Genomic DNA, 51,106 nt, shown 5'->3' on the forward strand with positions numbered 1-51,106 from the left:
TGCGACAGACCAGCACTCTCGCGTATTATATATACGCCACGACCGCTTATCTGTCTTGTTCCTTGAATCTAACGGCTTTTGAACAGGCTACAGCATTGAAAAGCCATCATCTTCTGCGTCACTGCGACAGACCAGCACTCTCGCGTATTATATATACGCCACGACCGCTTATCTGTCTTGTTCCTTGAATCTAACGGCTTTTGAACAGGCTACAGCAATTTGAGTATTTTCCTTAGTATAGTTGACAAAATACTGGAAATCATAATATATTGAAATGGAAAGTATTAAAATTTTAAAACAAAGGGAGTTTGTTTTATGTTAGAGGTCGTTCTTAACAAGTAATTGAATAGTAGAAGGAAAAAAAGTGAAAGTAGTAGTTTTTTGTTATGCACAAAAATATCCTATGAAAACTTTTGACTTTAGTTTCTTCTAGTAAATTGTTAAGAACACAGGGCCAAAATACATTAAAAATATGCCGTGTTAATCACGGTTTTTTTATGTTGATATAATGGCAATTAATTCCAAAAGAATTACTTAATTCAATTGATAGGGATTAATGCCATTATAAACTAACTTTTGATGACTACTTTGATATAACTGTAGTCCCTCGGCCGTAGGTGAAACTGTGTGTTCATTTACGGCCTTTTTGTGTCCAATTTTAATAATAAATATAGAGGAGGATTTTTAGTAATGAATAAAACAGCACTAGAACTATTGGAATTTAACAAAATAAAGGAAATGTTAGGAGAATATACCCTATCAAATAGGGGAAAAGAAATGGTGGAAAAACTACAGCCTGAAATGGAGCTTTCAATCATTAGAACTGCCCTTAGGGAAACATCAGAAGCCAAATTTATATTAGGAGGAAGAGGTTCTGTACCCCTCCATAGTTTGAAGGGAGTAGACCAAGGATATGAGAAATTGGGTAAGGGGATGGTCCTCAGACCAGATGAATTTTCAGCCCTATGGGATTTCTTAGACAATTGTATCAGGATGAAAATCTTTATGCTTAACCTAAAGGAGACTGCTCCTTTAATCACCAGCTATGGAGCTTCCCTCTATCAGTTGGAGGATTTAATGGAGGAAATTGAAAGGTGTATTCGACACAATAGAGTAGCTGACAAGGCATCCTCTACCCTTGGAAAAATCAGAAAAAGAATGGCAATTGTAGAGGAACGAATCAAAAGTAAAATTGAGGGACTATTAAGGTCTATGGGAGCTCAAGAATTCCTACAGGAGCAGGTCATCTCCACTAGAGAAGGTCGATATGTACTACCTGTTAAGAAGGAGCATCTAAGAAGTCTTCAGGGGGAAGTACTGGACCGTTCCAACAGTGGTTCCACTGTATTTATCGAACCACAGGAGGTGAAAAAACTCCAAAATGAGTTAAATCAGTTAAAAATTGAAGAAGAACAGGAGGAGTACAAGATTCTATCCTTATTGACAGGTCTAGCGGAGGGATATCAAAGAGAAATCAGTATCAATATGGAAGTCATGGTGAACTATGACTTTATCTTTGCAAAAGCGAAATTGGGCCGTCAAATACAGGGCAGCAATGTCAACTTGAATAATGAGAAATACATCAACATTCGAGGGGGAAAGCATCCTTTAATCGGTTCTAATGCCGTACCCTTAGATTTTACAATAGGAAAAAATTATAGGGGGCTGGTGATTACAGGTCCCAATACTGGTGGAAAAACTGTAGCCCTAAAGACTGTTGGACTACTAACCATTATGGTACAGTCTGGACTATTAGTACCTGTAGAGGAAGGCAGCGAATTTGCAATATTCGAGGATGTTTTGGTGGATATTGGGGATGGTCAAAGTATAGAACAATCCTTAAGTACCTTCTCCTCCCACCTAAAGAATTTAATCTTTATATTAAATGAAGTTTCTCCAAGGACTTTAGTATTAGTGGATGAATTGGGGGCTGGAACAGACCCAGGTGAAGGGATGGGATTGGCAACTGCCATCCTAGAAGAGTTATATCAAAAGGGTGCCACCATCCTAGCCACCACCCATTATAGTGAGATAAAGACCTTTGCTGTCCAACATGATGGATTTATTAACGGCTGTATGGAGTTTGATATTAACACCCTAAAACCTTTGTATCAGCTAAAAATCGGTAAGGCAGGGGAAAGTAATGGCTTCTTGATTGCCTTGAGGCTGGGAATGAGGCCTTCTTTAATAGAAAGGGCCCATGAAATCACTTATAAAGAAAGTAAAGATTATCAGGATATGATAAGTCAATTGGAGGAAATATCAAAACCCCAAAAGGAGGATGTAAAGGAAAAGGATCAGAAAAGAGAAACCACCGCTACAACAATAGAAAAACATAAGGAGATATACAAAAAAACAGAGAAGAAAACTAAGCAAATGGAGATTGCAAATAAATTTAAAATAGGTGACTGTGTCCATATTAGTACACTAGATAGAACTGGAATCGTCTGTGAATTGGCAAATCAAAAAGGGGATGTTGGGGTTATGGTGATGAAGAAAAAGCTGAAAATCAACCATAAAAGATTAACCCTATATATCGATCAAGAGGAACTTTACCCAGAAAACTATGATTTTGATATTATCTTTGAAAGTAAAGAAAATCGTAAAAACAAGAAAATTATCAGTAGAAAATTATCCAAGGGTGTTCAAGTAGAATGTTAAGGACGAGATTATACAATGAAAGTGGTAGCTTTTGTAAACCCAGAGATGGAGGCTCAGCAGCTCATAATGATTAGTCTTTGATCATCAGATTAGCTGCTGTAACAAGTAAACTCCTAAAGGGCAGTATTAGAAGGGTTATAATAACATTAAATAAGCTATGGGCATGGGCGATTTGCCGAGCAGGGTTGTAGGGGGCCAGCAGAAGGGCAAAGCGGCATAGATAGCTAATAAAGGGAAACAGTAGGATGACCCCTAGTAAATTGAATAATAAGTGAATACAGGCTGTTCTTTTGGCTACAGAACTTAGATTGGCACTGGCGATGATGGTAGTGACACAGGTACCGATATTCTGCCCAAAAAGAATAGGGACAGCAGAAAATATATTTAAAGTATGATTATAGGCTAAGGATTGTAAAATAGCAATCCCTGTACTGCTGCTTTGAATAATAGCCGTGACACAAAAGCCCATAAGGACTCCAAAGATAGGGGTATCCCCTAACTCTGCCAGTATTTCTTGAAAACGCATATATTCTTGAAGGGGGGCTAAACCATTTCCAAGAATATTCATACCAATAAAGATGAGGCTTAGTCCTGTCATGACCTCTCCTAAAAGGCGGAGCTTTCTTTTACCCTCCGTCATGGACAGGAGAACTCCTGTAATCAATAATAGGGGGGCAAATTGCCCTATTTGAAAGGCGATCAATTGAGCAGTAATAGTAGTGCCGATATTTGCCCCCATAATCATAGGAACGACTTGAGGAAGGGTCAATAGACCTGCCTCCACCAGTCCAACTAAAAGTACTGTAGTACCACTGCTGGATTGTATCAACATGGTGACAAATGTACCTATGAGTAATCCTATAATAGGATGAATTTTTGCATTTTGAATCTTATGTTTTAACCTTCCAGAAGTTAGGGACTTTAGACCATTCGTTAAAAATCTCATTCCGATTAAAAAGATTCCTAGACCACAGGCTACCCCCAATACAATTGTAAACATAGCAAGCACCTCCTGATAAAATATATAAGAGAAGAGGTGATGATATGCAATGTTAAAGTCATATTTCTCCGTTCCTCGAATAAACTGTAATAGAAGAATTACAGGACAGGGGGAGGACTATGAGGGTTTTAGTCATTCAAAAAAAGAGTTTTATTATAAGTATTATAGTGTTGGCTTTAATAGTCAGTATAATAGCCTATATTGGAGGTGTCGGTGGAGAGGCGATAGGCGTTTTTTCGCCCCAAAGGAGACTACCTATTTATAGTGTAGAAACACAGGATAAAAAGATTGCCATTAGCTTTGATGCGGCATGGGGGGATGAATATACAGACGATATATTAGATACCCTAGATAAATACAATGTCAAAACAACCTTTTTTTTAGTGGGTTTTTGGGTTGATAAATATCCAGATTGGGTTAAAAATTTCAGTGAAAAGGGACATGAGGTAGGAAATCATTCTTCTACCCATCCCCATATGTCGAAGCTGACTAAGGAACAAATTCAAAAAGAGTTACAGGACACTGGAGATAAAATAAAAGCTATTACTGGAGTGCAACCAACAGTATTTAGACCACCCTTTGGTGACTATAACAATTTATTAATCGAAACCGCAGAAGAATTAGGCTACTATACAATTCAATGGGATGTAGATTCTTTAGATTGGAAGGAAATGGGTGTTAAACCTGTGGTGGATCGAGTAACTAGGAATGTTAAGCCTGGTTCCATAGTGTTATTCCATAATAATGCTAAGTATGTGGCGGAGTTCTTACCTCAGATATTAGAAAGATTGCAGGAAATGGGATACGAGATTGTTCCAATTTCGGATTTGATTATGAAGGAGGATTTCTCTATGGATCCATCCGGTCGCCAACAAAAGAATAGCAATTAATATTGCAGTAGAGCTTATTGACCTTGTCAACAATCCCAGACTCCTAAATAGAGGAGTCTTTTTTGTGAAAAAAAATTAAAAAAATCGTGGTGCTTTGACGAAATTTGAATACTGATAATATAGGTCAAAACCACCATTCACACGTCCCCAATGAATAGTTTTTGGTGACATAATACACACTAATAAATACGACAGGATGAACATTCATGGAGTGAGGAGATGAGGGAATGATTATTGATGGTCTAAGAATAAAAGGTGTTACCTGCGATTCGAGAAAGGTAAAAGAGGGCTATGCTTTTGTTGCTATTACAGGTGAAAAACAGGATGGTAATAAGTATATTGAAGATGCCATAAATAACGGAGCAATCATAATTTATACCGAAAGAAAGATGAAGCTAGAAAAAGTCAAAGTAGTTCAAGTAGAGGATGCTCGAATCAAACTGGCGGAACTATGCAATCAATTTTATCAATACCCAGCAGAAAAGCTGAAGGTAATAGGTGTGACTGGAACCAATGGAAAAACCACTACTACCCATTTGATTTATGAGACACTGAAAAAAGCTGGGGTTTCAGTAGGAATTATTGGAACCTTAAATATTAGAATCAATGATATTATTTATGAAACAAATTTAACTACTCCCATAGCGGAGGATGTGTGTAGATATTTAGCAATGATGGTGGAGCAAAATGTGGAGGTTGTGGTGATGGAGGTATCTTCCCATGGGCTAAAAAATCATCGGGTGCATGGTATCAAATTTGATGTAGCTATTCATACAAATATTGAAAAGGATCACATGAACTTTCATAAAACCTTTGATGATTATTTAAAAACTAAGAAGAAGCTATTTGATCAATTAGCGCCAGGTAAAATGGCTATTATCAACTTCGACGATGTCAATAGCTTAAGATTATTAGAAGACAATGACCACATAATGGTAATCACCTATGGATTAAATACAAAGAGCACCATAACTGCCTCAAGTATCGACTGTGATTGTAACATATCCTTTAACTACTGTATGCAAAGGGGGATTACTACCTTATCGGGGGTAGAGTTGGACCCCTTCGAATATCCTGTGGATGTAAAATTACTGGGAAAGCATAATGTTTATAATTCTTTAGCTGCCATCACCTGCTGTCTTATGTTGGACGTGTCTATTGATGACATCGCAAAAGCATTGGAGGATTTTAAGAGTTTAGCTAGAAGGATGGAGGTCATCTATCAAAAAGAATATACAGTAATTGATGATTTTTGTCACAACCCAGCCAGCTATCAGGCGGTTTTGGAGAGTATTCAAAGCATGCAATATAAAAACCTCTATATAATTAATGCCATCAGGGGCAATAGAGGGGAAGAAGTTAACAAAGATAATGCAGAGGTTTTAGCCCAATGGGCAGCATTGTTAAAGGCCAAGGAGTTATGTATTACCGCTAGTCGAGATTACTGTGGTAGAGCAGATAATGTATCTAATACTGAGCGGGATGCTTTTTTAGATGTAATTAATGATTTGGGCATTTCCTACAGGTATGAAGAAAAATTAGAGGATTCAATTGCTAAGACAATTAAGCAGTTAGAAAAGAATGATTTAATCCTACTATTAGGGTCCCAAGGAATGGATAAAGCAAAAGAACTATTTTTAAAGATGATGAAGGATCCTGAAATATTTTCGTCTATTGATAATAAAAAAAATGAGCAATGCCAATCCATTCATTAATAGTTAATAGTATAATAAAGTTTTTTCAATAATTTAAACATAATCGAATCCCTCCCTGAATAAATATGTTTATAGATTAGGATATCTAGTAACATAAGAGTAGAAGGGAGTGTACAGGTTAATGTCAGGACATATGATTGATACTAATGTAGTCACTTTAGTAGGGAAAGTCGCAGGTGAAAAGGAGTTTAGTCATGAGATGTATGGTGAGGGTTTCTACAATTATCAAATTGAAATTCCTCGTTTAAGTGATACCGCAGATTATTTACCTATGACTATTTCAGAAAGATTATTATTTGATTCAAAACTAAATAAAGGTGATACTGTTAAGGTGGAGGGTCAGTTGAGATCCTACAACAAATTTGCCGATGGAAGCAATCGTTTGGTTTTAACGGTTTTTGCTAGAGATATAGAGGTTTTAGATTCCGAAGAGGAAATTAAAAACCCTAATCAAATTTATTTAGAAGGTTTTATTTGTAAACCACCTGTTTATAGAGAAACCCCCTTTGGTAGAGAGATTACGGACTTATTAATTGCTGTTAATCGTCCCTACAATAAATCTGACTATATTCCATGTATCGCATGGGGAAGAAATGCCAGATTCTCGGCAAAGCTACAGGTAGGGGATCACATCCGTAGCTGGGGAAGAATTCAAAGTAGAAATTATCAAAAAAAATTACCAGATGGCACCGTATTAAACAAGGTAGCCTATGAAGTATCGATTTCTAAAATGGAAAATGCAGATGAATCTAATACTGAGGAAACTGCTGTATCAGAAGATATGGAATAGTTAAAAATTTTTTTAAGATGGATTCACACCTTTTCTTGTTATCTTGCAAGGGGAGGTGTGTTTTTACTATAATAACTATAGGGAGGGGAGATTATGAAGGAATATATAGTGCCGATTACGATACTTTTTGTTATTTTAGTATCAATACAATACTCTATTAATAAAGTAATTGTTTTGTTGAAGGAGATAAAAGAAATCTTATTAAAAAAGAACCTAAAGGACTAATCCCTTAGGTTCTTTTCTTTACTATAATCTTTCAGCTAACATTGCAGCGATTTTTTCTAATAGTTCTTGATCTAATTCATCAAAGGCAGCGATTTCATCACTATCAATATCGATTTCTCCTAAAACCTCATCGCCCTTCATAATAGGTACAACGATTTCAGAGGCAGTCTCAAAGCTACAGGCTAAATAATTTGATTCCTTAGATACGTCATCAACGATAAAGGTTTCTTTATTAGCAGCCGCTTGACCACAGATTCCTTCACCAAATTGAATCTTTAGGTGATCAGTTGGTTTTCCAATATAATGACCTAATACCAACTCGCCATTTTCCACCATGTAAAAGCCTGTCCAGTTGAAATAAGGAATATTGTTGTCTAATAACTGTACAATTCCTTGATAAACCCGATCCATGTCTTTTTCATTTGTAATCAATTCCTTTGCTTGAAGCTCAAGTTTACCAAACAACTCCTTCTTCATTTCTAAAGTCATTTCCATTATTAGAACCCCCTCAAATTATGCGTTTAGAACATTCTAGAAAATTTTATTATTAAAATAGTAAGGTATATAGCATATATAAATAATTGGCAGCAATACCAGCCACAGCACCACCAATAGTGTGGCTTAGAATAGCCTTATTAGCTAATTGACGAACCTTTAAAGCATCCATCATACCAACATGAGTACTTAAATATCCACTCCAACACATTCCCATAGCAGTAAATACAGCGATGTCTCCAGGTCCAACAAGGTTATTGTCTAAGAAGTTTCTTAAAAGTCCCATGGCAGCCCCTACAGCCCCTAAAGAGGTAATTGGGAAGGCTAAGGCCTCAACGTTTTCAAAACCAAACAAAGGCTTGATTACAGGGAAAATATACTTTCCTAAACGAGGCAGTAAAGCAACTCCTTCATAGGCTTTTCCTTGGTAAACAGCAACACCATTTTCTACACCAGCAGGACCAAAGGTAAGGATCATAACAATTGTACAAATGAAAAGTACACCAGGGATAATGGCTAGACCCATTTCGACACCATTTTTTCCACCCTCTAAGATGGCATCTAAAGCTCTTTCAAAGGTATTACCAGATCTGATATCTCTTGTGTTAAAAAACTCATCAGCGGCATTGGTCTTAATTGTAGACTTCTGAGGTTGGTCAATATTATAGTATTTTTTCGTATGGCGAATCATCAACCTTACACTGACAATACTTCCAATAATTGCTCCAAGGTTTCCGATTAGGGCAGGAACGATAAACTCTTTACCAAGGCTCATCATATAGGTGGTCAAAATAAGACCCATTCCAAAGGCAGTACCTAAGTTACATAAAGCTGGTACTTGATAATTCTTAAAATACTTAATAAAACCTTTATCCTTGGCTAATGAGATGATGGCAGGATTATCGGATAAATAAGTTGTGATGGCGCCGATAGATGCTGCACCGGGCAAACCATAAAGAGGCTTTATAATCGGAGAAATAATTTTATTTATTAATGCGACTACTCCAAATTCCGATAATAAAGCAGCCAGAGCTCCTGCTAAAACAGCAACAGATAAAATAAAAAATACAGTATTTAATAATAGGTCATGGGCAGTATTCATAATTACATTAAACATAATACCTACACCCATTGTATGACCAAGATAAATAAAAGCACCGCCAACAATAAAAAGAAAAGCAAAAGTTTCCTTTGAAACAGCACTCTTTGTTTTTGATGTAGTGGTTGATGTTATTTCAGTAGCTACATCGATTTCCATTGCTTTCATTCCTACACCTCCTATTATAAGTCATCTATATTTTACTACTATCATACCTTTATTTCAATAACTATTAATAAAGAAAACAAAAATGTAAAAACTATCATTATATAGATAATTTTTAAAACTATAAAAAAATTAGGGTAGGTTTGACAAGGTATACATATTCCTTTAGAATAATAATAATATAAAATTAGTCACAATGGAGGGAAAACCAATGGATATAGAAAAAAAAGTATGGGAAGTATTACTTTCTGAAGAAGAAATCCAAGGAAGAACCAAAGAGCTTGGAAAACAAATTTCAGAGGAATATGCTGATAAGAAATTAGTAGTGGTTTCTTTATTAAAGGGAAGCTTTATTTTTACTGCTGACTTAGTAAGAAGGATCTCAATTCCAGTAAAGGTAGAATTTATGACTACTTCCAGCTACGGACATGGACAAGAAAGTAGTGGTAAAATCAACATCATCAATGATGTAAAGGGAGATCTTACAGGGTATGATGTGTTGGTAGTAGACGATATTACCGATTCTGGTCTAACAATGAAGCATGTTATGGCCCATTTAGGGACAAAAAATCCCAACAGTGTAAAATGCTGCGTTTTATTAGATAAGCCCGAGAGAAGGCAAGTAGATATTGTGCCAGATTACCTAGGATTCACTATTCCCGACAAATTTGTAGTGGGCTATGGACTTAACTTTGGAGACTACTATAGAAATGTTCCTTATGTATTCGTGGTAACGGATCAAGATAGATAAAAACCATAAAATAACCCCAGTGTCGAATTCCTGACGGAAGGACTGCTGGGGTATTTATATGGTTAGCCCCTTAAATCTTCTAAAATTCTTACCTTTTCTTCTGTTTTGCTGTCCTTAGTCTTGATGATGTGTGCAGGCATACCAGCAACCACGGTGTTGGGTGGAACATCTTTTGTGACAATGGAGCCAGCCGCAACGACAGCCCCTTTGCCTACCCGTACACCCTCTAATACAACTGCGTTGGCCCCTATAAAAACATCATCCTCAATAATTACTGGGGTTTTATTAGGAGGCTCCAATACACCCGCAATGACAGCTCCTGCACCTATATGAGCATTTTTACCGATAATGCCCCTAGCCCCAACTACACAATTCATATCCACCATCGTATTATCGCCAATTTCAGCCCCTACATTGATTACTGCCCCCATCATAATGACGACATTCTTGCCAATGGTGACATTTTCCCTGATGATGGCACCTGGTTCAATACGGGCCTGAAGCTGAAGAGGATTAAGGAGAGGAATTGCAGAGTTTCTACGGTCATATTCTAAGTGATAATGTTGTATGTCTTTTTGATGAAGGTTTAAGATTTTAGAGATGTCTTCGTACTCCCCCATTAAAATCCAAAAGGATTCCCCACCAAAAATTTTGATGTTTGTATTAGTATCTAGAGATAATTTTCCCTGAATATAAACTTTGACAGGGGTGGTTTTTTTAGCCTCTTTAATACATTTGGCAAGGGCTTCCGGACTACTGGTATCAATGGTATTTTGGGGAGGTATTTGATGGTTGCTCATTGGCAATCATTCCTTTCTAATTTAATATCTAGTCGGTTTTTCCACTACTATATGTATATAATAATGTAATATGAAACATTCAGTAAATTATAACTATTAAGCTAGGATTAATAATTTACTGGAATTGGGATAGATTTCTTGCTACAATATATATTGTAGAAATTTAGAAAATTAGGCATATTTTTATCATACACAGAAAAACAATTAAGAAGGGAGTGGGATAAGTGAATTTAAATGGTGAAATTCAAGAACTTCAGGAGGAACTAAAGAATCTAAGAAGAGATTTACATCAAATACCGGAAGTGGGATTTGAAGAATTCAAGACGGCTAAATATATAACTTCCTATTTAGAAAAGCTAGGTATTCCCTATGAAAAAGATATCATCGGTACGGGGATTATGGCTGAGATAAAAGGAAATGAAGGAAAAAGAAGGATTTGCTTTAGGGCGGATATGGATGCCCTTAGTGTAGAAGAAAAGAATGATGTAGATTTTAAATCCCAACATCAAGGGAGGATGCACGCATGTGGTCATGATGGGCATATGACTATGGTATTAGGACTAGGAAGATATCTAAGCAATAATAAAAGTAAATTAAAGGACAATGTTATTTTATTATTCCAACCAGCTGAGGAAGGGCCAGGGGGAGCCTTACCCATGGTGGAGGCAGGGTACTTAAAGAAGTATGGGGTAGATGAAATCTATGGGCTACATTTATTCCCAGATTTACCGGAGGGAAAATTTGGTGTAAGGCCAGGACCAATGATGTCACAAACTGGTGAATTTGATATATACATTAAGGGAAAGAGTGGGCATGGAGCAATGCCCCATAAGGGAATTGATAGTGTACTAGTGGCAGCAGAGCTAATCACGGGTATGCAATCAATCGTCAGTAGAACGATAGACCCTATTCGTCCAGCTGTATTAACAATAGGCAGAATGGAAGCTGGAGAAAGAAGAAATGTAATTGCAAAAGAGGCTGTCCTTGAGGGGACTATCCGAAGCTTCCATCAAGATGTTTATGATACCATTAAGTCGCGAATGGAGGATTTTGCAAAGGCAGTAGAAGTAATGCATCATTGCCAAGTGGAAATCGTCTTTAGAGATATGTACCCTGCTGTTGATAATGACAAGTTATTGACGGAGGAGTTCATCAAGGCTCAACCTGAGGGGACGGTAGAAATCATTGACCCTATTATGCTGGCGGAGGATTTTTCATATTTCCAAAAAGCTTTGCCGGGGGTATTTTTCTTCCTAGGTAGTGGTAACGAAGAAGAAAATCATTGCTATCCTCTTCATAATGACCGTTTCAACTTTAACGAGAGGGTCTTGGGATATGGGCTTCAGACCTATGTAAACATATTAAAACAAAGGGGAGCATTAATAGAATAGAAAAATAGGAGGGAGTTCATGAAAGAAAGAAAATTGAGGGTATTGGATGCCAATTTATTGTACTTGATATGCGGGATACTATTTATCACTATAGGGGGATATTTACAGAGTAAAAACCTTTGGTCGGGATTAATCATCACCCAATACCTAATTGTTTTAGCACCCCCTGTTCTGTACCTGTTACTTAGAAAAATCAATATTAAAAAAACGATGAGAGTTAATAAAATCAGCGTTAAGCATGGTTTTCTAGTGGCTTTGATTACGATACTCATGTATCCAACGGCCCTCTTTGCCAATACTGTCTTTATGTTTTTGCTGAGTTTATTAGGAAACCTAAACGTTCCACAGTTACCAATGCCAGAAAATATAAGGGAGTATCTAATCATGATTCCCATCGTCTCCCTGACGGCGGGGCTCTGCGAAGAAGTTCTATTTCGTGGTTTTGTGATGGCAGGATATGAAAGGCTGGGGAAGAAAAGGGCGATTATTATATCTGCTGTATTATTTGGTTTCTTTCATATGAATATCTATAACCTAATGGGACCAATTGTACTGGGATTAGTGTTTGGTTATCTAGTTGTGGTGACAGACTCAATATTTGCAGGAGTCATTGGACATATGGTTAATAACGGCTTTGCCTTAACGCTAGGTTTTGGAGTCAACTACATTATGCAGAAGGTAGATCTTGAAAAATATGCTCAAGCTGACAAACCAGAGGTATCGACCACTGTAAGTCTGCTGGTAAGTGCTATTTTCTTTGCAGGGTTAGGAATCGCCTTTGGATTGATCGGCTACCAGTTAATTAAAATCATCAAAAGGGATATGGATGCAAAGCAGGATAAATTACACGATGGGCAAGTAGAAAATCGCGAGGAAGAAATACAAAATGAACAGCATAAACAAACCCGTACCATAGAATTTCTACCTTTAGCATTAATGTTTGTAGGGATTATATTCTTTGCCTTTTTACAGGTTAGAGAAATTATACATTTAGGTTAGAAGATTGAAAGGGACTACAGCAACATCATATAATTAAAAACAGAGGACTGCCAAAAGGCAGTCCTCTGTTTTATTCTATAAAATATAATAATCAACATCATCACGGGGGAGTGAGAAAAATGATTTATATTTAATATCTATAATTTATCACTACTAAATTGAGAAATCAATCTAAATGATAAATGTTACTATTATTTAAAAAAGCTATTTAATCTAGTTAATAGACGAGGATAATTTCTATTAAAATTTTCCATAATAAGATACAAGGAGGGGTTAATATGGAAAATAAAAAGAAAAAAGTAGAATTTACTGATGAGTTGAAAATGAAATATGAAATTGCAGAGGAATTAGGGCTGATTGAAAAAGTAAAATGTTTTGGATGGGGAGAATTAACAGCTAAGGAGACTGGCAGAATTGGTGGGCTTATGACAACGAGAAAGAAAAATAAAAGTCAATAGTCTAAAACTATTTTAATGGATAGCTTTATTTCTTACTTGGGAACATATTATAATAGGAGATGAAATCAAAACTTGTAGGAATAGAAGGAGTATTATTTATGGAACTATATAACGATTTTGCATATGTCTATGATCGATTAATGGAGGATGTTGACTACCAAAGGTGGGTGGAATATATTGAAGAAATCTTTCGAAGACAACAGGTATCTCCTAAGAAAATTTTAGAATTAGCCTGTGGTACTGGTAACATCACAATACCCCTCGCAGACAAGGGTCATGAGGTTATGGCGATTGACCTGTCTCAAGATATGTTGATGGTGGCAAAGGATAAGGCTCTATCCAAGGGGAAAGAAATTTTATTCATTCAACAGGATATGACAGAACTACAGCTGGAGGGAGAATTTGATACAGTTCTATGTATGTGTGATGGGATTAACTACATCATAGGAGAAACTCAACTCTTAGATCTGTTTAAGAAAATAAAAAATCATCTTGTAGAAGGAGGCTTATTTATTTTTGATATCAGTTCCTATTATAAGCTACAGAATACCCTAGGCAATCATACTTTTGGTGAAAATCAAGGGGACTTATGCTACCTATGGGAAAATTATTTTGACGAAGAAGAAGACATTCTAGAGATGAATCTAACCTTCTTTATACAGGAAAAAAATCTTTACAAAAAGTTTGAAGAATTTCATCAACAGAGGGCTTATACAGCTGAAGAACTGCTGGGACTACTAAAGGAAGTCGGCTTTAATGCAATAAATTATTATAATGAGTTCACCTTTGAAGAGGTACAAGAAAACAGCCAGAGAATCTTCTTTGTTTGTCGGTAAACTAGAATAATTGACAGGGGCATCCCCTTGTGATAAACTGCTTTAAGAAATTGATAAGGCAATCATATATAAATGATGAAATAAGAGGTGGGTTGGATGAAAAATAAAGTATTAAGAATAACAGCAGCAAATAATACCATTAGAGGTTTTTTTGCTGATACAACTCAGATGGTGGAAAAGGCTAAGGTAACCCATGTAACTTCGCCAGTAGCAATTGCCGCTTTAGGTAGGACCCTGACTGCTACCTCCATAATGGGATTAATGCTGAAGGAGGACCATCATAAAATTACAGTAAAAATCAATGGTGGAGGACCACTAGGTACAATATTAGCAGTAGGAAATGCAAGGGGTAACGTAAAGGGCTATGTTGGGAATCCACAGGTGGAATCCACTAACATAAGAGAAGGTAAATTAAATGTAGGAGCCGCTGTAGGAACCAATGGAAGTATTACGGTAATCAGAGATCTTGGGTTAAGGGACCCTTATGTAGGATCCTATCAACTGACTACAGGTGAGATTGCTGAAGACTTCACAGCATACTTTCTACATTCAGAACAACAGCCCTCTGCTGTTGCATTAGGGGTGTTAGTCGATACGGATTACACTATAAAAGCAGCAGGAGGCTTTATTATTCAAGTAATGCCTGATATTACGGAAGAGGTATTAGTAAAGCTAGAAGCAAAGCTGCAACAGATTGAGTCAATTACAGATTTAATGAAAAAAGGAAAGACAGAAGCTGATATTCTTCAATATGTACTGGGGGAATTTGAACCAAAGGTACTGGAGGAATATGAGGTGGACTTTGTGTGTGACTGTCATGAAGAAAGGCTAGAAAAAGCATTAATAAGTATTGGCAGTAAAGACTTGCAAGAAATTATAGAGGAAGATGGTGGAGCGGAGATGGTTTGTCATTTCTGTAATAAAAAGTATTACTTTGATAAAGATCATCTGACTAGACTTCTTGAAACAATCTAATAATAGTGGAAAAAAGTTGATTTATACAAAATAACTGTTGCAATTTATATGTTTTTCGTGTATAATATAATTTGTCGCTAACAAGTGATGAGAAATGCAACAGTGATGCCCAGATAGCTCAGTCGGTAGAGCAGGGGACTGAAAATCCCCGTGTCGGTGGTTCGATTCCGCCTCTGGGCACCATAAGGCGGCATAGCCAAGTGGTAAGGCAGAGGTCTGCAAAACCTTTATTCCCCAGTTCAAATCTGGGTGCCGCCTCCAATAAAATACATAGTAACAACTACCAACAAATCTGTTATGAATGGGTTTGTTTTTTTGTTGTTCTTTATTAAGTGGTTTTGGTGAGGTTTTAATACAGATGTATATAGAATGATACATTTAGTAACGGTAGCAAAACCATAACATATTATAGAATAAGGTTTTACAACAGTAAGTAGCAAAAAACACTAATATTTTTATGGAAAAAGCCTTTTTCTTTTATAAGGAAAACTTGCTATAAATATGGGTGTGCTAGTATTTACTGTAATGAAGGGTGAAGAATATCATTGCTTATAAAACCATATACTACTATTACAGCTGAAGGAGAGTGATAACGTGAACTTGCTGTTGATTGAAACTGATAAAAGTATTGAAGTACTGCAAGAGAAGCTAAAGAATCAGTTGGAAGAGTTTATAATTAAAGGAATACAATTAAAGGAAGAACTGCTGGAAAAAGGATCCACTCATCAAATAAAATATAGTGTTAGAATGGAAAGTGTCAAGGATTATCCTATTAGTGATTTTATAAATGCTTTTAAAAAACGTGTAGCTCAAGGTCTCTGGGAGTATATTCAGAGTGTAGAAGAATTAAACATGATTAAAAGGATTATAGCTGAAGAGTACTACTACTTTAATGAAAGAGAACAATCAGAAATACAAAGAAGTTCCATCAATATACTGGATGAAGAAAGTAAAGTTGAAGAGATTATTCACTTGGAGAATACGAGAAAAACTAAAACGCTGAGGAAGCTGATTGATTACTTAAACACAGAAAGCGAAATAAATCTCAAAGGATTTGTCACCTTTAGACTAAAGGATTATAAAAAGGACTTAGAAGAAACAGTCGAAAAAGCAATAGAAGATTTTCTAATGGATAAAGAATATAATGAGTTTATTAAACTCTTGAAATATTTTGTAGATATACAGGAATCAAAGATTGAATTAGTCAATGTAGTATTAGGGGAAGATCAAAAATATACCCTATATGATGGTGAAAACAACCTTATTAACAATGATTATTTAAAGGAAATTGCCACTGAAATTTCAGATAATACTCATCTAAGCTACGAAGATATATTGATGAGCTCCCTTATAACGATGGCTCCTAGAAAAATAGTGCTTCACCAAATTGCCAATATAAGAAAGCCCGAAATTATCAGAACCATTACAAGGGTTTTTGCAGCGAAGGTTAGTATTTGCAATGATTGTCAGTGGTGCACTGTACAGAGTAATGTTGGTGTTGGCGTAGAGTCAAATATGCATAAGGAATAAAATTCATGAATATCTAAGCCCCCAAAATCTAATGAAGGATATCTTCAAAATGGATTGGGGGCTTTTTCAATGAATTTTTTAAATAAAAATAGTGAAAGATTGCTAAAGGGGTGATATAATTTTATTGAAATTGGATAACGTATATACATAAGAGGTGAGGACATATGGAAACAACCTTATTGTTGCTTTTTTTGACGTTAATTGGTGGACTGATTGGTTGGATTACTAATTTAATAGCTATTAAACTAATGTTTAGACCCTTTGAACCTGTTAAATTACCCATTGTACCTGTGGAGATTCAAGGCTTAATACCGAAAAGAAAGCAAGAGATTGCCAAAAGCATTGGTAAAACAATACAAGAAGAACTACTTTCTATTGATGAAATCATTGAAAAGTTTATAGAACAGCAGGATCAGAAGGAACTGGTTAATACTATCAAACAGAAGATTGATAAGGTGATCAATGATCGTCTACCAGCAATTTTACCATCCTCTATAAAAATAATGATTAAGAGCTATATTAGTGAAGTGATAGATCAAGAGGCGTCTAAAATGATAAATAGCACAATGGAGGATTTAGTCCATAAAGCTGCTGCTAAAATAGATTTAGCTGAGATGGTTGAAACGAGAATTAATGAATTTCCAATGGAAAAATTAGAAGATGTAGTGCTGAAAATAGCAAAAGAAGAATTAAAGCATATTGAAATTCTTGGAGGTTTATTGGGGATATTTATTGGTTTATTACAGGGTATAATAATTATTTTATTGTAGAAAATAATTATTATACAAAATATCAATAAAGTCTTGACAAAAGAGCTTGCAGTCATTATAATTAGTTAAAATAATTTATATTAGGCTAAGAAGAGGAAGAGTAGGTTAAACCCAATACCAAGAGAGGAAGTACCGTGGCTGAAAGTACTTCTGTAGATGGATAACTGAAAACTACCTCGGAGCTAATTTCCAGTAGCATGAAAATGTGAAAAGAAGTTCGGTGACTCCGTTATCGTTATCAAGTTGGATTTAGATCAATTTAGGTGGAACCGCGGGATATGTCTCTCGTCCTATACGCAAGTATTAGGATGGGGGACTTTTTTATTTATCTAAATTACGTACTAAATCATTCCAATATAAATCAATAAAAAAAGGAGGTTTCAAACATGGTAAAAGTAAAGATTACTTTGAAGGACGGTTCTGTTAGAGAGGTGAATCAAGGCACAACCATATATGACATTGCAAAGGAAATAAGTGAAGGCTTAGCCCGTGTTGCAGTTGCAGGTGAAGTTGATGGAATAGTAAAAGACCTTTCATACTCAATTGAAAAGGACTGCGAACTAAGCATCCTAAGATTTGAAGATGAAGGTGGAAAGGAAAGCTTTAGACATACCAGTGCCCATATTTTAGCTCAGGCGGTTAAAAGATTATATCCTGGTACGAAACTAGCTATTGGACCTTCTATTGAAAATGGATACTATTACGATTTTGATTCAGACCATAAATTTACTCCAGAAGACTTAGAAAAAATTGAAGCTGAAATGAAGAAGATAGTAAAGGAAAAGCTAGAGTTAAAGCGATTTGAATTACCAAGAAATGAAGCATTAGAACTAGTGAAGAAGCAAGGGGAGACATATAAAGTAGAATTAATTGAAAATTTACCAGAAGATGAAATAATCTCCTTCTATCAGCAAGGAGAGTTTGTAGACCTTTGTGCTGGTCCCCATGTACCATCTACTGATAAAATCAAATCATTTAAATTGTTGAGTGTTGCTGGAGCCTATTGGCGAGGAGATGAAAAAAATAAGATGCTTCAAAGGATTTATGGCACTTCCTTTGAAAAGAAAAAAGACCTTGAAGAATATCTAGATCGTTTAGAGGAAGCAAAGAAAAGAGACCACCGTAAACTAGGTAAAGAGCTAGACCTTTTTAGTTTGCAAGAAGAAGGTCCAGGGTTCCCATTCTTCCATCCAAAGGGAATGGTACTAAGAAATGAATTAGAAAACTTTTGGAGAGAAGAGCACGTCAAGAGAGAATATGATGAGATCAAAACACCTATCATCTTAAATGAACACTTATGGAGACAGTCTGGTCACTGGGATCATTATCAAGAAAATATGTATTTTACAGATATTGACGAAGAAAGATATGCTGTAAAGCCAATGAACTGCCCTGGAGCAATTCTATCCTACAAGCGAAAAATGTACAGTTATAGAGATTTCCCAATCAGAATGGGAGAGCTGGGATTAGTACACCGTCACGAACTTTCAGGTGCATTACACGGTCTGATGAGGGTTCGTTGCTTTACTCAGGATGATGCCCACATCTTTATGTTACCAGAGCAAATAAAAGAAGAGATTATTGGTGTAATTGATTTTGTAGATTATGTATATAAAATGTTTGGATTTAAATATCATGTAGAATTATCCACAAGACCTGAGGATTCTATGGGTACGGATGAAGAGTGGGAAATGGCAATTAATGCTCTAAAGGGTGCTTTGGAAGAAAGGAGCTTGCCTTACAAGATTAATGAGGGAGACGGAGCCTTCTATGGTCCTAAAATTGATTTTAAACTGGAAGATTGCTTAGGCCGTACATGGCAATGTGGAACAATTCAGTTGGACTTCCAAATGCCTCAAAGATTTGACCTAACTTATGTTGGCGCTGATGGAGAGAAGCATAGACCAATCATGATTCATAGGGTAATCTATGGAAGCATGGAGAGATTTATCGGAGTATTAATTGAGCATTTTGCTGGTAAATTCCCAACTTGGTTAGCACCAGTACAAGTGAAAATCCTGCCGATCACAGAGAGACACCTTGACTATGCTAAAAAGTTAAAGTCTGAGATGAAGTTAAAGGGAATTAGAGTTGAACTGGATGCTAGAAATGAAAAAATCGGCTACAAAATCAGAGAAGCGCAGCTTTCAAAAGTACCTTATATGTTAGTATTAGGAGACAAAGAGGTGGAAGCAGGATCAGTAGCGGTTAGATCAAGAGATAAAGGGGAATTGGGGATAGTAAAGGTTGACCAATTCATTGAGGATGTAATAAAGGAAATTGAAAATAAAGAAATGTAGTGTATTTATCACTAAAAAAGCCAGTACTGCTTTGACGTATGCTTATATAAGATGCGGGTACTGGCTTTCCTTAAAATAGCTAAAAGACAAGGGCCACATGGATAACCTTGTCTTTTTTATATTACTTAGCTTTTCAATGTAGGCTATACTGCCTCCAACTCATCCTCAAGAGATTTGAAGTCCCCTAAAACCTCATTTAATTCATCACAATTTAAAGTCTCTTTTTCCAGTAGTGCTTTTGCAATCTTTTCTAAACTTTTATGATAGTTTTTTAAATAATCTAAAGTGGTGGTGTAGCATTCATCAATAATTCTATTCATTTCCTTATTGATTTGATGGCTTATACTTTGATTAAATCGAGGATCTTGATATAAAAAGCCAAGATTACTCATCCCGTATTCACAAACCATCTGCATTGCAACTTCAGTAACCTTTTTTAAATCATCCTTAGCTCCAGTAGAGAGGTGACTGTAAATCAGCTCCTCTGCAGCCCTGCCCCCAAGCATTACCATCATCTTGTAGCACAGCTCTTCTTTGGTCATGATGTAACGATCATCCTGTGGCATATGGAGGACATAACCGAGGGCCTGACCTCGAGGAATGATGGAAACCTTTTGTACCATATCGGTATTTAATATTTTTCCTATTAGAGCATGGCCAGCTTCATGATAGGCAACAATCTCTTTTTCCTTTTGTAGTATGGTGGGATTTTTTACTTGAAGACCAGCAATTACCCTTTCAATTGCTTGCTCAAAATGATTATTGGTGATAATATTTTCATTTTGTCGTACAGCAATGATTGCTGCTTCATTAGCAATATTGGATAAGTGAGCACCGCTCATACCGTGGGTTTTTTTAGCAAGATCAGGGATTCTTACATCAGGACTTAAGGGTTTATTTTTAGTATGCACCCTTAAAATTTCCTCTCTAGCCTTTACATTAGGGTTGCCAATAAACATATGACGGTCAAATCTTCCGGGTCTTAAAAGTGCTTCATCCAATAAATCCATGCGATTTGTGGCGGCAATCACCACAACGGTTTGATCAGTGTTAAAACCATCAAGTTCTACTAAGAGCTGGTTAAGGGTTTGATCCTTTTCGTTATTGCTATCTAAATGTCTCTTGGCACCTATTGCATCAATTTCATCAATAAAAATAACACTGGGGGCTTCCTTTTTGGCTTTTTCAAATAGGGTTCTTATTCTTTTTGCACCAACCCCTACGTATTTTTCAACAAATTCTGAACCACTGGCAGAAAAGAATGCGGATTTTGTTTCACCAGCAACAGCAGATGCTAAGAGGGTCTTTCCAGTACCGGGAGGTCCATGAAATAGAATACCTTTGGGGATTTTTGCACCCATTTTTCGATACTTTTCAGACTTTTTGATAAAGTCAATAACTTCTACTAGCTCCTCTTTTACTTCTTCCAGACCTGCCACATCCTCAAAGGTGATTTTAGGCTTTGTAAAGAATTCATCCCCATTTTGCTCCTTCTCTTTTTTCTCAGTATTAATTGTAGCGTGGGCGTATTGAGGATTTTTATCTAATTTGATATAATAAACCAATAGACTAACAGTGACTCCAGCCAATAGCAGGCGATCAAATGAAGAGAAATGACCTTCTGCTTGACCTCCGAACCATAGGGAGTAGCTGGAAATGACTGTTAGTGCAATAAAGAAGCAAAGCAAAATAAATATTATTCGTTTTTTCATTGCATCACCACCCTGTTCTTTGTTTATCTTTAGCATTACCCAAAAGACCGTAAAAAATGATGGTGATAGTGGTAAAATTTATAGGAAAAAATTTTCAACAAAAGTAATATAAAAAAATATTTGACAAATGATAAGTATATTGTTATGATGGTATAGATGAAAAACAATCAAGTAGAAGTTTCCGCTTCTCACCCTACAACGTCAGTGAATAGGGTTAATAGTTAGAGATTTTAAATAGCAATATTTTTATGCTGTTGTGATTTCTTTACTAACGATTAGAAGCGGATACTAAGTGTATTCGTTTTTTTTATTTGTTGTCCTTGAACTTTTTAGGAGGTGTCGGGTTATTAGAGATGTAAATGAATTACAGATTAATGAGGAAATTCGCGATAAGGAAATTAGACTAATCGATGCTGAAGGCGAACAAGTTGGTATTGTATCAGTAAAGGAAGCCCTAAGTCTTGCTGCTAGTAAAAATCTAGACTTAGTTAAAATTGCTCCTCAAGCGAAACCACCAGTCTGTCGTATAATGGATTATGGAAAGCACAAATACGAGCTTGCCAAAAAAGAAAAGGAAGCTAAGAAAAAGCAAAAAGTTGTTACTGTTAAGGAAGTAAGACTTAGTCCAAACATTGAAAGTCATGACTTGAATGTAAAAGCAAATCAAGCTTCAAAGTTCTTACAAAACGGTGACAAGGTGAAAGTTACCTTACGATTCAGGGGTAGAGAGCTAAGTAACACTAGTATCGGGTTGAAGGTAATCAAAGAATTTGCTGAAATCTTAACAGAAGTATCAACCATTGAAAAGGAAGCTAAATTAGAAGGAAAACAAATGATTATGATTTTAGCTCCTAAAAATGCACAATAAAAGAAGAGCTAATGTTGAAGGGAGGAAATTTCAATGCCAAAAATGAAAACTCATAAAGGTGCTGCTAAGAGATTTAAGAAGACTAAATCAGGTAAAATTAAAAGGTTTAAAGCTTTTAAGAGTCACATCTTAACTAAGAAGTCTTCTAAGAGAAAGAGAAATCTTCGTAAATCTGCCCTAGTATTCAAGGGAGATCAAAAGAGAATCGCGCAATTATTAAGATAAGGAACTGTTGAAAAGGAGGTTGTAAAAAATGGCTAGAGTTAAAGGTGCTGTTAACGCACGTAAAAAACATAAAAAGATTTTAAAACTTGCAAAGGGCTTTAGAGGAGCTAGAAGTAAATTATTTAGACCTGCAAACCAATTCGTAATGAAGGCTTTAAAGCATGCCTATGTAGGAAGAAAGTTAAAAAAGAGAGAATACAGAAAGCTATGGATCAGCAGAATTAACGCTGCGACAAGAGCAAATGGATTATCATATTCTAGATTCATGAACGGATTAAAGCTTAGCGGAATCCAAATGAACAGAAAAGTTTTAGCTGAAATGGCTATTCATGATAAAGAAGGTTTTGCAAAGTTAGTTGAAGCTGCAAAGCAAAAGCTTAACTCATAATAATTACATTACATTACAATAGAGTCCTGGAAAGGACTCTTTTATAATACATAGAAAATGATAGTCGATTTACATCTTGTTAGCAGGGTTATTAACAGTGTAATCCTATTATTGGGTATATATCAGATGGATTAATGGAATAATGAAGAGGGAAAAGGAAAAAAGTATTTATCAAAAACCGGTGGCAAAATTTGCAATTATATAATATAATAGTTTTTACATAAAAATGGGAAGGAAGAGGAGCATTATGGAGAGATTTGAACACATGAAGTTAGACCCAACTCAAGTTCTTGTAATGGGATTTGCTTCAGTGATTTTAATAGGTGCTATGCTACTTAACCTACCGATCGCCTCTGTAGACGGAAGAAGTGTTGGTTTTCTTGATGCTTTATTCACCTCAACATCAGCGGTATGTGTTACAGGATTGGTGGTGGTGGATACTGGCACTTATTGGACAGCCTTTGGAAAGACAGTGATTTTGATATTAATTCAAATAGGTGGATTAGGATTCATGACAATGGCAACATTGTTTGCTATGGTTCTAGGAAAAAAGATTTCTCTAAAAGAAAGATTAATTATTCAAGAAGCTTTAAATCAAAGTACATTAGAAGGACTAGTAAGATTTACTAGATACATACTATTATATACGTTTTTGATAGAGGGTATTGGAGCCTTGTTTTTATCCTTTAGATTTGTACCAGAATATGGACTGGCAAAAGGGGTAGCTTATTCGATTTTCCACTCCATATCAGCATTTTGTAATGCGGGATTTGACCTTATTGGCTATGGACGAAGTTTAACGCCCTATGTATCTGATCCAATTATAAATATTCCCATATACTTGCTGATTATCCTTGGGGGGCTAGGGTTCTCCGTTATGGTGGATGTAATCAATCAAAAAAGCTTTAGACGGTTAAATCTTCACTCAAAAATGGTGCTGCTACTTACAGCAATCTTAATTGGTGTTCCCTTTGTACTTTTTTTGGTGTTAGAATGGGGAAACCCTGGAACATTAGGGGATTTAGGTTTTGGAGGTAAGCTTCTAGGAGCCTTATTTCAAGCTATTACTCCAAGAACAGCAGGTTTTAATACAATTGACACAGGGGCTTTAACTAACGCTTCAAAATTATTAACGGTGGTATTGATGTTTATTGGTGGCTCTCCAGCATCTACCGCTGGGGGAATTAAAACCGTTACCTTTGGAGTAATCATCTTTACTGTAATTTCTATGATTAGAGGTAGAGAAGATACAGAACTTTATGGTAGAAGAATCTCAAGAAGTATAGTAGATCGAGCCTTGACTATTGGCGTAGTGGCAATTGCCCTTGCGGTTTTTACCACAATGCTTCTTGCCATCACAGAAGCAGGCTTGGATTTTATGGATATATTGTTTGAAGCAGTATCTGCCCTTGGCACAGTAGGTTTGACCTTGGGAATCACCAACAGACTAAGCCCATTGGGGAGAGTCATAATCATATTCGCAATGTTTGTAGGCAGGGTTGGACCTTTAACCATTGCCTTTGCTTTGGCTAGACGTCAGCGAAAAAATAAAGGAACTGTAAGATATCCTGAAGATAAAGTAATTGTAGGATAGAAAGGGTGAAATTATGAAACAATTTATTGTTGTAGGCTGTGGGCGCTTTGGAAGTAGTGTTGCAAAAACCCTCTATAAGATGGGTCATGACGTGTTGGCGATAGATGGAAATGAAGAAACGGTACAAAATATTTCTGACGAAGTTACCCATGCAGTACAGGCTGATGCCACTGACGAACATGCCCTTAGATCATTAGGGATCTGGAACTTTGATGTTGCAGTAATTACCATTGGATCAGATATACAGGCTTCTATTATGGCGACTCTAATTGTTAAGGAAATGGGTGTTAAATTCGTAGTGGCTAAGGCTCAAAACGAACTTCACGCTAAAGTACTATATAGAATCGGTGCAGACCGAGTTGTTTTTCCCGAAAGAGATATGGGAATTCGTGTAGCCCATAACTTAGTTTCTAATAACATCCTTGATTATATAGAGTTAGCACCAGACTATAGTATCATGGAGATTACTGCTTTAGACGAATGGATAGATAATACTTTAATCGAAGCCAATATTCGTTCTAAGTATGGAATCAACGTTATGGCAATTAAACATGGCAATGAGATTAATGTGTCCCCAACGGCTAAAGATGTAATTCATAAAGGGGATGTTCTAGTAGTTATTGGACATAATAATGACTTGAAGAAGCTAGAGAGATAAGTTGGTGAAGATAAATGGAAATAACCAGTGAAAGTAATCCTACCATCAAGTTTGTAAAGGGATTACAAATCAAAAAAAATCGTATGAAATACAAACAATTTGTTATAGAGGGTCTGAGGTTTTTGCAAGAGGCACTGGAGCATGGGGTCGCTCTAGAGTATATCCTTTATAGCGATAGTGCAAAAAAAATTAAGGGTGGAGATGAGTTAATCCAACAAATAGAGGGAAAATATCAAATGTATCATTTACCCGACAAGCTGATGGAAAAACTCTCAGAAACTGAAAATCCCCAAGGTATTATGGCGGTTATTAATATGCCTGAGTATTCCCTTGACAGTCTTTCTGAAGAAAAGGAGCTTTTTCTGGTGGTATTGGACCGTATACAAGACCCTGGAAATATGGGGACCATTATTAGAACTGCTGAAGGAGCAGGTGCAAATGCAGTGCTGATTACTAAAGGCAGTGTTGACCCATACAACAGTAAAACCCTACGGGCCACCATGGGGGCAGTTTTTCATTTCCCTGTTGTTCAAGTGGAGGAGGACGAGGAACTAATCGAATTCCTAAAGAAGAATAAGGTCAGAATGGTTGCTACCCATCTAGATACTGAAAATACATATGATATGATCGATTACAAAGGAAGTATCGCTTTAATCATTGGAAACGAAGCCAATGGTATACAGGAAGGATTTGTTGCTCAGGCAGAGGAGATGATAAAAATCCCTATAGTTGGGAAAATTGAATCCTTAAATGCTTCCGTTGCAGCAGGGGTTTTAATTTATAAGGCATTTGAGAATCGAAGAAAATAAATTTTAGAAATTTCAAAAAACTCATGATAGTTTTATGGAACTGCCTTGTTTACGACCTTCACCTATGCTATAATTATAGTATAAATGGCTAAGTGAAGGAGTGGAGTTCCGTGAAAGATGCAGAGATTTTCTGGAGAATTTTTGAACTAACTGGTTCCATAAAAGCCTATATAATGTATAAAAAAATGATAATGAACTGAATAGATAAAAATGGCAATGATGGAGTAAGTACGTTGTAGACTGTTTTTCAGAGAGAAGATGCCTGAGGCTGGAAGCATCTTTAAAATAAGTGCAACAGAGGTTCCCTCCGGAGCTATAGGGCTGAAGTTTTAGTAGGCTTTATCGGTGGGCGCCGTTATTGTCAATGAGTGATGTGATATAACATTATTAGGGTGGTACCGCGGAGTTAACCTTCGTCCCTTTTGGGATGAAGGTTTTTGTTTTGCGAAAAAATACATTCAAATATATTTTTTATATAAGGAAGGAGACTGAACATGGAAGCTAGATTAAGAGAACTAGAAGAAGTAGCCAAAAACGAGATTCATCAGGCTAATACCTCAGATGAATTAGAAAAAGTAAGGGTTAAATACCTTGGAAAAAAAGGTGAACTAACAGAGGTTTTAAGGGGGATGGGGAGTCTATCCAAGGAAGAAAGACCTGTTGTAGGTAAGGTTGCTAATATCGTTAGAGAAGGCATAGAGGAAGCTTTACAAGAGGCTAAGAATCAAATAAAGAATAAAGAGCTACAAGCAAAACTTCAGGCAGAGGCCATTGATGTTACTATGCCAGGTAAGAGGATCAAGCTAGGAAAGAAGCATCCTCTAATGCAAGGAATGGATGAGTTGAAGGAAATCTTCATCAGTATGGGTTTTCAAGTGGCACAAGGGCCTGAAATAGAGACTGTATACTATAACTTTGATGCCTTAAATGCTCCTGTAAATCATCCTTCAAGGGATATGAGTGACACCTTCTACATAGATGAAGAGACAATTCTAAGAACTCAAACTTCACCAGTACAAGTAAGGGTTATGGAAAATAAAAAGCCCCCCATCAGAATCATTTCCCCAGGTAGATGTTTTAGAAATGATACACCTGATGCCACCCATACACCAATGTTCCACCAGTTGGAGGGATTAGTAGTAGATAAGGGAATCACTTTAGCAGACCTTAAGGGAACATTAGAAGTGTTTGCTAAGTACTTCTTTGGAAATCAAACTAAAATTAAATTCCGTCCCCACAACTTCCCATTTACTGAGCCAAGTGCAGAGATTGATGCTTCTTGTTTCAAGTGTTCAGGTTCTGGATGTAGCTTCTGTAAAGGCAGTGGCTGGATTGAGCTATTAGGAGCGGGTATGGTACATCCAAATGTCCTTAGAAATTGTGGAATTGACCCAGAAGTATATAGTGGTTTCGCCTTTGGTATGGGGGTAGATCGTTTAGTAATGCTTAAGTATGGTATTGATGATATAAGATTATTCTTTGAAAACGATATGAGATTCCTAAATCAATTTTAGTGATGGAAGAAGATCAAGATAATATGAGGAGGGGTTCTAATGTTAGTACCTTTGAAATGGTTAAAGGAATATGTTGATATAGATCAAAATGTAATTGAGTTTGGCGATAGAATGACAATGTCAGGCTCAAAAGTGGAAGGAATAGAGAGCTTTGGAGAGGGGATTAATGGTGTAGTTGTAGGGAAAATTGAGTCCATACAGCCCCATCCAAACGCTGACAAATTGGTAATTACCCAAATCAACATTGGGGATCAAACATTACAAATCGTAACTGGTGCAAAAAATATCAATGAAGGGGATTATATCCCAGTTGCCACTGTAGGGTCAAACTTAGCAGGAGGATTAAAAATCAAGAAGGGTAAGCTTCGTGGTGAAGTATCAGAAGGGATGTTATGTTCTCAAGAAGAGCTGGGAATTCCTATGAAGCTGATTCCCGAAGAATTAAAGGATGGCATCTGGATATTAGATAAACCCTATAAATTGGGGGCAAATATTTTTGATGTTGCAGAGCTTCAAGATGATATCATTGAATTTGAAATCACTTCCAACCGTCCCGATTGTTTAAGCATGATTGGAATGGCGAGGGAAGCAGTTGCTACTATTGGTGGTCGAGTAAAGCATCCTGAGGTGGCTATTAAAGCTGAAGATGAAACCACTACCTTTGGCGTAAAGGTGGATATCCATGATCAAGAGGGTTGTACTCGATATATTGCAAGAGTCATCAAAGATGCAGTAATCCAACCATCTCCCCTATGGATGCAACAAAGATTAATGAAGGCAGGTGTAAGACCGATCAACAATATTGTTGATATCACCAACTATGTAATGCTGGAGTATGGTCAGCCATTACACGCCTTTGATATGGACTACATCGCAGACAATAGCATCATTGTTAGAAAAGCCAATGATGGAGAAATCTTCAAAACCCTAGATGATGTAGAAAGACAATTGGATGAAACAATGACAGTAATTGCAGATACCACTAAAGCCCTTGCCATTGCAGGCGTAATGGGGGGCGAAGAGTCTGAGGTAACTGAAAATACAAAGACAATTCTATTGGAGTCTGCCCATTTCAACAAAGATCGTATCAGAGCAACATCAAAGCAAATCGGATTAAGGACAGAGGCATCTGCTAGATATGAGAAGGGTGTTGACTCAAATATCGCCAGTATTGCAGCAGACCGTGCTTGTCAGCTAATCGAAATGCTGGGGGCTGGAACAGTACTAAAGGAAAGCGTAGATGTTTATCCAGCTGCCAAAGAAGCAAGACAGTTGAAAATCAGACACGGTAGGATGAATGATCTTCTAGGCATTAAATTGACAGTAGAAGAAATGATCAATATATTAAAATCTCTTGAAATCTCAGCTGAGGAAGATGGAGAGCATTTAGTTGTGACAGTGCCAACCTTTAGGGATGATCTTCAGATGGAGGCGGATTTCTTAGAAGAACTTGGAAGAATATATGGATTTGATAAAATTCCATCCACTATGGCAAAGGGGAATATCGTCGTTGGTGGAAAGACCAATGGACAGTTAATTGAAGATAGGGCAAAGGAAAGTCTGTTATCCCTTGGATTCAATGAAATACTAACCTTTTCATTTGTTAGTCCAAAGAGCGTCGACAAGATTAACGTAGGGGAAAATAGCATTAAGAGAAACTTTGTAAAACTACTTAATCCATTAGGGGATGAGACAAGTGTAATGAGAACCAGTCTATTACCGAATATGATGGAGGTTCTATCAAGAAACGTGAATCATAAGGTGGAGGCTGCACGAGCTTTTGAGCTTGGAAGTATCTTTATTCCAAAATCTGAGTGTAATGCTAAAGACCCACTTCCATACGAAATTGCAAATCTAGTGATCGGTATGTATGGTAATGAGGACTTCTATAGTTTAAAGGGTGTAGTAGAGGCGTTATTTAACCGTCTTGGCATTAAGGACTTAGAATTTGAAGTAGAAAAAAATCATACCTCTTTCCACCCAGGTAGATGTGCCAACATTTTTGTTGGAGGCCACATCGTGGGAGTCATGGGGGAACTTCACCCACAAGTGGCAGAAAACTATGATATATCCAAGAGATGCTATATTGCAGAGCTGGATTTTTATCTCATGATGCAATTTACAAGAGTAACAACAATGTATAAGCCATTACCAAAATATCCAGCCATGACAAGGGATTTAGCTGTCATCGTAAAGGAAGAGATAATGGTAAGGGAAATAGAAAAAATCATTCAAGCAAATGGTGGAGATATACTGGAAAGCTTTGAATTATTCGATTTATATAGAGGAAATCAAATTCCAGAAGGTCATAAGAGTATTGCCTATACCATTACTTATCGACACTCGGATAGAACATTAACCGATGAGGAAGTAAATAAGGTACAGGATGCTGTTGTGGCAGGCATCAAGAGTGAAATAGGAGGAACACTAAGGGAGTAGGGAATTATCCTTAGCCTGTTAAAAAGCCATATTTTCTTTATCACCACAAGAACCTAGCACCCTTACGTATGTCTAGATACGCTGCGGTGGCTAGGTTTTTTTGTTCCACTAATCTAAAGCCTTATGAAGGGATTAGAGAAAAAAATATGTAAATCCAAAGAATAAAGCAGGAGTTTTAAGTTTTATCAAGAATTTAGTACTGAATATACAAAAATAGAATTAAAGTGAATTTTAAGGGGTGAAAAAGCAATGGAAAAGAAAAATAAAGTACTGATCAAGATTAACGGACAGGAATATCCAATAGTAGGGGCAGAACCAAAAGAATATCTTTTGAGGGTAGGAAGTTATGTTGATGAACGAATGGCAGAAGTAGCCCAAGGAAATAAAAGACTGAGTACTTCAATGATTGCTGTTTTGACCTCAATTAATATAACTGATCAATTACTAAAATTGCAGGAAGCCTACAGAGAGTTACACCAACAGCAATCCATCCCCATGAAGGAACTGGAAAAGACACAAGAGGAACTAGAACGGTCTGTAGCATTGTTGGCGGAAAAAGAAGAAGCCAACAAACTCTTGACAGAAAAATTAGAGCACTATTCTTTAATGAGGAACCAACAGGAAAACTATGACGAAATAGTCAAAAAGTTAGAAGAAAAAGAAAAGGACTTGAAAAAGGCAGAAGAAATCATCAATGACCTTCAAAACAAGCTCTTTGAAAGCCAGATTAAATTGGTGGAGACAAAAAGGCAGATGGAGGAACTTTTAAAAGAGAATGGATAATCAATAATTAATAATTAATAATTAATAATTAATAATGAATAATTAATGGCAGAAAGAATAAAGAAAAAGTAGTGATATCAGCATATTACTACTTTTATAAGTTTTTGTGTAGATAGGAGGACCCATGAACATACTTTTACTATTTATAGATGGTTTTGGAATAGGTGGGGATGATGGAGAAACCAATCCCTTTATAGATGCCAAGACGCCGAATTTAGATAAAATAAGAGAAAATCATATTGTTGTTCCCACAGACGCAACTCTTGGGGTGGAGGGAATACCCCAAAGTGCATCAGGGCAAACTACTTTATTAACGGGAATCAATGGACCAAAGGCATTGGGTCACCATTTAAATGGTTTTCCCACCCCTACCCTGAAAAAAATCCTTATGGAACACAGTGTTTTTAAACAACTCAAGGATAAAGGCTACAAAGTAACCAATGCCAATGCCTATACCACAGAATACCTCACTTATATGGGGAAAATCAAAGGAGTAAAATGGGGAATATCTGCCACTACAGTTGCTACAATGGCAGCAGACATCCCCTTTAGAGTAGAGGAAGAATTGATCAATAAAAAAGCAGTATATCAAGATATTATCAACGAAGTCATGATTCATGAATGGCAAATACCAGCGGAAAGCCTCACCCCCCATGAGGCAGGTGGCATCTTAGCAAAAATCGTTGCGGATCATCATTTTACATTGTTTGAATACTTCCAGACGGATATAGCAGGTCATCGTCAAAATAAAGAGAAAGCCATAGAAATTATTGAAAGATTAGACCAGTTTATTGGAGGAATATTGGATAAAATAAACCTAGAAGAAACCTTAGTCATCATCACCAGTGATCATGGAAATATTGAAGATCTATCCATCAAAACCCATACAATGAATCCAGTGCCTACAATGTTGGTGGGAAAATCAGCAGAAGTGATTAAGGATGATATTAAGGACTTAACGGATATTACACCAGCAATTGTCAAGGTGCTGGAAAAGAGTCAAGACTGATTAAGCATAATAAAGATTCATCAAGAAGTACAGACGAAGGAATTAAATCAATATACACTGAATAGAAATCAAGAAAGGTTGTTTAATTATGAGACAAATTGAATTACTTGCCCCTGCTGGAAGCTTTGAAGCCCTAAAGGCGGCCCTGCAAAATGGAGCCGATGCCGTTTATTTAGGAGGGACGGAGTTTAGTGCAAGGGCGTATGCTTCAAATTTTGATAGAGATACCCTACAAGAAGCGGTGGAATATGCCCATATCAGAGGAATGAAGGTCTATATCACCATTAATATCCTCATGAAGGATCATGAAATCCAAGGACTATTGGAGTATGTCAATTTCCTATATAACATTGACGTGGATGCAGTGATCGTACAGGATCTAGGGGTGATGATGTTGATACGGGAAGCATTTCCAGACCTAGAACTCCACTGTAGTACTCAAATGACCCTCCACAACACAAAGGGAGTAGAAAGTCTCAAGAAAATGGGAGTCAAAAGGGTGGTATTGGCTAGGGAGCTATCTTTAAACGAGATCAACGAAATCCATAAAAAAACAGGCATGGAGCTGGAGGCATTTGTCCATGGAGCCCTATGCGTTGCCTATTCAGGACAATGTCTAATGAGTAGCTTTATCGGAGGTCGTAGTGGTAATCGTGGAAGATGTGCCCAACCCTGTAGAAAACCCTATCAACTGGTATCCAGTAAAGGTGATCTAAATAATATTGATGAAGAATATCACCTCAGTATGAGGGATTTAAATACCTTTGAGGAGATTGGAAAATTAATAGAAAGTGGTGTCACCTCCTTTAAAATAGAGGGAAGGATGAAAAAGCCCCAATATGTAGCTTCCATTGTCCGATCCTATCGTCAAGGGATAGACCACTATCTCAAGAAGGGCAAAATCCTAAAGGATGAAGGACTACAGAAGGAAATGGCCCAAATGTTTAATCGGAAATTTACGAAGGGATACATATTTGAAAGCCCAAGGTCAGAAATCGTCAATACAGAAAAGCCCAACAATAGCGGGATATACTTAGGTAAAGTCCTGCAATATCAAGCAAAGACCAAAAGACTTCATATTAAATTAAAATCCTCCCTATCGGTGGGGGATGGTATTGAAGTTTGGCAGGGAATCGGTTCAAATGAAGGTGGAGTCGTAACCGCCATATATGTCAATCAAAAGCCCGTACCAAAGGCAACCACAGGTCAATCGGTGGAGATCGAGTTAAAGGGAAAAATCCAAGCTGGGGCAGATGTATATAAGACCCTTGATGTTGAAATGATGGATGAACTGGAAAGGACCTATGCCCATCAAGCAGAAAATAAAAAAGTACTAGTCTATGGTGAAATTAAGATTAATCTAGGAAAACCTATGGAATTAAGTCTGTGGGATGGAGCAAATCATCATGTCTACTCAAAAACAGACTTTATCGTAGAAAAGGCCCAGCGGGTAGCCTTGACGGAGGAACGGGTAATTGAAAATCTAAGCAAACTAGGTAATACTCCCTATTCCCTCGAAGAATTAAAAGTGGAAATAGATGACGGGGTGGCTGTCCCCATTTCAGTCATCAATGGGCTAAGAAGAGACGCCATTGACCAACTGACGGAGCTTAGAAAAAACCATTATCAGAGGAATGAGAAAGAAATCCTTCCCCAACCCTCTACCCTCTCCTATGTTGCTTTAGGAAAGAAATCAAATGATCATCCTTCACCAAGAATAACTGCAAAAGTAGACAGAGTAGACCTGTTGAAGGTGGTATTAGAAGAAGATATAGATGGTATTTATTACGGAGACTTCAACACCCTTTCAGAAGCCAGTAGCCTTTGTAGGGAGAAGGGAATACCTTGCTATTTTAGAAGTCCTTCCATTATGAAGGATCAGGACTACAATAGAGTTGCTGAAGAAATCAAAGGTATAGATCTACAGGGAGTGCTGGCAGGAGATTTAGGGATGATTAACTATACGAAAAATAACCTAACAGTACCAGTGATGGTGGATTACTCCCTCAATACAATGAATAGCTACACCTTCCATTACCTAGACCAACTTCAAGTACAGGGAGGGATTCTATCTCCGGAGCTGGATTTTAAGAACATCAAGGAGCTTAAAATTAATCCTCAACTACAGGTGGAGGCAGTGGTCTACGGGAAAATGTCTGTCATGACCATAGAGTATTGTCCACTACAACAACAAAAAGAATGTAATCATCAGTGTGATGATTGTAGAACAATTCCATATCATTATCGTTGGGGGCTAAAGGATCAAAAGCAAATGACCTTCCCCTTCGGAAAAGATTGCTGGGGTAGAACAATCTTACTAAATTCCCAAGCCCTTTATATGCTGGATAAGTTACCCGAATTCCAAAGCAACAATATTTTTAACTATAGATTAGAATTCACCGATGAAAAACCCCAAGACATAAAGGCCACAATCAATCATTGTCACCAACAAATGAAAAGATTACAAAAGGGACAAAAGCCACTGGAGGTGGAGGAGCTACAGCATTTAGTCCAGGAGGGCTTTACCAGAGGTCACTATTTTAGAGGTGTGGAATAGGATACAATTCAGTAAGATAAAAAACAGCTTAAGGAAAGTAATCCAACTGTGGCAACTTAGCAGTTGGGTTTGTTTTTTACTGGGAATTCCCTCTATTAGATGTTAAAATAATATTATTCCTCTTATTATTGAGGGAGATTACAGTGGAGAGTATTGATATTATATAAATTTTCACTATATAAAAAGAGAGGGTGTTGGAAGTGAAAAAACAAGAGCTGGAAACCCCATGTCTGGTGGTGGATTTAGATCGTCTAGAGGAAAACATAAAAGAAATGGCTCATCTGGCAAAGGAACATAATGTTGAACTATGGCCCATGATCAAAACCCACAAAAGTAAATACATTGTCCAACAGCAACTAAATATGGGGGCGAAGGGGATTTTGGCGGCAAAATTAGGGGAAGCAGAGAAAATGGTGGAGGCAGGAGTCCAAAGAGTCATGCTGGCATACCCCATCATTGGAGAAAAGAAGCTTGACCGTCTAATGGAACTAACCAAAAAAGCTGAGGTATATTGTAGTGTAGATTCCTTGGAATCAGCCACGATTTTAAATGAAAGGGCATTGAAGCAGCATATCTGCCGAAAGTGTGTTATCATCATAGATAGTGGATTAAATCGCTTGGGGGTAACACCAGAGGGAGTCCAAGGTTTATACGAATCTATTAAGGCGATGAAGGGGATTGAAATCGTTGGAGTCGCCACCCATGGTGGACATGTCTATGGTGCCACCAACATTGAGGGGGTAAAGAAAGCCGCCGAGGAAGAAATATCAGCCATCATGAAGTCGGCTGAAATTCTTCAAGAATTAGGTGTGGACTGTAGTATTATGGCGATAGGTTCTACACCGACAGTGAAACAAATAGAGGACTACAAGGGAATCAAGCAAATTAGACCAGGTAACTATGTGTTCTATGATGCAGTTCAAGTAGCCCTGGGGGCTGTACCTGTGGAGCGTTGTGCATTGAAGGTACTGGCAACCGTCATTAGTATTCCAGAGGCAGGTCGAGCTATCATAGATGCAGGTAGTAAAATCCTATGTCTCGATGCAGGGGCCCATGGCAATAACAATATTAAAGGATATGGTATTGTGGTAGGGTATGAAGATATTCTCATCAAGGGATTGTCGGAGGAGCTAGGAAAGCTCATCTATGATCCAGAAAAAATCAGCCTAAAGGTGGGGCAACAGGTGGAAATCATACCCAACCATGCCTGTACCGTAGCCAATATGGTGGAGGAAATCTATGGACTAAGAAATAATCAAGTGGAAACAATGATTGAAGTTACGGCAAGGGGAATATCTCAATAATGTAATGAGTATTAGTAGTTTATTTAATAGACTAAAGAAGACTATAGATGATGAGGAAGATTTATATTAATTTGTTTTATAAAAGTTAGATTGTGGGGATTTAAAATGAGTAAAGCTTTATATATTACAGAAAAACCCAGTGTAGCAATGGAATTTGCTAAGGTTCTAAAGATTAAAGGCCAACGGAGAAATGGCTATTTGGAGGCAGAGGAAGCCGTGGTTACATGGTGTGTGGGGCATCTAGTTACTATGAGCTATCCTGATGCCTATGATGAGGCCCTTAAAAAATGGTCTTTAAAAACCCTGCCCTTTTTACCAAAGGAGTATAAATATGAGGTTATTCCAACAGTCAAAAATCAATTTGATGTCATTCAGCAACTTCTTCACCGTAGCGATATTACCTCCGTCTATGTCTGTACTGACTCTGGACGGGAGGGGGAATACATCTATCGCTTAGTGGATTTAATGGTTGGGGTAGAGGGGAAGGACAAAAAGAGGGTTTGGATCGACTCCCAGACGGAGGAGGAAATTCTTAGGGGTATCAAAGAAGCAAAACCCCTCTCGGAATATGACCCCTTATCGGATTCGGCATTTCTAAGGGCAAAGGAAGACTATTTAGCAGGGATTAATTTCTCTAGATTATTGACCTTAATTTTTGGTAAGGTGATTGCAAAAAAACTTCAAAAAGAACATGTTGTTGTTGCAGTAGGAAGGGTAATGACCTGTGTACTGGGGATGATTGTTGACAGAGAGATTGAAGTGAGGAAGTTCGTCAAAACTCCTTTCTATAAAATCAATGGAACCTTTGGTAAAACTGAATCTGATGAATATATGGGAGAATGGAAGGCAGTTGAGGCTTCAAGATATCATATGTCCCCTATGCTCTTCAATGACAATGGTTTTAAAGAAAAAAGGGATGCGGAAAAATTAATCGAGGACCTAATGGGGAATGAAACCCCAGTAAAGGCTCAGATTGATAGTGTGAAAAAAAGTAAAGAGAAGAAATATGCACCCCTGCTATACAATCTAGCAGAGTTGCAGGCGGAGTGTAGTAAAAAATTCAAGATCAATCCGGACGAGACCCTGACCGCAGTACAAACCCTCTATGAGAAAAAGCTAGTCACTTATCCTAGGACCGATGCCCGTGTTCTATCAACGGCAGTGGCAAAGGAAATAAATAATCATTTAAAGGGTTTAATGGAGTTTCGGGGAAATACAAATATCAAAGATGGGGCAGCAAAGGTTTTACAAAACCAGTGGATTAAGAATATCAAATCCTCTAAATATGTAAATGATGATAAAATCACCGACCACTATGCCATCATTCCAACAGGTAAGGGATTTGAGAACTACAATAGGCTAAAGGAACTGGATAAAAAGATTTATAAATTAATTACCTTAAGGTTTTTAGCCATCTTCTATCCTCCTGCAGTCTTTCAAAAACTTGCTATTGTAACGGCAGTGAAGGGTGAGCTTTTTCAAACAAATCAAAAGGTCTGTGTAGAACAGGGTTATCTAGAAATTTTAAAGCCCGATTTAGATGATAAAGACAAAGGTGGAGAAGAAAACCAGTTCCTGAATAGTCTAAGAAAAGGTCAGCAGGTGGAGCTGAAGTCCTTAGAAATTAAAGAAGGAGAGACTACCCCACCCAAAAGATATACCTCTGGGTCCATCATTTTAGCTATGGAAAATGCAGGTAAATTGATAGAGGATGAGGAGCTAAGGGAGCAAATTAAAGGATCCGGAATAGGCACCAGTGCCACTAGAGCGGAGATTATTAAAAAACTAATGAGGATAGAGTACATTGATTGTCATGATAAAACCCAAGTATTAACCCCAACCTCCTTGGGGGAACTGATTTATTTAGTTGTAAAAAAATCCATTCCAGACCTATTGAATCCAAAGCTGACCGCCAGCTGGGAAAAGGGATTAGAAATGGTGGCTAAAAAGGAATTGCAAAAGGATGAGTACATGGAAAAGCTAGAAAAATACATTACTAGAAAGGTTTCTAAGGTGTTAAACAAAGCAAAGTAGACATAAAGTTTTTTATAAAAGATTAATGATATTAATGAATCTACCTTCAATATATGTTAATATAAAATATGTTGATTTTATTGCATGACATGTATATTTATTACATTTTGGAGGGATAAAATGGAGAAATTACATCAATACATTTCAGGATATATGAGTAAATGGTTGTCCATTGCTACCCTAGCAGGTATGGGAGGTGGCTTGGCGGCTGTTATGCTAAAAAAATCAATTATCTTTGTCAAACATTTCGGAGGAGGATTTCCCCTGTGGATTGCACCTGCCATTGGCGGCATTATAATCTCGTTAATATATTTATATGACCCCCATGCAGCAGGATTAGGTACCGACCACTATATAGATGCTGTAAATCTAGAGGAGCAATATCACCTTACTTTTAAGAATTTTTATACAAAAATAGCATCTACAGCCGTCACATTAGGATTCAAAGGAAGTGGTGGAGTAGAAGGACCTATGTTAATGATTGGTGCCAGTTTGACGGATGCCATAGCCAGTGTACCCATACTGAGAAGATATATATCTGGGCGGGAGTTTGATATTGTCACCATATGTGGTGCAGCAGGGGCTATTGGAGCGATTTTTCGTTCGCCCATAGGGGGTGGTATATTTGTTGCTGAGGTTCTTTATCATTCCTCACTGCACTATTCGGATTTATTTCCTGCCATCCTATCCTCAATTATGGGATTTGTAGTGTATAGGATGTTGGTTCATCCAACCCCAATGTTTGATATACCAGATTATCTACCTGATGTATCCAACATTCCCGTGTTTCTTCTATCTGCCATCGTTGCTGTTATATTATCGATTATATTTACGAAGGTATATACTGTAGTGTATAGGATGTTTTGTAAGTTGCCTGGAAAGAAAATTCATCCTATTATCGGAGGGCTTTTAACAGGATTAATTATTATGCAATTGCCGCAGGTTTCTGGGACAGGCATTGATGTGATACAAACCATGATTGATAAAAATTTACCGATTACCCTATTACTGCTACTGCTGGTTGGGAAAATGTTTGCTACTTCCTTTACAGTTGCCTCAGGAGGAAGCGCGGGGTTGGTGATTCCGGCACTGTTTATCGGGGCAATAGCAGGGAATAGTTTTTCTACGATACTAAAGGTGACAGATCCTGCTTTATCTTCCTCATTGGTGGTATCAGGGATGGCCGCTAGTTTAGCTAGTGTCGCCAATGTACCGATTGCCGCCGCCGTCATGTTGATGGAGATGGCTGGTTATAAACTAGGTGTTCCTGCTGCATTGGGAAGTATTATTGGTTATGCCGTAGGTCATAGTCATGTTATCTATGGAATCAGTTGCCCTGACGATTGGCAATACAATGATTTTAAAGAGATTAAAAAGCGGGATCGAAAGCATGGCGGCCATTAGAATTAAAAAGTTTATAATAATTAAAGAATAATTTAAAAACAATTAAAAGTTGGTGAAAATATGACTAAAGAATTTGATGATGCAATGAACAGGATGGCTCAAAATGTCGAAAAGAGAATAGTAAAAGCATGTAACAAATTGTACGGCTCAATTAAGAAGGATGACTCCTTTGAGAACTATCTTGATGGATTGACTAAAGCAGAGTTAGATAACATCAGAAGAAATATAGGACTTAAGGGTGTAAGTCAGTTTAGTAAGAAGAAGCTTATTCTTGTTTTAGCAGAAGAATTGCCAGTGCAAGTGGAGCAGTTATTGCTGATGTGCGGCAATGGAGAATTAAAGCTTATAAAACAACTGGTAAAAAACAATGGTAGACTGACTATTGCAGAGGAACATGAATATGAGATTGACATATTGAGAAAAAAAGGACTATGTTTTTCTGGAACATTTGAAGATGGTTCAACAGAGGTGTTTATCCCAATAGAGTTGTTAGACCCAATCCTACAGGTCCTCGATAGTCTAGCTTTTAATAAGCAAATTAAGACCATTAATGAAATCCTACAGGTGGTTAACGGGATTATATTTTATTATGGGATTTTAACTATTGATGAACTTTATGATTATGTTGTAAAAATTTTGGGAAAAGAGATAGACTACAATGTTTTTGTAAAGATTATTGAGAATGATGATGTCTATGAATCCGAGTTTGTATTTACCGGTCTGTACGTTCATCATCTAAATATGAACATTCCTGAAGAAATCCTAATGGAGCATTATTCAAGAGGGGATCTTCCCTATTATCCATTGACTCTAAAACAAGCACTAGAAGCTGGTAAGTCAGAGTATGAGGAAATCAATAGACATGATCTAAGGCTCATGGCCTTTTTAGATAGCCATTATGAGCTTAGTAAAATTGAGGCTTTGGATGAAATTAAAATTCTGAAGGATATGATTAGAAATCTTTGTCCTCCAGGGGAATTGCTGGAGTATTTTCAACAATTCTTTGAAATTCCCACCCAAGATGAACTACAAATGATACTAGACATGATAATAGGAATATATAACAATACTAGACAATGGGTCCTCAAAGGTCACACTTCAACGGAGATCAGGGGGAATCATCCTCTAGTCCCACAAGAACAGCCAGAAGCAATCAAAGTAGGTAGAAATGATACTTGCCCCTGTGGTAGTGGAAAGAAGTATAAGAAATGTTGTGGAAGATGATAAAAGATAAAGTATAACCAATAACGTGTAAATGGAATTCGTCGACCTCCAATAGCGTAAAAACTACTGGAGATCGACGAATTTTTGTTTTGGACTGAGTTAGTATACTATAGCTTATTGGAATAATTTCCTAAATTTATCATTCATATTGCGATTTGATTGACAATATGAATAAAATTTGAAATTTTTGTAAATATGCGAAAATGAACTTATAACATCATAATTTTAAATTATCTGATGATTTCTTTATGAATCTTGCCACTAATTTTGAAAATTAAGGAAACAATAGGTACAATAACAATATAGAAAGTATGGAAAGCAAGGAAAGTAGATATTAGTTATTTACTGTAATTTATTAGTAATGTATAATCAACTTAACTATGTATGTGGCTATAAGCAAAATGTTAGAAGTAAAAAATAGATAAGCAGGTGAAGAAATGGAAATTGCAAAAAATATTATTGAAACCAGTTTGAAAATGGTACAGAGCGGATTAGTAAAGGGGACATGGGGAAATGTCAGTGTTAGAAAAGAAAATCAACTATGGATTACCCCATCGGGTGTTACCTACGAAGATTTAACAGAGGACCAAATAGCTGTCATTGATTTAGAAAGCGGGGTACAAATAGGGGGAAGTCGAAAAGCCTCCAGTGAAATGCCCCTCCATAGAATGATTTACTTACATAATGAAGAAATCAATGGTATTGTCCATACCCATAGTATTTATGCCAGTGCCTTTGCAGCCATAGAGGAGGAGGTACCCTGCTATACGGAGGATCAAGCCCAGATTATAGGGGGAAGTATTCCAGTAGCCCAGTATGCTTTTCCAGGAACAGATGAACTAGGAAAAAATGTGGTAAAGGCTTTAGAAGATGGCAGATACGCAGTCCTCATGGCAAAGCATGGTCTTGTGGCTGTAGGAAGAAATCTAAAGGAAGCCTGGACGTCTGCAGAGGTGGCAGAAAAGTCAGCCCAGTTAGCTTCAATTGTTAAAGGAATGAATAAAGCACCAGGAGGGCTTTGTGAAAAGGAAATCGAAGATATGAGGCGAATCTATTTAGAGAGTTATAGTAAGACCAGTATAAAATAGGAGATAGATTACTTGTGAATATCAAAATATAATCATCAAAAGGTAGTATCAAAAATTAGTATCAACAATCAACCATAAGGTTTGGACTAATCTACTCTAATATAATGATTAATAAAAAGGGAGGAATTTTCTTGGAATATTTTCAAATGACTGAATCAACTGTAGAAGAATATGTTAAGAAGATTGGTATGTTTGCCAACGAATCAGTTCTTGCCACTAGAGAAGTAGGGGATGGAAATCTAAATCTAGTCTTTATCGTTAAAGAAGAGGCTACAGGTAAATCTGTAGTTGTTAAGCAGGCTCTACCCTATGTAAGGGTTGTAGGAGAAAGCTGGCCCCTAAGTATTGATAGAACAATCTTTGAAGCAAATGCATTGGAAATTCAAAGCAAATTGGCTAAAGGATTAGTACCAGAAATCTATCATCGTAATGATGACCTCGCTTTAATCATCATGGAGGACTTATCCCGTCTTGAACTGATGAGACATGGGATGATTAAGATGAAAAAATATCCGAAGTTCCCAGAGCATATGTCCACCTTTTTAGCAGATACATTATTTTATACTTCGGACCTATACATGGATTCAGAGGATAAGAAAAAGATGGTGGCAAAGTTCATCAACACTGAGCTATGCAAGATTACAGAGGATTTAATCTTCACTGATCCATATTTTGATGCAGAAAGCAATAATATCAATCCTGCCTTAAGACCTTACTTAGAGGAAGTCTTTTGGAAAAAGCAATACTTGAGACTAGAGACAGCAAAACTAAAATATAAATTTTTAACGGAAGCCCAAAGCTTAATCCATGGGGATCTACATACAGGTTCGATATTTGCTGGAGAAGAGGAAACAGTTGCCTTTGATACAGAGTTTGCCTTTGTTGGTCCATCTGCCTTTGATGTAGGGAAGGTGATTGGTAACTTCTTAATCAACTATGTTTCTTGGAGTGGTAAGGATGAAGAACCAGGGAAGGTGAAGGACTACCGAGACTATTTATTGGATTCCATCAATGGATACTACAACCTATTTGTGAAGAAGTTTAAGGCAAACTGGGACAAGGATGCCAAGGATGTCATCGCTAAAGTGGAAGGCTATCAAGCACACTATATGGAAAATATCTTCCGAGATGCTCTAGGCTTTGCAGCCGCGGTAATGATTAGAAGAATGCACGGTCTAGCCCACAACCTAGATGTGGATGGAATCGAAAATGAAGAAAAAAGAAAAGATGTACAAATTACTATTCTAGAGCTGGCGGAGGAAATTATGATGGATCGCTATAGTTTTGAAAATATCGAAGCAGTAACAAAGCTAGTGAAGGAAAGAATCTACTAGGATAATCTATTAGGAGGTATTGGAAGGATGACAACGGAATTTTTAAAGCCATTAGAGTGGAAGGACAACACCCTTTATATATTGAACCAATTGAAATTGCCAGAGGTGGAGGAATATAATCCTAAGAGAACTGTTGAGGAAGTATTCCACGCCATTAGAGATATGGAATTAAGGGGAGCACCTTTGATTGGTATTACAGCAGCATATGGAATGGCCATTGCTGCCCAACACATCAATAGTGAAGATCATTCGGAATTCATGGAGGAGATGCAAAAGCAAGCCAGCTACTTAGGAGAGTCAAGACCAACAGCGGTGAATCTCTTCTGGGCATTGAAGAGAATGATTGCAAAGGCCATGACCCTAGGGGAAGTATCTTTAGAAGAGAAAAGAAAAGTTCTTTTAGAAGAAGCTATGATCATCCATAAAGAAGATATCGCCATTAATCGAGCCATCGGTGAAAATCTGATCTCTTTATTAAAGGAAGACATGACCTTGATGACCCACTGTAATGCAGGTAGCTTAGCAACATCAGAATATGGTACGGCTACGGCTCCAATGTATATTGCAAAGGAGTTGGGCTGGGATATCAAAGTCTATGCCAATGAAACAAGACCCTACCTACAGGGGGCAAGACTGACAGCCTACGAATTAGCCCGTGGTGGTGTAGATGTTACCTTGATTACCGACAACATGGCAGGGTTCTTAATGTCCCAAGGAAAGATTGATGCCATCATTACTGGAGCAGATCGAGTAGTAGCAAACGGGGATACTGCCAACAAAATAGGAACAATGTCTTTAGCTGTTTTGGCAAAGTATTTCAACATTCCTTTTTATGTGGCTGTTCCGACCCCAACCATTGACCTTGATATGGAAACAGGAAAGGAAATTCCAATCGAAGAAAGAGGACATGAGGAAGTAACTAGTTGGTTTGGTAAACAAATCGCACCAAAGGATATTAAGGTCTACAATCCAGCCTTTGACGTGACTCCTAATGATTTAATCACTGCCATTGTGACGGAGAAGGGGATTGTGTATCCACCTTTTAATGAAAATTTAAAGAAGCTGTTTTAATTTAATACAAAAGAAACTGCAACTGCTTAAAAATAATAGAGGCAGTTTTCTTTTTTTGCAGGAAACTGAAAGATTAAATTGAATCTATTTAGATAGACGAAATTTGTTTTTAGAATGATGAAGGAGGAGATAAAATGAAATATAATGCATTAGAATATCCCTACACATCTCAACGGAGGGTAGTCTACGGAAGAAAGGGAATGGTGGCTACCTCTCAACCATTGGCGGCAGAAGCAGGAATGGAGATCATGAAAAAAGGTGGGAATGCCATTGATGCCGCCATTGCTACGGCAGCCTGCTTGACGGTGGTGGAGCCCACCTCCAACGGGATTGGTGGAGATGCCTTTGCCTTAGTATGGGTAAAGGATCAATTATATGGTCTAAATTCCAGTGGACCTTCTCCAATGGGCATCAGTATAGATAAATTGAAAAATGCAGGCAAAGAAGAAATTCCTAAGTTTGGATGGATTCCAGTAACGGTACCTGGGGCGCCAGCGGCTTGGGGAGAATTATCAAAAAGATTTGGTAAATTACCTTTGAAAGAAGTACTAAAGCCAGCCATTACCTATGCCAATGAAGGGTTCCCAGTTTCACCTGTGGCGGCGAAATATTGGGGTAAAGCTGTAGAAGCCTACAAAAAGCATCTTCAAGGACCAGAATTTCAAGAATGGTTCAAGGTGTTTGCACCAGAGGGAAGAGCACCAGAAGCAGGGGAGATTTGGAAATCACCAGGTCACGGTAGAACATTGGAATTGATCGCAGAATCCAATGGAGAAGCCTTTTATAAAGGTGAATTAGCAGACAAAATCCACGAGTTTTCAGTGAAGCATAATGGATATTTAAAGAAGTCAGACCTAGAAGCCTTCAAGCCAGAATGGGTGGATCCAATAAAAATGAACTATAAAGGATATGATGTATGGGAGATTCCGCCAAATGGTCAAGGACTCATCACCCTAATGGCTTTAAATATCCTAAAGGGATTTGAGTTTACAGAAAGAGAAAATATTGATACTTACCATATCACAATGGAGGCGTTAAAACTAGCCTTTGTGGATGGTCAAAAGTATATTACAGATTCAAGGGACATGAAGGTAAAGGTGGAGGAACTGCTTTCAGAGGAGTATGGAGCAGAAAGAAGAAAATTAATCGGGTCTGAGGCAATCCTACCAGAGGCAGGAACACCGCCAAAGGGGGGAACTGTCTATTTAGCCACTGCCGATGGAGAGGGGAACATGGTATCCTTCATCCAAAGTAACTACATGGGCTTTGGTTCTGGGTTAGTCGTACCTGATACGGGAATCGCCCTTCAAAATAGAGGTCATAACTTCTCAATGGATGAAAATCATCACAATGCTTTAGCACCAGGGAAGAGGACCTTCCACACCATTATCCCTGGTTTCTTAACTAAGGATGGTAAAGCTGTAGGACCATTTGGAGTAATGGGGGGCTTTATGCAACCACAAGGACACCTACAGGTGGTGATGAATACAATTGATTTTAATCTTAATCCACAGGCGGCCCTAGATGCTCCCCGTTGGCATTGGAGCAAGGAAAAGAGAATTGATGTAGAAAAGACCATGGCACCAGAAATCCAAGCTGCCCTAAAGAAAAAGGGACATGATCTTATCGAAGCGGAGGAATCAGGGGTATTTGGTAGAGGGCAAATCATCTGGAGGGACGAGAAGGGTGTCCTAGCAGGTGGAACAGAATCAAGAACCGACGGAGGGATTGCTGTTTGGTAATAAGAGTTAGTGGGGTGTTAGTATGTTAAAATTCATTCATATAGGGGATGTTCATTTAGATACTACCTTTTACTCAAGGGAAAGTGCTATTCGAGAAAAACTAAGGGGTAGTTTGAGAATGGCTTTTTTAGAGGTGATTGAGGCTTGTATACTAGAAAAAGTAGATGCCCTATTGATTGCAGGAGACTTGTTTGACAATCACCAACTATCCTTTCAGACAGAGGAATTGCTGATCAAGTCTTTTAATAGATTAAATGAACACAACATTAAAGTATTCTATGCCACAGGGAATCATGACCCTGGGGAGATACGTTCGAGGGTGGGGGCTATCCGATGGCCCGATAATGTAATGGTATTTGCAAATGATGAAATTTGTGATGTAGATGTTTCAAATCTTCAAGGAGAAATCATAGGTAAAATCATTTCTGTAGGACATAAGACAAATAGGGAATCTCGAAATTTAGTACAAGAGTTTCCTGTTAAAAGGGGTGATATTCCCCATGTAGGGTTAGTCCATGCCATGGTCACCAATGCCAGTGATGTTGAAAAGCACGACAGATATTTACCCTGCACCAAGGAGGATTTATTGGAAAAGGGTTATGACTTTTGGGCTTTGGGACATATTCATCAATACCAAGAAATCGGTGAAGCTACGAATATCTACTACAGTGGCAATCTACAGGGAAGACATCCTAGGGAAACTGGAGAAAAGGGTGGCCTACTGGTGACCATTGAGGAAAACGGATTGACTAAGGTGGAGTTCAAAAACTTTGCTAAGGTAATCTGGAGTACCCTATCGGTGGATCAACTGGAGGAAATGACCTCCTACAATCAAATGAAGGATTATTTAGTAGATTTAGCCACAAACCATTTAGAGGGAGGGTATGCTCCCTCTAGGATGGAGGGAATCCTACGGGTAGAGCTAAAGGGTAGATGCCCCCTAAGGGAGGAACTTCATGAGGAAGAAAACATCCGTCAACTGGAGGAGGATTTAAAATATCACTTTAATCTTTTGTCTGTGGAGGTAAAGACAGAGGAATTATTACCCCTACAAAATGTAGAAGATTACAGGGATGGAGATAATGTATTGGCAAAGATACTGGCTTTTTTGGAGGAAGTACAAGAGGTAGTTGAGGAAGGACAAGTAAAAGGGGAAGTTCGTGGAGAATGGGAAGAAAACCCGCTATTAGAAAGACTCCTAAAATTGCCCTTCGCCAATAAGGGAATGAAAACCAATGCAGAAAAGCTCCAATATATTAGTAAACTCCTAAAGGGATTGCCAGAACAAGCGGTACATCGAATGGTGGTGGAGGATCAATGAAGATTAAAAAACTGGAAATTATAGATTTTGGGAAGTTCAGCGACACCACATTAAACTCCTTAGATCAAGGTATGGTGGTGATCTATGGAAAAAATGAAGCAGGAAAAACAACCCTTTTTAATCTTATCAACTCTCTAATATTTGGTTTTTCACCTGCTAAGAGTGAAAATCATCCCTATTCCTCTTGGAAAAATGAGAGAATTGAATTTAAAAGTGTAATCACCACAGATGAAGGAGAAGAGGTTCATTTATATAGAAGACTCTTAAGTAGTCCAAAGGGACAAATGACAATGGACGACAATTTAATTGAGTTGAAGAATGCCCCCCTCCCCTTTGCAAATCATATTTCCTGGGAAATCTATAATAAAATCTATTCTTTAAGGGTGGAGGATTTAGTCGAAATTCAGGGGAAGGCTTGGGACGAGGTTCAAGACAAGCTTTTAGCCAATTTTGGCAATATCAATATTAGAAATACGAAAGATGTAATCAAAGAAATAAATGAAGAGGCAAATACAATCCATAGGCATAGTGGTCGAGGAAAAACTTTAGTAAAGGAAATTGAAACAGAAATTCAGGGGCTGAAAAAGGAAAAGCAAGAGGCCTTGGCAACTCAATCTCGATTAAAGAACTATGACCAAAGATTAGCTGTAACTAAAAGTAAAATCGAAGAAAAAACCGAGGAAAAAATCATCCTAAAAGTGCAGTTGAAAAGGGCAAAACAATTGACTCCCATTAAAGCAATGATTTCTGAGGTGGAGGAATTGAGGAGACAACAGATAAAAAATCCTTTATTGGAGTCCCTCTCCCACAATGTAGGAGAGAAATTGCAGGAGTTGGAGGAACAACAACAGAACCTACAAAAAGCCATAGAGCGTAAAAAGGATGCCATTTCAGAAAAACAGGAAAAAATCCACGACTTTACGACAGAGGAAAACTTAATTTTATCTAAAAAGGACCAGGTGGAGGAGGAATATAAAAGGCACCTTAAACTAGAAAATCTGAGGGCGGAAAATCAACAACTGCAACAGGAAACCCTACGGATTGAGGATCGTTTGAAACAGGAATCCCGTGACCTTTTCACTAAGGATATTACCGAGGATATTGAGGGAGAAACCCCTCAAAGGATTAAAGGATTAAATATTCCCGAGTTAGGACTGATGATTACCGCCCAGCAAAAAGCTAAAGAGGGCTTACGGGAGGTGGAGGGACTACTTCATTATCAGCATCAGCAGAAAAAAGAGGTCAAGACATCTAATGCCTACATAGTAGCTGGAATTGTTGGGTTTCTTCTAATGGTGCTAGGTTTGGTATTGAATTTAACTCCGCTACAGGTACTTGGAGGGATCGCCATCATCTATGGTGTCACCGATTGGATGAATGGACACCGAATTAAAAAGCAACTGATGGAGGAAGTAAGGGGATCAAACAAGGAAAAGGATCTTTTACAGAGAAAACAGCAGTTGACTGTGGAACTGGAAGAAAAGCAAAAGGAAATCTTTAAAAAATTTGAAGCCATACCAATTCCTAAACTGGTGCTGGAAAATCTACAGGAATTGTTTTTAACTAATCTAATCAAGGTAAAGGATTTGATTTATCAGTTGGAGGATAAGAAAAGATCTCTAAAGGATAAGCAACAGCAGGAGGACGTGGTATCTAAGGAGATAACCCAATTCTTAGAGCAATTCAATAATAAAGATATGGAGGCAGGGCAACAGTTTCTATATCTTAAGAGGATGATTCCTCTATTTGAAAATAAGAAAGTCATTAATCAAACCCTGAAGGAGGATTTAGCAGAACTGGAGAGAGGATTAAAGGAGTTGCAGGATACGCTACAGGATTCTGTTTCTACTTCTGAGGTGTTGATGGAGAAGTTAAAGGCACTTGGGGGTGGCTCCAAAGAGGTAGGTCTAAGGACTTTAAAAGAAAACCAACATCTTCAAGGGAAAATCTACCTTATGGAGGAACAACTGAATAAAATACCTGACCTTGATTCTCTAACGAAGGAAATTAACAGCTATCCCCAAGAAGAGGCTTGGATTTTTTCTGATTTAGAAATAGAACGGGCAGAGGAAAAGGTCGAGGAAATAGAAGGAAATCTCCAAAACCTAAAGGATGAGAAAAAGGAGCTGGAAATCATAATCCAACAGTTATTGAAGTCAGTTACTTTGGATGAAATTGAAAGTAGAATTTTACTATTGCAGACAGAGTTAGTAAAAGCCTTTGAAAAAAGAGATGCCCTCATGCTATTGGCAGAGGTAATGGGGAGGGCAGAAGAACTCTTTAGGGAAGAAAATCAACCGGATGTACTGAAAAATGCCAGTAGGTATCTTGACCTCATTACAGGAGGGAAATATACCACCATCTATCTGGAGGAAAGCCAAGAGGGGACGACAATTCTTTTAAAGGAAAAATATAACCCAATACCTAGAAGGGTTACGGAAACCTTCAGTAAGGGAACCCTCCATCAACTCTATTTATCCTTAAGATTATCATTGATTGATCATTTAGATGGTAAGGGTGAAAACCTACCTATTTCCTTTGATGAATTATTAATCAATTGGGATGAGGAACGTCTAGATTATAATCTTCAACTCCTAAAGGAAATCAGTAAAAAGAGACAAATCTTTATGTTTACCTGCCACGATTGGATGGCAAGGAAAATTGAAGATGCCTTTGGAGTACAGCGGATCCAGTTAGATTAAAAGGAGGTGGACTTATGCCATATACCTATATGCTGGAATGCAATGATGGGAGCCTCTACACAGGTTGGACAGTAGACTTGGAAGCCCGTCTAAAGACCCACAACAAAGGAACAGGGGCAAAGTACACCCGTTGCAGATTACCTGTAAAGATGGTCTATTGGGAAGAACTACCCAATAGGAGTGAAGCCCAAAAGAGGGAGGCTGCTTTGAGGAAACTTAGTAGGAAGAAGAAGGAGAAACTTATAATGGAGACTAGTCAGACTCCAATAGACTAGCGTAAGCAATTCCACTTTTGAATATCCCTTAACCCTTTTGAGTTTTCCATGTATCGTTAATAAAGAAAATGTCAATGATACACCTAAGTATTACTTAGGAGGGAAAAGGATGAAAGTACCAAAACATATCGGAATTATCCCAGATGGCAATCGGCGTTGGGCAGAGGGGCAGGGACTTACAAAAGAAATGGGATACGACAAAGGTTTAGACCCAGGATTAGAACTCTTCCGCCTTTGCAAGGAGCAAGGAATTGAGGAAGTCTCATATTATGGATTCACGATGGATAATACAAAACGGCCTAGTCAGCAAACTAGAGCCTTTACAGATGCCTGCATCAAGGCAGTAAAGATGCTGGCGGAGGAAGATGCCTCACTTCTGGTCTTAGGAAATACGGATTCCCCCATGTTTCCAAAGGAACTTTTGCCCTTTACCAAAAGAAAAGCCCTTGGCAAGGGAACCTTAAAGGTGAATTTCTTAGTCAACTATGGTTGGCAATGGGACTTAGGACATCTTACTAAAAATGAAGATGGCATCAAGACAAATTATTATGGAGGGCTTAAATCCAATGATGTCTCAAGAATAGATTTAATCATCCGATGGGGAGGAAGAAGGAGACTCAGCGGGTTCCTACCAGCCCAATCGGTATACGCTGATTTTTATGTAGTGGATGAATATTGGCCAGATTTTAAACCCCAGCATTTGTATGATGCGCTTGACTGGTATAGGCTACAAGATATTACCCTAGGAGGGTAGTAGCCTGTTGAAAATACCCTATCTTCTGCGTCATTTCAAAAGACCAGCATTCTCGCGTATTATTTATACGCGACGATCGCTGGTCTTTCTTATTCCTTGAATATAGGGCATTTTGAACAGGCTATGCCAGTTGAAAAGCTGTCATCTTCTGCGTCACTTCAAGAACACAGCACCCTTGCGTATTATTTATACGCGTCGTTCGCTGTGTTCTTTTGTTCCTTGAATCTAACGGCTTTTGAACTGTCTACTATGATCATTGAAAATACCCTATCTTCTGCGTCATTTCAAAAGACCAGCATTCTCGCGTATTATTTATACGCGACGATCGCTGGTCTTTCTTATTCCTTGAGTCTAGGGCATTTTGAACAGGCTATGCCAGTTGAAAAGCTGTCATCTTCTGCGTCACTTCAAGAACACAGCACCCTTGCGTATTATTTATACGCGTCG

43 protein-coding genes, 2 tRNA genes and 2 other annotated features are annotated in these 51,106 nt (G+C 37.7%); of the genes, 40 read left to right on the top strand and 5 right to left on the bottom strand.

Features of this window, described 5'->3' with window-relative positions:
- Positions 1 to 690: 690 nt before the first annotated feature.
- Positions 691 to 2,661 carry an endonuclease MutS2 gene (locus tag JOC73_RS12155; protein WP_204403617.1) on the top strand — a complete coding sequence of 657 codons (1,971 nt, stop codon included), beginning with the start codon at positions 691 to 693 and terminating at the stop codon, positions 2,659 to 2,661.
- A 70-nt stretch (positions 2,662 to 2,731) separates the two neighbouring features.
- Here JOC73_RS12155 and JOC73_RS12160 read toward each other — a convergent pair whose 3' ends face one another.
- On the bottom strand, positions 2,732 to 3,661 hold the full coding sequence (locus JOC73_RS12160) for a Na/Pi cotransporter family protein (protein WP_204403619.1): 930 nt from the start codon (positions 3,659 to 3,661) through the stop codon (positions 2,732 to 2,734).
- Positions 3,662 to 3,780: 119 nt separating this feature from the next.
- Here JOC73_RS12160 and pdaB point away from each other — a divergent pair, with 119 nt between their 5' ends.
- The 4 genes from pdaB (at position 3,781) to JOC73_RS15325 (ending at position 7,281) form a co-directional block, all read left to right on the top strand.
- Positions 3,781 to 4,551 (top strand): polysaccharide deacetylase family sporulation protein PdaB, encoded by a 771-nt coding sequence (gene pdaB, locus JOC73_RS12165; protein WP_204403621.1) that lies wholly within the window; start codon positions 3,781 to 3,783, stop codon positions 4,549 to 4,551.
- 227 nt (positions 4,552 to 4,778) lie between these two features.
- Positions 4,779 to 6,266 (top strand): Mur ligase family protein, encoded by a 1,488-nt coding sequence (locus JOC73_RS12170; protein ID WP_204403623.1) that lies wholly within the window; start codon positions 4,779 to 4,781, stop codon positions 6,264 to 6,266.
- 121 nt (positions 6,267 to 6,387) lie between these two features.
- A complete protein-coding gene (locus JOC73_RS12175) occupies positions 6,388 to 7,056 on the top strand; it encodes a single-stranded DNA-binding protein (RefSeq protein WP_204403625.1) in 669 nt (222 codons plus the stop codon).
- Positions 7,057 to 7,149: 93 nt separating this feature from the next.
- Positions 7,150 to 7,281 (top strand): hypothetical protein, encoded by a 132-nt coding sequence (locus JOC73_RS15325; protein ID WP_279381059.1) that lies wholly within the window; start codon positions 7,150 to 7,152, stop codon positions 7,279 to 7,281.
- A gap of 21 nt (positions 7,282 to 7,302) precedes the next feature.
- On the opposite strand, the gene JOC73_RS12180 is transcribed toward JOC73_RS15325, so the two are convergent.
- Positions 7,303 to 7,776: a GAF domain-containing protein gene (locus JOC73_RS12180; RefSeq protein WP_243427966.1), complete on the bottom strand. Its 474-nt coding sequence runs from the start codon at positions 7,774 to 7,776 to the stop codon at positions 7,303 to 7,305.
- 52 nt (positions 7,777 to 7,828) lie between these two features.
- A complete protein-coding gene (locus JOC73_RS12185; RefSeq protein ID WP_204403703.1) occupies positions 7,829 to 9,034 on the bottom strand; it encodes a CD0519/CD1768 family membrane protein in 1,206 nt (401 codons plus the stop codon).
- Between the two features lie 217 nt (positions 9,035 to 9,251).
- On the opposite strand from JOC73_RS12185, the gene hpt reads away from it, so the two are divergent.
- Positions 9,252 to 9,791, top strand: coding sequence for a hypoxanthine phosphoribosyltransferase (hpt, locus tag JOC73_RS12190; protein WP_204403627.1), 540 nt, complete (start codon positions 9,252 to 9,254; stop codon positions 9,789 to 9,791).
- A 62-nt stretch (positions 9,792 to 9,853) separates the two neighbouring features.
- On the opposite strand, the gene dapD is transcribed toward hpt, so the two are convergent.
- Positions 9,854 to 10,591 carry a 2,3,4,5-tetrahydropyridine-2,6-dicarboxylate N-acetyltransferase gene (gene dapD / locus JOC73_RS12195; RefSeq protein ID WP_204403629.1) on the bottom strand — a complete coding sequence of 246 codons (738 nt, stop codon included), beginning with the start codon at positions 10,589 to 10,591 and terminating at the stop codon, positions 9,854 to 9,856.
- Between the two features lie 224 nt (positions 10,592 to 10,815).
- Between dapD and JOC73_RS12200 the strand changes: the two genes are divergently transcribed.
- From JOC73_RS12200 to thrS, 10 genes are all read left to right on the top strand, one after another.
- Complete coding sequence (locus JOC73_RS12200; protein ID WP_204403632.1) at positions 10,816 to 11,982, top strand: M20 metallopeptidase family protein; 1,167 nt, start codon at positions 10,816 to 10,818, stop codon at positions 11,980 to 11,982.
- 18 nt (positions 11,983 to 12,000) lie between these two features.
- A complete protein-coding gene (locus JOC73_RS12205) occupies positions 12,001 to 12,981 on the top strand; it encodes a type II CAAX endopeptidase family protein (protein ID WP_204403634.1) in 981 nt (326 codons plus the stop codon).
- Between the two features lie 278 nt (positions 12,982 to 13,259).
- The gene (locus JOC73_RS12210; RefSeq protein WP_204403636.1) at positions 13,260 to 13,439 is read left to right on the top strand and encodes a small, acid-soluble spore protein, alpha/beta type; all 180 of its coding nucleotides are present in this window, start codon (positions 13,260 to 13,262) and stop codon (positions 13,437 to 13,439) included.
- A 98-nt stretch (positions 13,440 to 13,537) separates the two neighbouring features.
- Entirely contained in the window at positions 13,538 to 14,275 is a 738-nt protein-coding gene (locus JOC73_RS12215; protein ID WP_204403638.1) for a class I SAM-dependent DNA methyltransferase, read from the top strand.
- 96 nt (positions 14,276 to 14,371) lie between these two features.
- A complete protein-coding gene (gene hslO / locus JOC73_RS12220) occupies positions 14,372 to 15,250 on the top strand; it encodes an Hsp33 family molecular chaperone HslO (RefSeq protein WP_204403641.1) in 879 nt (292 codons plus the stop codon).
- 107 nt (positions 15,251 to 15,357) lie between these two features.
- Positions 15,358 to 15,433, top strand: a tRNA-Phe gene (locus JOC73_RS12225).
- A gap of 3 nt (positions 15,434 to 15,436) precedes the next feature.
- A tRNA-Cys gene (locus tag JOC73_RS12230) sits at positions 15,437 to 15,511 on the top strand.
- Positions 15,512 to 15,844: 333 nt separating this feature from the next.
- Positions 15,845 to 16,780 carry a sporulation protein YtxC gene (gene ytxC / locus JOC73_RS12235; protein ID WP_204403645.1) on the top strand — a complete coding sequence of 312 codons (936 nt, stop codon included), beginning with the start codon at positions 15,845 to 15,847 and terminating at the stop codon, positions 16,778 to 16,780.
- Between the two features lie 164 nt (positions 16,781 to 16,944).
- On the top strand, positions 16,945 to 17,550 hold the full coding sequence (locus tag JOC73_RS12240) for a DUF445 domain-containing protein (protein WP_204403647.1): 606 nt from the start codon (positions 16,945 to 16,947) through the stop codon (positions 17,548 to 17,550).
- A 78-nt stretch (positions 17,551 to 17,628) separates the two neighbouring features.
- Positions 17,629 to 17,846 (top strand) — a binding site (T-box leader).
- Positions 17,847 to 17,936: 90 nt separating this feature from the next.
- A complete protein-coding gene (gene thrS, locus JOC73_RS12245) occupies positions 17,937 to 19,850 on the top strand; it encodes a threonine--tRNA ligase (RefSeq protein ID WP_204403649.1) in 1,914 nt (637 codons plus the stop codon).
- Positions 19,851 to 19,993: 143 nt separating this feature from the next.
- Here the strand turns inward: thrS and ftsH are convergent, their stop codons facing one another.
- Positions 19,994 to 21,562 (bottom strand): ATP-dependent zinc metalloprotease FtsH, encoded by a 1,569-nt coding sequence (ftsH, locus tag JOC73_RS12250; RefSeq protein ID WP_204403651.1) that lies wholly within the window; start codon positions 21,560 to 21,562, stop codon positions 19,994 to 19,996.
- Positions 21,563 to 21,854: 292 nt separating this feature from the next.
- On the opposite strand from ftsH, the gene infC reads away from it, so the two are divergent.
- From infC to JOC73_RS12370, 24 genes are all read left to right on the top strand, one after another.
- Positions 21,855 to 22,430 carry a translation initiation factor IF-3 gene (infC, locus tag JOC73_RS12255; RefSeq protein WP_204403653.1) on the top strand — a complete coding sequence of 192 codons (576 nt, stop codon included), beginning with the start codon at positions 21,855 to 21,857 and terminating at the stop codon, positions 22,428 to 22,430.
- 33 nt (positions 22,431 to 22,463) lie between these two features.
- Entirely contained in the window at positions 22,464 to 22,655 is a 192-nt protein-coding gene (rpmI, locus tag JOC73_RS12260; protein WP_204403654.1) for a 50S ribosomal protein L35, read from the top strand.
- 28 nt (positions 22,656 to 22,683) lie between these two features.
- Positions 22,684 to 23,043 carry a 50S ribosomal protein L20 gene (gene rplT, locus JOC73_RS12265; RefSeq protein ID WP_204403656.1) on the top strand — a complete coding sequence of 120 codons (360 nt, stop codon included), beginning with the start codon at positions 22,684 to 22,686 and terminating at the stop codon, positions 23,041 to 23,043.
- 247 nt (positions 23,044 to 23,290) lie between these two features.
- Entirely contained in the window at positions 23,291 to 24,637 is a 1,347-nt protein-coding gene (locus JOC73_RS12270) for a TrkH family potassium uptake protein (RefSeq protein ID WP_204403658.1), read from the top strand.
- A 13-nt stretch (positions 24,638 to 24,650) separates the two neighbouring features.
- The gene (locus tag JOC73_RS12275; protein ID WP_204403660.1) at positions 24,651 to 25,295 is read left to right on the top strand and encodes a potassium channel family protein; all 645 of its coding nucleotides are present in this window, start codon (positions 24,651 to 24,653) and stop codon (positions 25,293 to 25,295) included.
- A 14-nt stretch (positions 25,296 to 25,309) separates the two neighbouring features.
- Positions 25,310 to 26,104, top strand: coding sequence for a TrmH family RNA methyltransferase (locus tag JOC73_RS12280; RefSeq protein ID WP_204403662.1), 795 nt, complete (start codon positions 25,310 to 25,312; stop codon positions 26,102 to 26,104).
- A 207-nt stretch (positions 26,105 to 26,311) separates the two neighbouring features.
- Positions 26,312 to 26,528, top strand: a binding site (T-box leader).
- Between the two features lie 70 nt (positions 26,529 to 26,598).
- Positions 26,599 to 27,618, top strand: a complete 1,020-nt coding sequence (gene pheS, locus JOC73_RS12285) for a phenylalanine--tRNA ligase subunit alpha (protein ID WP_204403664.1) — start codon at positions 26,599 to 26,601, stop codon at positions 27,616 to 27,618.
- Between the two features lie 39 nt (positions 27,619 to 27,657).
- A complete protein-coding gene (gene pheT / locus JOC73_RS12290; RefSeq protein WP_204403666.1) occupies positions 27,658 to 30,057 on the top strand; it encodes a phenylalanine--tRNA ligase subunit beta in 2,400 nt (799 codons plus the stop codon).
- A 249-nt stretch (positions 30,058 to 30,306) separates the two neighbouring features.
- The gene (gene zapA / locus JOC73_RS12295; protein WP_204403668.1) at positions 30,307 to 30,840 is read left to right on the top strand and encodes a cell division protein ZapA; all 534 of its coding nucleotides are present in this window, start codon (positions 30,307 to 30,309) and stop codon (positions 30,838 to 30,840) included.
- A 124-nt stretch (positions 30,841 to 30,964) separates the two neighbouring features.
- On the top strand, positions 30,965 to 31,849 hold the full coding sequence (locus tag JOC73_RS12300) for an alkaline phosphatase family protein (protein WP_204403671.1): 885 nt from the start codon (positions 30,965 to 30,967) through the stop codon (positions 31,847 to 31,849).
- An 88-nt stretch (positions 31,850 to 31,937) separates the two neighbouring features.
- On the top strand, positions 31,938 to 34,406 hold the full coding sequence (locus JOC73_RS12305) for a DUF3656 domain-containing U32 family peptidase (protein ID WP_204403673.1): 2,469 nt from the start codon (positions 31,938 to 31,940) through the stop codon (positions 34,404 to 34,406).
- Positions 34,407 to 34,606: 200 nt separating this feature from the next.
- Positions 34,607 to 35,710, top strand: coding sequence for an alanine racemase (locus JOC73_RS12310; protein ID WP_204403675.1), 1,104 nt, complete (start codon positions 34,607 to 34,609; stop codon positions 35,708 to 35,710).
- 105 nt (positions 35,711 to 35,815) lie between these two features.
- Positions 35,816 to 37,744, top strand: coding sequence for a DNA topoisomerase (locus tag JOC73_RS12315; RefSeq protein ID WP_204403677.1), 1,929 nt, complete (start codon positions 35,816 to 35,818; stop codon positions 37,742 to 37,744).
- 120 nt (positions 37,745 to 37,864) lie between these two features.
- Entirely contained in the window at positions 37,865 to 39,148 is a 1,284-nt protein-coding gene (locus JOC73_RS12320) for a chloride channel protein (protein ID WP_204403679.1), read from the top strand.
- Positions 39,149 to 39,208: 60 nt separating this feature from the next.
- Positions 39,209 to 40,372: a YecA family protein gene (locus JOC73_RS12325; RefSeq protein ID WP_204403681.1), complete on the top strand. Its 1,164-nt coding sequence runs from the start codon at positions 39,209 to 39,211 to the stop codon at positions 40,370 to 40,372.
- 437 nt (positions 40,373 to 40,809) lie between these two features.
- Positions 40,810 to 41,460 carry a class II aldolase/adducin family protein gene (locus tag JOC73_RS12330; RefSeq protein ID WP_204403683.1) on the top strand — a complete coding sequence of 217 codons (651 nt, stop codon included), beginning with the start codon at positions 40,810 to 40,812 and terminating at the stop codon, positions 41,458 to 41,460.
- Positions 41,461 to 41,591: 131 nt separating this feature from the next.
- Positions 41,592 to 42,794, top strand: coding sequence for an S-methyl-5-thioribose kinase (gene mtnK, locus JOC73_RS12335; protein WP_204403685.1), 1,203 nt, complete (start codon positions 41,592 to 41,594; stop codon positions 42,792 to 42,794).
- Between the two features lie 27 nt (positions 42,795 to 42,821).
- Positions 42,822 to 43,865: an S-methyl-5-thioribose-1-phosphate isomerase gene (gene mtnA / locus JOC73_RS12340; protein WP_204403687.1), complete on the top strand. Its 1,044-nt coding sequence runs from the start codon at positions 42,822 to 42,824 to the stop codon at positions 43,863 to 43,865.
- A 134-nt stretch (positions 43,866 to 43,999) separates the two neighbouring features.
- Positions 44,000 to 45,607, top strand: coding sequence for a gamma-glutamyltransferase (gene ggt, locus JOC73_RS12345; RefSeq protein ID WP_204403690.1), 1,608 nt, complete (start codon positions 44,000 to 44,002; stop codon positions 45,605 to 45,607).
- Positions 45,608 to 45,629: 22 nt separating this feature from the next.
- Positions 45,630 to 46,928 (top strand): metallophosphoesterase family protein, encoded by a 1,299-nt coding sequence (locus tag JOC73_RS12350; protein WP_204403692.1) that lies wholly within the window; start codon positions 45,630 to 45,632, stop codon positions 46,926 to 46,928.
- Complete coding sequence (locus JOC73_RS12355; RefSeq protein WP_204403694.1) at positions 46,925 to 49,630, top strand: ATP-binding protein; 2,706 nt, start codon at positions 46,925 to 46,927, stop codon at positions 49,628 to 49,630. Before JOC73_RS12350 ends, JOC73_RS12355 begins: the two co-directional genes overlap by 4 nt.
- 14 nt (positions 49,631 to 49,644) lie before the next feature.
- A complete protein-coding gene (locus tag JOC73_RS12360; RefSeq protein WP_204403696.1) occupies positions 49,645 to 49,905 on the top strand; it encodes a GIY-YIG nuclease family protein in 261 nt (86 codons plus the stop codon).
- Positions 49,906 to 50,014: 109 nt separating this feature from the next.
- Positions 50,015 to 50,659: an undecaprenyl diphosphate synthase family protein gene (locus tag JOC73_RS12365; RefSeq protein WP_204403697.1), complete on the top strand. Its 645-nt coding sequence runs from the start codon at positions 50,015 to 50,017 to the stop codon at positions 50,657 to 50,659.
- 249 nt (positions 50,660 to 50,908) lie between these two features.
- The coding region (locus tag JOC73_RS12370; RefSeq protein ID WP_204403699.1) for a hypothetical protein at positions 50,909 to 51,106 on the top strand (198 nt) is incomplete at its 3' end.

The organism is Alkaliphilus hydrothermalis (assembly GCF_016908555.1).
Classification (GTDB): Bacteria; Bacillota; Clostridia; order Peptostreptococcales; family Natronincolaceae; genus Alkaliphilus; species Alkaliphilus hydrothermalis.

Bases quoted from the DNA above. Each gene is read 5' to 3' on its own strand.
- JOC73_RS12330 (WP_204403683.1), top strand. From the start codon at position 40,810: ATGGAAATTGCAAAAAATATTATTGAAACCAGTTTGAAAATGGTACAG.
- rpmI (WP_204403654.1), top strand. From the start codon at position 22,464: ATGCCAAAAATGAAAACTCATAAAGGTGCTGCTAAGAGATTTAAGAAG.
- JOC73_RS12160 (WP_204403619.1), bottom strand. From the start codon at position 3,661: ATGTTTACAATTGTATTGGGGGTAGCCTGTGGTCTAGGAATCTTTTTA.
- JOC73_RS12315 (WP_204403677.1), top strand. From the start codon at position 35,816: ATGAGTAAAGCTTTATATATTACAGAAAAACCCAGTGTAGCAATGGAA.
- hpt (WP_204403627.1), top strand. From the start codon at position 9,252: ATGGATATAGAAAAAAAAGTATGGGAAGTATTACTTTCTGAAGAAGAA.
- pheT (WP_204403666.1), top strand. From the start codon at position 27,658: ATGTTAGTACCTTTGAAATGGTTAAAGGAATATGTTGATATAGATCAA.
- JOC73_RS12210 (WP_204403636.1), top strand. From the start codon at position 13,260: ATGGAAAATAAAAAGAAAAAAGTAGAATTTACTGATGAGTTGAAAATG.
- ftsH (WP_204403651.1), bottom strand. From the start codon at position 21,562: ATGAAAAAACGAATAATATTTATTTTGCTTTGCTTCTTTATTGCACTA.
- pdaB (WP_204403621.1), top strand. From the start codon at position 3,781: ATGAGGGTTTTAGTCATTCAAAAAAAGAGTTTTATTATAAGTATTATA.
- JOC73_RS12175 (WP_204403625.1), top strand. From the start codon at position 6,388: ATGTCAGGACATATGATTGATACTAATGTAGTCACTTTAGTAGGGAAA.
- JOC73_RS12180 (WP_243427966.1), bottom strand. From the start codon at position 7,776: ATGGAAATGACTTTAGAAATGAAGAAGGAGTTGTTTGGTAAACTTGAG.
- JOC73_RS12270 (WP_204403658.1), top strand. From the start codon at position 23,291: ATGGAGAGATTTGAACACATGAAGTTAGACCCAACTCAAGTTCTTGTA.
- JOC73_RS12350 (WP_204403692.1), top strand. From the start codon at position 45,630: ATGTTAAAATTCATTCATATAGGGGATGTTCATTTAGATACTACCTTT.
- JOC73_RS12355 (WP_204403694.1), top strand. From the start codon at position 46,925: ATGAAGATTAAAAAACTGGAAATTATAGATTTTGGGAAGTTCAGCGAC.
- hslO (WP_204403641.1), top strand. From the start codon at position 14,372: ATGAAAAATAAAGTATTAAGAATAACAGCAGCAAATAATACCATTAGA.
- JOC73_RS12365 (WP_204403697.1), top strand. From the start codon at position 50,015: ATGAAAGTACCAAAACATATCGGAATTATCCCAGATGGCAATCGGCGT.
- JOC73_RS12215 (WP_204403638.1), top strand. From the start codon at position 13,538: ATGGAACTATATAACGATTTTGCATATGTCTATGATCGATTAATGGAG.
- pheS (WP_204403664.1), top strand. From the start codon at position 26,599: ATGGAAGCTAGATTAAGAGAACTAGAAGAAGTAGCCAAAAACGAGATT.
- JOC73_RS12205 (WP_204403634.1), top strand. From the start codon at position 12,001: ATGAAAGAAAGAAAATTGAGGGTATTGGATGCCAATTTATTGTACTTG.
- thrS (WP_204403649.1), top strand. From the start codon at position 17,937: ATGGTAAAAGTAAAGATTACTTTGAAGGACGGTTCTGTTAGAGAGGTG.
- JOC73_RS12275 (WP_204403660.1), top strand. From the start codon at position 24,651: ATGAAACAATTTATTGTTGTAGGCTGTGGGCGCTTTGGAAGTAGTGTT.
- JOC73_RS12305 (WP_204403673.1), top strand. From the start codon at position 31,938: ATGAGACAAATTGAATTACTTGCCCCTGCTGGAAGCTTTGAAGCCCTA.
- mtnA (WP_204403687.1), top strand. From the start codon at position 42,822: ATGACAACGGAATTTTTAAAGCCATTAGAGTGGAAGGACAACACCCTT.
- rplT (WP_204403656.1), top strand. From the start codon at position 22,684: ATGGCTAGAGTTAAAGGTGCTGTTAACGCACGTAAAAAACATAAAAAG.
- JOC73_RS12300 (WP_204403671.1), top strand. From the start codon at position 30,965: ATGAACATACTTTTACTATTTATAGATGGTTTTGGAATAGGTGGGGAT.
- JOC73_RS15325 (WP_279381059.1), top strand. From the start codon at position 7,150: ATGAAGGAATATATAGTGCCGATTACGATACTTTTTGTTATTTTAGTA.
- JOC73_RS12280 (WP_204403662.1), top strand. From the start codon at position 25,310: ATGGAAATAACCAGTGAAAGTAATCCTACCATCAAGTTTGTAAAGGGA.
- dapD (WP_204403629.1), bottom strand. From the start codon at position 10,591: ATGAGCAACCATCAAATACCTCCCCAAAATACCATTGATACCAGTAGT.
- JOC73_RS12360 (WP_204403696.1), top strand. From the start codon at position 49,645: ATGCCATATACCTATATGCTGGAATGCAATGATGGGAGCCTCTACACA.
- ggt (WP_204403690.1), top strand. From the start codon at position 44,000: ATGAAATATAATGCATTAGAATATCCCTACACATCTCAACGGAGGGTA.
- zapA (WP_204403668.1), top strand. From the start codon at position 30,307: ATGGAAAAGAAAAATAAAGTACTGATCAAGATTAACGGACAGGAATAT.
- JOC73_RS12170 (WP_204403623.1), top strand. From the start codon at position 4,779: ATGATTATTGATGGTCTAAGAATAAAAGGTGTTACCTGCGATTCGAGA.
- JOC73_RS12185 (WP_204403703.1), bottom strand. From the start codon at position 9,034: ATGGAAATCGATGTAGCTACTGAAATAACATCAACCACTACATCAAAA.
- JOC73_RS12155 (WP_204403617.1), top strand. From the start codon at position 691: ATGAATAAAACAGCACTAGAACTATTGGAATTTAACAAAATAAAGGAA.
- JOC73_RS12320 (WP_204403679.1), top strand. From the start codon at position 37,865: ATGGAGAAATTACATCAATACATTTCAGGATATATGAGTAAATGGTTG.
- JOC73_RS12240 (WP_204403647.1), top strand. From the start codon at position 16,945: ATGGAAACAACCTTATTGTTGCTTTTTTTGACGTTAATTGGTGGACTG.
- JOC73_RS12325 (WP_204403681.1), top strand. From the start codon at position 39,209: ATGACTAAAGAATTTGATGATGCAATGAACAGGATGGCTCAAAATGTC.